This window comes from Streptomyces sp. NPDC043867, from assembly GCF_056435845.1.
In genome coordinates, this window is the sequence record NZ_JBWKDS010000001.1 from 54316 (window position 1) to 109872 (window position 55557).

Annotated in this window: 58 protein-coding genes (1 of these 58 only partly in view); 11 read left to right on the forward strand and 47 right to left on the reverse strand. The window is 69.4% G+C overall.

What is annotated here, in order from left to right; translation table 11 throughout:
• Positions 1–55 precede the first annotated feature (55 nt).
• From AC069T_RS00370 to AC069T_RS00460, 19 genes are all read right to left on the reverse strand, one after another.
• Positions 56–253, reverse strand: coding sequence for a hypothetical protein (locus tag AC069T_RS00370; RefSeq protein ID WP_478780593.1), 198 nt, complete (start codon positions 251–253; stop codon positions 56–58).
• Complete coding sequence (locus AC069T_RS00375; RefSeq protein WP_478780594.1) at positions 246–440, reverse strand: hypothetical protein; 195 nt, start codon at positions 438–440, stop codon at positions 246–248. Before AC069T_RS00375 ends, AC069T_RS00370 begins: the two co-directional genes overlap by 8 nt.
• Positions 437–694 carry a hypothetical protein gene (locus AC069T_RS00380; protein ID WP_478780595.1) on the reverse strand — a complete coding sequence of 86 codons (258 nt, stop codon included), beginning with the start codon at positions 692–694 and terminating at the stop codon, positions 437–439. Before AC069T_RS00380 ends, AC069T_RS00375 begins: the two co-directional genes overlap by 4 nt.
• 67 nt (positions 695–761) lie before the next feature.
• Positions 762–1106: a histone-like nucleoid-structuring protein Lsr2 gene (locus AC069T_RS00385; protein WP_478780596.1), complete on the reverse strand. Its 345-nt coding sequence runs from the start codon at positions 1104–1106 to the stop codon at positions 762–764.
• Between the two features lie 289 nt (positions 1107–1395).
• A complete protein-coding gene (locus AC069T_RS00390) occupies positions 1396–1680 on the reverse strand; it encodes a hypothetical protein (protein WP_478780597.1) in 285 nt (94 codons plus the stop codon).
• A 27-nt stretch (positions 1681–1707) separates the two neighbouring features.
• Entirely contained in the window at positions 1708–2460 is a 753-nt protein-coding gene (locus tag AC069T_RS00395) for a hypothetical protein (protein ID WP_478780598.1), read from the reverse strand.
• Positions 2461–2747: 287 nt separating this feature from the next.
• Positions 2748–4220, reverse strand: a complete 1473-nt coding sequence (locus AC069T_RS00400) for a DUF3987 domain-containing protein (protein WP_478780599.1) — start codon at positions 4218–4220, stop codon at positions 2748–2750.
• Between the two features lie 119 nt (positions 4221–4339).
• Positions 4340–4606 carry a hypothetical protein gene (locus AC069T_RS00405; RefSeq protein ID WP_478780600.1) on the reverse strand — a complete coding sequence of 89 codons (267 nt, stop codon included), beginning with the start codon at positions 4604–4606 and terminating at the stop codon, positions 4340–4342.
• Position 4607: 1 nt separating this feature from the next.
• Entirely contained in the window at positions 4608–4862 is a 255-nt protein-coding gene (locus AC069T_RS00410; protein WP_478780601.1) for a hypothetical protein, read from the reverse strand.
• A gap of 222 nt (positions 4863–5084) precedes the next feature.
• Complete coding sequence (locus AC069T_RS00415) at positions 5085–5387, reverse strand: hypothetical protein (protein WP_478780602.1); 303 nt, start codon at positions 5385–5387, stop codon at positions 5085–5087.
• Between the two features lie 138 nt (positions 5388–5525).
• Positions 5526–5861, reverse strand: a complete 336-nt coding sequence (locus AC069T_RS00420) for a hypothetical protein (RefSeq protein ID WP_478780603.1) — start codon at positions 5859–5861, stop codon at positions 5526–5528.
• Positions 5862–6111: 250 nt separating this feature from the next.
• Positions 6112–6882, reverse strand: a complete 771-nt coding sequence (locus tag AC069T_RS00425) for a hypothetical protein (protein ID WP_478780604.1) — start codon at positions 6880–6882, stop codon at positions 6112–6114.
• An 11-nt stretch (positions 6883–6893) separates the two neighbouring features.
• Positions 6894–7094, reverse strand: a complete 201-nt coding sequence (locus AC069T_RS00430; RefSeq protein WP_478780605.1) for a hypothetical protein — start codon at positions 7092–7094, stop codon at positions 6894–6896.
• A gap of 398 nt (positions 7095–7492) precedes the next feature.
• The gene (locus tag AC069T_RS00435; protein ID WP_478780606.1) at positions 7493–7762 is read right to left on the reverse strand and encodes a hypothetical protein; all 270 of its coding nucleotides are present in this window, start codon (positions 7760–7762) and stop codon (positions 7493–7495) included.
• Positions 7763–8608: 846 nt separating this feature from the next.
• Positions 8609–9265, reverse strand: a complete 657-nt coding sequence (locus tag AC069T_RS00440; RefSeq protein WP_478780607.1) for a hypothetical protein — start codon at positions 9263–9265, stop codon at positions 8609–8611.
• A 99-nt stretch (positions 9266–9364) separates the two neighbouring features.
• Complete coding sequence (locus AC069T_RS00445; protein ID WP_478780608.1) at positions 9365–9655, reverse strand: hypothetical protein; 291 nt, start codon at positions 9653–9655, stop codon at positions 9365–9367.
• Positions 9656–11365: 1710 nt separating this feature from the next.
• Positions 11366–11857 (reverse strand): hypothetical protein, encoded by a 492-nt coding sequence (locus AC069T_RS00450; protein WP_478780609.1) that lies wholly within the window; start codon positions 11855–11857, stop codon positions 11366–11368.
• 71 nt (positions 11858–11928) lie between these two features.
• A complete protein-coding gene (locus tag AC069T_RS00455) occupies positions 11929–12375 on the reverse strand; it encodes a glycine-rich domain-containing protein (RefSeq protein ID WP_478780610.1) in 447 nt (148 codons plus the stop codon).
• Between the two features lie 274 nt (positions 12376–12649).
• On the reverse strand, positions 12650–13165 hold the full coding sequence (locus tag AC069T_RS00460) for a hypothetical protein (RefSeq protein ID WP_478780611.1): 516 nt from the start codon (positions 13163–13165) through the stop codon (positions 12650–12652).
• Positions 13166–13342: 177 nt separating this feature from the next.
• Here AC069T_RS00460 and AC069T_RS00465 point away from each other — a divergent pair, with 177 nt between their 5' ends.
• Positions 13343–14161, forward strand: coding sequence for a helix-turn-helix domain-containing protein (locus AC069T_RS00465; protein ID WP_478780612.1), 819 nt, complete (start codon positions 13343–13345; stop codon positions 14159–14161).
• The gene (locus AC069T_RS00470; RefSeq protein WP_478780613.1) at positions 14158–14358 is read left to right on the forward strand and encodes a DUF397 domain-containing protein; all 201 of its coding nucleotides are present in this window, start codon (positions 14158–14160) and stop codon (positions 14356–14358) included. The genes AC069T_RS00465 and AC069T_RS00470 overlap by 4 nt, the downstream gene beginning before the upstream one ends.
• An 83-nt stretch (positions 14359–14441) precedes the next feature.
• Here the strand turns inward: AC069T_RS00470 and AC069T_RS00475 are convergent, their stop codons facing one another.
• From AC069T_RS00475 to AC069T_RS00485, 3 genes are all read right to left on the reverse strand, one after another.
• A complete protein-coding gene (locus AC069T_RS00475; protein WP_478780614.1) occupies positions 14442–15218 on the reverse strand; it encodes a hypothetical protein in 777 nt (258 codons plus the stop codon).
• A gap of 42 nt (positions 15219–15260) precedes the next feature.
• Positions 15261–16058, reverse strand: coding sequence for a hypothetical protein (locus AC069T_RS00480; protein WP_478780615.1), 798 nt, complete (start codon positions 16056–16058; stop codon positions 15261–15263).
• Between the two features lie 300 nt (positions 16059–16358).
• The gene (locus tag AC069T_RS00485) at positions 16359–17054 is read right to left on the reverse strand and encodes an amidohydrolase family protein (RefSeq protein WP_478780616.1); all 696 of its coding nucleotides are present in this window, start codon (positions 17052–17054) and stop codon (positions 16359–16361) included.
• A 113-nt stretch (positions 17055–17167) separates the two neighbouring features.
• On the opposite strand from AC069T_RS00485, the gene AC069T_RS00490 reads away from it, so the two are divergent.
• Positions 17168–17926 carry an alpha/beta hydrolase gene (locus tag AC069T_RS00490; RefSeq protein ID WP_478780617.1) on the forward strand — a complete coding sequence of 253 codons (759 nt, stop codon included), beginning with the start codon at positions 17168–17170 and terminating at the stop codon, positions 17924–17926.
• Positions 17927–18004: 78 nt separating this feature from the next.
• Here the strand turns inward: AC069T_RS00490 and AC069T_RS00495 are convergent, their stop codons facing one another.
• Positions 18005–18958: a LysR family transcriptional regulator gene (locus tag AC069T_RS00495; RefSeq protein ID WP_478780618.1), complete on the reverse strand. Its 954-nt coding sequence runs from the start codon at positions 18956–18958 to the stop codon at positions 18005–18007.
• Positions 18959–19020: 62 nt separating this feature from the next.
• Between AC069T_RS00495 and AC069T_RS00500 the strand changes: the two genes are divergently transcribed.
• Both AC069T_RS00500 and AC069T_RS00505 read left to right on the forward strand, forming a co-directional pair.
• Positions 19021–20340 (forward strand): MFS transporter, encoded by a 1320-nt coding sequence (locus AC069T_RS00500; RefSeq protein ID WP_478780619.1) that lies wholly within the window; start codon positions 19021–19023, stop codon positions 20338–20340.
• Positions 20341–20488: 148 nt separating this feature from the next.
• The gene (locus AC069T_RS00505; protein ID WP_478780620.1) at positions 20489–21496 is read left to right on the forward strand and encodes a sigma-70 family RNA polymerase sigma factor; all 1008 of its coding nucleotides are present in this window, start codon (positions 20489–20491) and stop codon (positions 21494–21496) included.
• Here AC069T_RS00505 and AC069T_RS00510 read toward each other — a convergent pair.
• The gene (locus tag AC069T_RS00510; RefSeq protein WP_478780621.1) at positions 21389–21775 is read right to left on the reverse strand and encodes an STAS domain-containing protein; all 387 of its coding nucleotides are present in this window, start codon (positions 21773–21775) and stop codon (positions 21389–21391) included. The genes AC069T_RS00505 and AC069T_RS00510 overlap by 108 nt on opposite strands.
• Positions 21776–21919: 144 nt before the next feature.
• Here AC069T_RS00510 and AC069T_RS00515 point away from each other — a divergent pair, with 144 nt between their 5' ends.
• Positions 21920–22840 (forward strand): AEC family transporter, encoded by a 921-nt coding sequence (locus AC069T_RS00515; protein ID WP_478780622.1) that lies wholly within the window; start codon positions 21920–21922, stop codon positions 22838–22840.
• A gap of 66 nt (positions 22841–22906) precedes the next feature.
• Here the strand turns inward: AC069T_RS00515 and AC069T_RS00520 are convergent, their stop codons facing one another.
• From AC069T_RS00520 to AC069T_RS00575, 12 genes are all read right to left on the reverse strand, one after another.
• Complete coding sequence (locus AC069T_RS00520; RefSeq protein ID WP_478780623.1) at positions 22907–24190, reverse strand: thymidine phosphorylase; 1284 nt, start codon at positions 24188–24190, stop codon at positions 22907–22909.
• Between the two features lie 58 nt (positions 24191–24248).
• The gene (locus tag AC069T_RS00525; RefSeq protein WP_478780624.1) at positions 24249–24695 is read right to left on the reverse strand and encodes a cytidine deaminase; all 447 of its coding nucleotides are present in this window, start codon (positions 24693–24695) and stop codon (positions 24249–24251) included.
• A complete protein-coding gene (locus tag AC069T_RS00530) occupies positions 24692–25957 on the reverse strand; it encodes an ABC transporter permease (protein ID WP_478780625.1) in 1266 nt (421 codons plus the stop codon). Before AC069T_RS00530 ends, AC069T_RS00525 begins: the two co-directional genes overlap by 4 nt.
• Positions 25954–27084, reverse strand: a complete 1131-nt coding sequence (locus AC069T_RS00535) for an ABC transporter permease (RefSeq protein WP_478780626.1) — start codon at positions 27082–27084, stop codon at positions 25954–25956. The genes AC069T_RS00530 and AC069T_RS00535 overlap by 4 nt, the downstream gene beginning before the upstream one ends.
• Positions 27084–28652 (reverse strand): ABC transporter ATP-binding protein, encoded by a 1569-nt coding sequence (locus AC069T_RS00540; protein WP_478780826.1) that lies wholly within the window; start codon positions 28650–28652, stop codon positions 27084–27086. The genes AC069T_RS00535 and AC069T_RS00540 overlap by 1 nt, the downstream gene beginning before the upstream one ends.
• Positions 28653–28924: 272 nt before the next feature.
• Complete coding sequence (locus tag AC069T_RS00545) at positions 28925–29971, reverse strand: BMP family lipoprotein (RefSeq protein ID WP_478780627.1); 1047 nt, start codon at positions 29969–29971, stop codon at positions 28925–28927.
• A 381-nt stretch (positions 29972–30352) separates the two neighbouring features.
• On the reverse strand, positions 30353–31399 hold the full coding sequence (locus AC069T_RS00550; RefSeq protein WP_478780628.1) for a BMP family lipoprotein: 1047 nt from the start codon (positions 31397–31399) through the stop codon (positions 30353–30355).
• A gap of 376 nt (positions 31400–31775) precedes the next feature.
• A complete protein-coding gene (locus AC069T_RS00555) occupies positions 31776–33008 on the reverse strand; it encodes an amidohydrolase (protein WP_478780827.1) in 1233 nt (410 codons plus the stop codon).
• 429 nt (positions 33009–33437) lie between these two features.
• On the reverse strand, positions 33438–34556 hold the full coding sequence (locus AC069T_RS00560) for a hypothetical protein (RefSeq protein WP_478780629.1): 1119 nt from the start codon (positions 34554–34556) through the stop codon (positions 33438–33440).
• A 46-nt stretch (positions 34557–34602) separates the two neighbouring features.
• Positions 34603–35541 carry an N-acetylneuraminate synthase family protein gene (locus AC069T_RS00565; RefSeq protein ID WP_478780630.1) on the reverse strand — a complete coding sequence of 313 codons (939 nt, stop codon included), beginning with the start codon at positions 35539–35541 and terminating at the stop codon, positions 34603–34605.
• Positions 35542–35555: 14 nt separating this feature from the next.
• Entirely contained in the window at positions 35556–36866 is a 1311-nt protein-coding gene (locus tag AC069T_RS00570; protein WP_478780631.1) for a cytidylyltransferase domain-containing protein, read from the reverse strand.
• A gap of 32 nt (positions 36867–36898) precedes the next feature.
• Positions 36899–38209 (reverse strand): DUF6716 putative glycosyltransferase, encoded by a 1311-nt coding sequence (locus tag AC069T_RS00575; protein ID WP_478780632.1) that lies wholly within the window; start codon positions 38207–38209, stop codon positions 36899–36901.
• Between the two features lie 198 nt (positions 38210–38407).
• Here AC069T_RS00575 and AC069T_RS00580 point away from each other — a divergent pair, with 198 nt between their 5' ends.
• The 3 genes from AC069T_RS00580 to AC069T_RS00590 are packed head-to-tail and all read left to right on the forward strand — an operon-like array spanning position 38408 to position 41858.
• Positions 38408–39388, forward strand: a complete 981-nt coding sequence (locus AC069T_RS00580) for a glycosyltransferase family 2 protein (protein ID WP_478780633.1) — start codon at positions 38408–38410, stop codon at positions 39386–39388.
• Positions 39385–40719: a polysialyltransferase family glycosyltransferase gene (locus AC069T_RS00585; RefSeq protein ID WP_478780634.1), complete on the forward strand. Its 1335-nt coding sequence runs from the start codon at positions 39385–39387 to the stop codon at positions 40717–40719. The genes AC069T_RS00580 and AC069T_RS00585 overlap by 4 nt, the downstream gene beginning before the upstream one ends.
• The gene (locus tag AC069T_RS00590; RefSeq protein ID WP_478780635.1) at positions 40716–41858 is read left to right on the forward strand and encodes an acyltransferase family protein; all 1143 of its coding nucleotides are present in this window, start codon (positions 40716–40718) and stop codon (positions 41856–41858) included. The genes AC069T_RS00585 and AC069T_RS00590 overlap by 4 nt, the downstream gene beginning before the upstream one ends.
• A 157-nt stretch (positions 41859–42015) precedes the next feature.
• Here AC069T_RS00590 and leuE read toward each other — a convergent pair whose 3' ends face one another.
• Both leuE and AC069T_RS00600 read right to left on the reverse strand, forming a co-directional pair.
• Positions 42016–42672 (reverse strand): leucine efflux protein LeuE, encoded by a 657-nt coding sequence (gene leuE / locus AC069T_RS00595; protein ID WP_478780636.1) that lies wholly within the window; start codon positions 42670–42672, stop codon positions 42016–42018.
• 60 nt (positions 42673–42732) lie between these two features.
• Positions 42733–44313: an acyl-CoA mutase large subunit family protein gene (locus AC069T_RS00600; RefSeq protein WP_358854372.1), complete on the reverse strand. Its 1581-nt coding sequence runs from the start codon at positions 44311–44313 to the stop codon at positions 42733–42735.
• A gap of 287 nt (positions 44314–44600) precedes the next feature.
• On the opposite strand from AC069T_RS00600, the gene AC069T_RS00605 reads away from it, so the two are divergent.
• On the forward strand, positions 44601–45449 hold the full coding sequence (locus AC069T_RS00605) for a L,D-transpeptidase family protein (RefSeq protein ID WP_478780637.1): 849 nt from the start codon (positions 44601–44603) through the stop codon (positions 45447–45449).
• 257 nt (positions 45450–45706) lie between these two features.
• Here AC069T_RS00605 and AC069T_RS00610 read toward each other — a convergent pair whose 3' ends face one another.
• From AC069T_RS00610 to AC069T_RS00630, 5 genes are all read right to left on the reverse strand, one after another.
• On the reverse strand, positions 45707–46804 hold the full coding sequence (locus AC069T_RS00610) for a hypothetical protein (RefSeq protein ID WP_478780638.1): 1098 nt from the start codon (positions 46802–46804) through the stop codon (positions 45707–45709).
• Complete coding sequence (locus AC069T_RS00615) at positions 46804–47466, reverse strand: RNA polymerase sigma factor (protein WP_478780639.1); 663 nt, start codon at positions 47464–47466, stop codon at positions 46804–46806. Before AC069T_RS00615 ends, AC069T_RS00610 begins: the two co-directional genes overlap by 1 nt.
• 704 nt (positions 47467–48170) lie before the next feature.
• Positions 48171–49007: a hypothetical protein gene (locus AC069T_RS00620; RefSeq protein ID WP_478780640.1), complete on the reverse strand. Its 837-nt coding sequence runs from the start codon at positions 49005–49007 to the stop codon at positions 48171–48173.
• A gap of 51 nt (positions 49008–49058) precedes the next feature.
• The gene (locus tag AC069T_RS00625; RefSeq protein WP_358854367.1) at positions 49059–49676 is read right to left on the reverse strand and encodes an RNA polymerase sigma factor; all 618 of its coding nucleotides are present in this window, start codon (positions 49674–49676) and stop codon (positions 49059–49061) included.
• A 167-nt stretch (positions 49677–49843) separates the two neighbouring features.
• Entirely contained in the window at positions 49844–50251 is a 408-nt protein-coding gene (locus AC069T_RS00630) for a hypothetical protein (RefSeq protein ID WP_478780828.1), read from the reverse strand.
• Positions 50252–50531: 280 nt separating this feature from the next.
• On the opposite strand from AC069T_RS00630, the gene AC069T_RS00635 reads away from it, so the two are divergent.
• Positions 50532–53306: an FG-GAP-like repeat-containing protein gene (locus AC069T_RS00635; RefSeq protein ID WP_478780641.1), complete on the forward strand. Its 2775-nt coding sequence runs from the start codon at positions 50532–50534 to the stop codon at positions 53304–53306.
• A 47-nt stretch (positions 53307–53353) separates the two neighbouring features.
• Here AC069T_RS00635 and AC069T_RS00640 read toward each other — a convergent pair whose 3' ends face one another.
• From AC069T_RS00640 to AC069T_RS00655, 4 genes are all read right to left on the reverse strand, one after another.
• The gene (locus AC069T_RS00640) at positions 53354–53749 is read right to left on the reverse strand and encodes a hypothetical protein (protein WP_478780642.1); all 396 of its coding nucleotides are present in this window, start codon (positions 53747–53749) and stop codon (positions 53354–53356) included.
• Between the two features lie 131 nt (positions 53750–53880).
• A complete protein-coding gene (locus tag AC069T_RS00645) occupies positions 53881–54444 on the reverse strand; it encodes a hypothetical protein (protein ID WP_478780643.1) in 564 nt (187 codons plus the stop codon).
• A gap of 198 nt (positions 54445–54642) precedes the next feature.
• Positions 54643–54786, reverse strand: a complete 144-nt coding sequence (locus AC069T_RS00650) for a hypothetical protein (protein WP_478780644.1) — start codon at positions 54784–54786, stop codon at positions 54643–54645.
• Between the two features lie 66 nt (positions 54787–54852).
• Positions 54853–55557: the final stretch of a family 20 glycosylhydrolase gene (locus tag AC069T_RS00655; RefSeq protein ID WP_478780829.1), read on the reverse strand. The gene runs 894 nt beyond the window's last position; 705 of the gene's 1599 nt are visible here — the last part of the coding sequence; its start codon lies off the right edge, out of view; the stop codon is at positions 54853–54855.

Here is a 55557-nt window from a genome sequence, read left to right on the forward strand (position 1 = left end):
GAAACACAAAAAAGCCCCCCTCCCGGTGACGGGAGGGGGGCTTTTTTTTTTCGTTCTACTCGGACGCACGGCCCACGCTGGTGGGCGTCCATTGTGTGATGGGGTGGATCTTCGCCTTGCCTGCCTTCACGGCTTCCTGAGCCAGCATGCTTGCCTCGGTGACGTCGCAGGCTTCCACGTAGACCGTTGCCGCCGCATGTGCATGCAGCGAAACCCGGTACCTCTTCTTCGGCATCTCTTCTCCCTCACTCATGGGCGTACGTCACCTGTTCGCCAACCTTGGCGGCCAGCGGGAAGGAGAGTTCCTTAACCCAGATCCGTACGTCCTTGTCTTCCACGTCCACGTAACTAACGGTGAGGATCAGCGGTTCTTCCGTCGGGTCCCCCGCGTCAATCTCCTCTCCCTCTTCCAGGAGTTCCACCGTCGTATATGCGCTCATGACACCTCTTCCGTAATGACCTGCTCGACGTGCTGAAGGATGGTGGCTGCGGCGAACTCTTCAGCCATGAAGTGATCCAGCATGAGGAGCGCTATAAGCGCCCGACGCATGCCGTCGATTCTGCCGTTGGCTATGCGCTTAGCCGGACGTCCAAGGTTCGTGGACCGCTTCAGCTCATCCACCATTTCGCGGAGAATCCTGGAGTATGCGCGCCCGAAGCGCGCGGTCACGTCCTGTACGGCTATGTCTTGCATGAGACCCCCATACGAAAAGCGGCCCACCCCCTTCCGGGGATGGGCCGCTCTCTCGTGGTGCTGGTGGCTACTTGTTGGCTGCCGCGTACGCTTCCTTGATGGAGGCCGGGACACGGCCCCGGTTGCTCACCTCGAAGCCGTTGGACGCAGCCCACTTCCGGATCGTCTCGGACGACGGCTCAACCGTGCTCGTCGTCGTCGGCCTGGCCGCACGCCCGCGGTTGCCGGCGGAGCTGCCAGCCTTGCGCCGACCCCCACTGAGGTACGGGGCGAGGAACTCACGCAGCTTGGCCGCGTTCGGCTCGCTCAAGTCGATCTCGTACGACTTGCCATCCAGCCCGAATGTCACAGTCTCGTCCGCCTCTCCCCCGTCGATGTCGTCGATGAGGAGAACCTGAACCTTCTGAGCCATGGGTTGTGCCTTCCTTGCTTCGGTTCGTACGTCCTTCGGGGGGTGGTTGTCGTTGTATCCCCAACGACACACACCTTCATACTTTTCAGCGTTTTGGAGCGCGTTTCTGTCACAGGAGGCTGTCACATGCACGCGTCCTACTCAAGTCCGTTTCACTCTCTCCACTTCCCTTCCGACCACTTACGGCACAGAGGCGAGTAACGGCCCTGCACGAGACGGGGTGTTGACGGGCGGGTTTGGGGCATAGAAGAGGGGACCGCACGCTTACGGTCCCCTGTGTCAGCAGCGCTCAAGGCAGTGCCGGACATAAGCTGTCCTCCTGTGTCCGTGAACGCTTCGCTTCCCTCTTCTCCTTCCTGACTTCCCGCACCTTCGCAGCGGCCAGGCGGTCACGAAGCACCACACGATAGACGTTTCCGTATTGCTCGCAGAACACGCCGTAACGCTTAACCTTCTTGGATGCCGCTATGAGCTTGGCAAGCCGCTTCATGCAGCGCTCAGCGTCACCAGGAAACGCGAAGGTTCCGCAGACGACTTCCGGTGATTCCAGATTGGGCCACGGAGAATCACTCATGGTGGTGCGTCCTTCCTGTGACGTGCGCTACCTCTGAAGCTCCTCGACAGGGGTGAACCTGTCCGGGGTCCAGTAGCCGACCACTTCCCCCGTGGCGACGTGGCGAACAGGCTTGCCCAGGTCGGTCACCGCCTGGCCGCCCTCCTCCTGGTCCTCCTCCTGGGGCTCACTCTCCTCGGCCTCCTGGTCCTGGTGCTCGGTCTCCTCGGGAGCGGGAGACCACCAGATCTGAGACTGAAGGGAGCCCGTGAACAGGGCCTCTTCCGTCTCCACGGACCAGATTTCGTACCGACCCTGCCCGGTGTACGTGATCCCTGCAAGGGTTTTCTGTGTCGGTTCGGTGGACCGCTTCCCGCCCTTGCCTCCGAACAGGAGCCGTGCGTTGACGCTGACCCTGGCGGAGCGGACAGCGGGGATGTCCCGGATCTCTCCGTTGGTCCAGTCCCCCGCCTTCGGAGCCTCGGCCAGTCGGATGGAGCTGTGCTCCGGGAAGAGCGTGGTCCAGGTCGACCGCGTCGCCGGATCAGTGCCCTTCTCCCCGACGCACACACGAACCGCCGGAACCTTGGCCCCGTTGTACGTGGCCTTGACCTCCTTGGGCGCGTCCAGCAACGTCCCTTCCCTGGTCACCTCGTGCCCTCGGGTGTCCCGCCCACTGGCGGTCACGTAGTCGCCCGGCTTGACGTGAGCAAGCATCTTCTTGAGGTCTGACACCTTTTCCTCTTCCTCCCAATTCGGGGAACGCTTCCGGTTCCCCTGTTCCTGGCTGTCGTTCAGCACCCTCAGAGAGGGCACGTCCAATCGGTTGGTGCACACGTCGCAATCGCAGGCGTGACCAACACACATCAGGCAGCCCACGACGTCACATAGACGGTCCGGCCCGTACCCGTCCCCCCTGTTGTACGAAAAGGGGTATAGGACGTGCTCTCTCTCGTATGCGTGTCCGTGTGCCACTGGCACGGCGGGACACTCGAACTTGGAGGCTCGGGCGGACTCGTCGGTGACGAAGGCAGCACGGCACCGGGTGCACTGGAAGCGACCTTCCGGCCGCAGGTGCACCCGGTGCTTCACGCGCTCACCCTCTCAGCCGTCCGGCTGCGTGTGGTCCGCTGCCGGGGTGCCGGCGGAGAGGCCGCTACGACCTTCTTCGGGGTGGCCGCCTTCTTCACCGCCTTACGTGTTGCCGGCGGAGAAGCCGCGGGAACCTTCTTCGTAGGTGTCGCAGTCTTCTTAGCCGTGGCTCGCTTACGTGCCGGTGCCCGCTGGGCGGGAACCCTCACGGGCTCGGGCTCGGGCTCGGGGGCTGACTCCTCCGGAACCTCAACGAGCCGGAAGACCAACGGGTTGAGGCCTGGACGCTTGGACTTGACCTCTTCCGCGACAGCATCGGGCATCTCGTCAACGGCATCGAAGATCTGACTTGCCGTGTAGCGAGAGCTGAGGGCCCGGTAGAGCTGCGTAGAGGTCATGGGGCCATGCATCGTCAGCTTCTCCCTGATCTTCACGTCCAGCGGCAGGATCGTACGGGCCTTCTGGACGCTGCTCTGAGAGATCAGTTGCTTGACCGAAGCAATGGAGAACTCGACGAACGCACGTGCCGCCTCAAGTGCTTTGACGCTGATCACAGTCTTACGCTCGGCCGCAGTGAGAACGCACGCAACCCGTATGACCTGTTCGTCAGCCCGCTCGATGAAACACGAGATGTCCTCGGGGAGTTCATCCATGGTGTCTTCATACTCGGCCCGTATGTCGTCAAAGCGTTCTGCGGCTGCGTCGCTCAACTCCATCTCACGTACTTCTTTGCGAGCCCACTCATAAGCCAGCCGCAGAGCTGCACTCACCCTGATCTCACTGAGCGGGTTACGTCGACTCTTAGCCGTGCGGATGAGCTTGGAGCGCTCGACCGAGACCGGGAGAATACGGTTGAACGAGCCTCCCTGTGCCTCCGTCAGACTGACGTACTTGGCCCAAGCGGCAGGCTGGATGTGGACATGAAACCCCAGGGCAGGGGTTTCGACCGTCACCTCTACCCGCTTCCCGTCCTTTTTGGTGACGTTGGAAACACGCTTTCCGTCCCAAGCGGTCCGGAGCACTCCCGAATACTTGGCATCCCTGTTGGTCAGTTTCAGAGTGGTCGACCACTCCTCATCAACTATGACGGTTCTCCCGTCGAGACCACCCTCAGACGTAAGCGAGTCCTGTTCGTTCTCGTAAAGCGTCTGCACCAAGGATGCGCCCGACGAAATGCCGCCCTGTCGACGGAGGGCGAGGAAGTCCCCAACGGAATCCCGCAAAATCGCCTCAGCGGTTGAGAGCGCGTATCCCTTGCGCCCCACCCGCGACCGACCAGCAAGAGCCGTCCAGACTACCGAGGGCCGCCCATTCGGCTGCAATACGTTGCCGTTAAGGGCCGCCGAGAACAGGGCCAGCACCGCCGCATGGACCCCCACGGGGTCCGCCTCCGTGTGGGGCATAGCGGCCTTGACTGCTGAGCCGATGGGCCCATAAGCCATCGGCTCGTAACGAGCCTTCTCGTCCATTACCTTCCTTCCGTTCCGATTGTTACTGCACGTTCACACTCGGAAGCGTGAGCGTCCATGGATCGGGCTGGACGTATCCCTATTCCAGCCCTCACCAAAGAGGCTCAGACCCCTATGGGCTAATCGCCCAAGAGAACGTCCGTCATTTCCTCAAGCGCGGTCACAGCGCTATCCGCACTCTGCCGGAACATGTCCGCCGCGTGCAGGTACCCCCGATTTGTCATCCAGGAAGCGTCTTGCGCTGCCTTCATCGACGGGTCCGCCTGTCCCGCCGCGTACGCCTCTCGCGCTTCCTTTTCCGCCTCTCGCATGTCCCGCTCGTACTTGCCGAGAGCTGCCAGCAGGATTCCCCTGCGGTTGTCCAGGAAGCTGTACGCCTTATTCACGTCAGAACTCCTTCTGTTCCTGAATGTCGAGTGCCCCGTTGTGACCCATGGTTCGGGCCATCCACGTTGCAGCCGCTTTGTAAGAGCCGAAGCCGCTTTTGCGGGGGAGCGGCCAAACGTTGCTGCCGTCCCATTCCGTACATTCGATCCAGTACGCGCCATCCTCGCGGCCGATCCTGGCCCCGCCATTAGGCAGGGTCACGAGCGCTTTACCGCGCTCGAATCGGTCCACGTTGATCACCGTTGCTTCAGCCACGAACGCGCACCTTCCCCAGCGCACTCAGGAAGGCGGGAGCCGCGACAGCCACCAGGGCACGAGCGGCATGCTCAGGGCACGCGTAGTAGCTGGCTTCCTCCCCCAGCTCCTCGCACAAGTCGAGGAACGCGGGCAGCCACGAGCCCTCACGTGCGTTGCCGGCTGCTGTCCTGGCACGGGCCTTGACGTCCTCTACCACCAGGGGCCAGACCCCCACCCGGCTCACGTCTCGTCCGCCTTGCGCTCGGGCTGAGCGAACCTCTCGGTTATCCAGTCCCAACCCCACTCGGTGGAGAAGTGGGCTGCACAGGAAACGGGGTCCGTTATCCAGTCATGCCCCACCCTCCGGTAAGGGCTGAGGCACCTCCACACAAGACGGTCGAGGAGAAGGTTTGGCAGAGTCGCGCTCGGCAACGGCTCTTCGGTCTGTGCCAGCCAAGCGCCGTACTCTTCCGTCATGTCCTCACTCTTGAGGACTACCAGGAACCCTCTCTCGTTTGCGCGCCAGTACAGCGAAACGCGCATGTTCAGAGGGTCCCCGAACACACCGACTGCCACGTGTGTGGCAGAAGCTTCGGTAACCTGCATTGTTTCCCCTTTCGAGTAGGCCGAGTAAGGGACGCGGGAAGGTATCCCGACTCACCGCGTCCCAAGCTCACCCGACTAGATCAGGTTGTTACGTTCCCGCCATTCCCTGAGCGCCGTTTCCCGCTCCGCAGGGGGAAGGCAGCCCTTGTGACGCGGGCTGGGCTTCCAGTTGCCTTCCTTGTCCTTGCGTCCCCGGATGTGGCTGTAGAACTTTTCGATCTCCTGTCCGCAGCCCTTGAGTTCACAGCGCCACAGGGACCGGGTGTCACTGCCGTTGTACGTCCCGAGGAGCGTCCACCCGTTGAAGCGGGCAACCGCAATTGCCCGCTGAGCGGCTTTGATGTTCCGGTCATTCGCCCCCTGCTTCAGCACAGGGGAGATCTCCGGAAGTTCGGGGGTGTGCTCGGTCATTGTGTGAGTTCCTCTCTTAGCGGGTCGTCTGCGTGTCGACGTGCGTGAACCAGGTCAACGCCACCGTCAGGGCAGTGCGGGCAGGGAACCGTGTTCTCTTCCCTCCACTGCTTTACGGTGACCTGGACTAGCCCGTCACAGCCTCCACATTGCATGTGGACCATGCGGTTTCCCTTCGGTAGAGACAGAGCAAAGGGCACGGAGAGGTATCCCTATTTCCCCGTGCCCCAAGCTCAGCGTCTAGCGTCGGTTACAGCGGCAGGTACAGAACCGGTACGGCCTCATCAAGCTGGGCCAAGTAGGTTGCTCCGCCATTGCAGTTGAAGCGGTAGTGCGTCCCTGCATACGGGATTTCGATGATGTCGACGGACTTGACCTCGAACGCTCCGGTCCCGTGGAACACCACCAGGTCGGCATCTATGGCGAATTGCCCGTCCTCCGTGCTGCTGCCCGCAGTCACCTCCTGAGCCACCTTCATTCCGAGGACGTAACTGCCCCATGCGTCCCCCCAGATGACCGGTCGAGACAGGTAGTCGGACCGCTTGACGGGAGCCATGGGAGGCGACAGACGCTCTCCCACAATCGGCCCGTCCTCGTGACTGAGAGGCCCGTTAGCGGCCTCCCATTCGGCCACGGCTACGCGTGTCTGGTCGGTGAACGTGCGCCGCATGTGGACGGTGCACAGGAGCAACCCGCGCACCGCCTTACCGCCCTCGTCTGTGTAGGTGACGACGCTTGCGCGCTCCGGGCAGTGGCCGAGCCACTGGTTCACGAACACTTCGCACTTGTGGCCGTCCGGGGTGACGTTCTCCAGTGCCCTTTGCGCGGCCTCACGTGTACCCGCAGCAGCAACCCACAGGGTCTCTTCAACCACCGGATTCCACGCGTAGACAGACCACTTCTCCGGGAGTCCGTCCCTGTCCCCCTGTGTCCTCACGACGTATCCCCGATAGTCCCCGGTCGACTGCTTCCCCAGGTAGCGGATTCCGTCGTATCCGCCATCGCGCCACTTGTTGCTCATGATTGCCTTTCTTACTTCACTTCCATGGACAGCACGCAGTTCGCGTGAATGTCCTCGTGCAGTCGGCCCTTTTCCGTGCGGGCCGAGATACGGCTACCGATACTGACCACAGTGCCCGTGATGATCACCTCCCCATCAAGGAACTTGATGCACAGGTCGTCCCCCGCGTACATTCCGCGCAATGCGGCCTTCATCGTCTTGAGAGTGAACACCTCTGGCCTTTCATTCCTGCCTCTGAGCTTGTCTCTAGAGACTGGCCGAGTAGGGCATGGGTGATCTCCGCCCGGAATTCCGGGTGACCTTCCCATGCCCTCTACGGTCAATCGCTAGCGAGTCATCTCGCGGCAACCCTCACGCACATAGCCGATCTGCTGAGCGACCGTGCGACGCTTTCCGTCATCCCACGTGTCACTGACCATGTCCCGAAACCACAACCGCCCCTCATGAGTGCGCCGCAGCTCGACGCACGGCGCGTAGTGCACCGTTCCGGCCAGCACACGGGCCCGGTAGGGCATGTGGGGGGTGTGGTGGCCCGTGTGAGCCTCTGCCTTGACTGCACCCGCGAGAATGGAGAGAACCGCGAGTGCGAGCATGCCAAGTCGAATACGCATTACGCCGTGACCTCCGGGAGTTCCGCAGTGATGAACCGAGCTTCCATGGCGCGCACGATGTCAACCGCGTCCTCGAACGAGCCCCAAAGCTTCTGACTCGTTACCGTGACGTCGTACAGTTCCGGATTCCGGAACCACACCGTACGAATCTCCCCGTTGTCCATCTGCGCAATGTGCTGCTCGCGCAGATGGCTGGACCTTCCGAGGACGAACGCCTTACGGCGCATGATCTTGGCCAGGACAACCTTGCGCGTTTCCGAATCCTGCATTTCGTGTTCCCTTCTCTCCGCTCCTGTGAGCGGGCATGAGAAAGGCACGGAGACGTATCCCTAAACCTCCGTGCCCGACTGTCCTACTGTGGTTGTGACGCTGTGCCGGCGGGAGCTACTCCCTGTGAGCCGGGCCGTTTCAGCGCGTGCGCTGTGTGTACTCCCAACGGTTCATGCACAGAGGCGACGCACCGTTGTACGGGCCGCATTCCTCGCAGTGCTCACCCTTGTTGACCACGCACCCGCACGGCGCTTCCCACGTTCCGAGGATGGACGCATACGCGTCCCGGTCCGTGTTCGTGAGCGGGACGCGTCCGACACTCAGGGTTTCTCCGTCCGTGAGGACGTAGCTACCAACCCCGTGAGCCGTTGCCGCTGTGTAGACGAACCATCCCTCATGAGTCGGGTGGGGCACGGGTGCCGACTCAATGACCATCCAGGGCGCCATTTCCCACCCGGTGACCATGTCTCCCCGGCGGATGTACTGAGCGGGGAGAGCCGTCCCCAGGTACCGCCGTGCCTTAGGCCCGAACCGCTGCCATGCATTCACATTGCCTCCCAGGGTTTGCCACATGCGCTCGAATACGCAGTGAACAGTGAGGCACACGGACGTATCCCTAAACCCGTGTGCCATAACTGCCAACTACGGCTATCGGCCTTTGCTGCCGAACTGGAGTTTCCCGTCCTTATTGATCCAGTCCAGCACTTGGTACGGGACGGTCAGAGCCCGCATGCACAGGAAGCACAGAGGCTTTTCCGTGTCGGTCTCGTAGAGCACCACTAGTTGCCCCGGATGATCACAGTTGCATCCCCCGCAGTGCGTGAACACCCGCAAGTCCCGCTCGCTCACGCCTCCACCACCCGGAAACCTCCGCGTGCGCCACGCTCGATGATCCGGGACGGGTAGTCGAAGGGGCACCCGTCCGTCCGGAACTCCATTGCGTCCGTCCAGTTTTCCGGGGTGAACGGGTACAGGCTCGCACTCACCGAGTCCGTGTCCCGTGCCCTTCCCCAGGACTTGAGTGCGGATACCGCATCGTCCAGCGTCCGTACAGCGGTGACCACGAACGTTTCATTTCGTCCGGGCTCGTCCACGTGCAGGTAAGCAATCCAGCGCGGCCCCGCAGCGATGCACGCTTTGCACGTGATCTCCAAGGGACTGCCGGACATGAGGGAGTCCGTGCCCGTGATTCCCGCACGTCCGCACGTGGTGCGGTTGTCGCTCCCACGGTCGTACCGGAACTCTCCTCGGATGCCGTGTGTGGTCGTGCTGCTTCCGATGCGGGCAACCATGTTCGCGGTGGTCCCGCTGTAGTCGACCGGCTCGACCTTGCGAACGTTGACCCACACGTTCGCGTCCAGGTACCCCGCGCAGCTCTCACACGCATACAGCGTGTACATGACCGCGTCCTTGATGTCATCCGTCGGGCAATGCGATTCCCGCATCACCCAAGCAGCCGGCACACCTGTCCCAAGGCACAGGTCGTACTCGCAAAGCTTCATTCGCTTTTCCTCTCTTGCGCCATTACGTACGTTCGCAATGGGTGAGAGGGTGCACAGAAGAGTATCCCTAATCCACTGTGCACCCGACTCCCCTACGACTTACGCAAGCGGAGTGACCCGGATGTTCACGCCGTTAACGAGCGCGTATCCGGTCCTGTAGATATCCGCCTTTGCCCTAGTGCACATGCCCTGATGTGCAATGGTGCTCGTGAACGCTGCCACGACGCTAACCATGTTCGCCCAACCACGAACCGGAACCCTGAAAGGCCCGGCGGCATCCGTGAGGCTCACCTCGAATACGTCGTGTGCGAGGTACTCCCGGTGAAACGAGAACTCTTGAGGAGTCAGGAGCCCCGCATCTCTCCGCACGGTGCTTATCGCTACTGGCATTGCTTCCCCTTAGGGGTTGTACTGCGGCCCACATGGGCCCTTGCAAGCGCCAATCAAAGGACAACCGGCACTCCCCTAGGCAGACGCACTCTCAGACGCTCAGAGACACGCTCAGAGGGTCGGTGAGTATCAGTCACCGTGACCCATAGCGCACTGGACACGTCGTGTTGGGTGTGTCTGCCGTAGGCAATATCGGTTGTCGCATGCGTCTTACTGCGGCTACTGCGCGACGCGCGTCGTATGCCTCTGTGTGTGTCTTACTCGCACCCTCACGTTGCTCGTATCGCGCGGCTCAACTCCCGGTCACAGAAGGGGGAGGAGCGATGCTCACGACGTCCACAACGTTGCTGGCACTCACAGAGACAGACTCGGTTTGTTTCGTGGCCACCGCATTCTGTCTCGCATGGATCTAGTCATTGTCCGGATGATCAATCCCGGCTCCTCGGCACATCCGACGCTTTCGCGCTCTAGACCAGTCATCGCGTCACCCTCAGGGCCGCTCGTGCATCTTGGAAGCACACCCTTATTCACTTCGGGTGCGTGTGCCTATGTATTCAGTTAACAAGGTGGCTACGTGACCGCCTGGCCGCCGCCATACGCGTCTGAGTAGGTATCCGCTTGGGTCGACCGTTAGGCCGCCATTCGCGCTCTCAGGGCCGATACCGGGCCCGTGTGGTGAGTCGTTGTGGACTCACCCGCGCTGAGTGGTGGGGACCGTGCGTTCATTTCGCTTCCCTCCCTTCCGGCCCCGCCCCCTTGTGGTGCGGTGCTGGGAGTACGTAATCACAGCAGGCAACTAATGCGCACCCCCGGTGACAGGGAGCGCGCACGCGCACACGTAGAGGCCACATAACCGCAGGTCAGAGGGTGTTTTTTCCGCCCCGCCGGCAATGCATAGAAACATGGATGAAAAGGGGCAAACTCACCGTGATTCGAGTACCTCACAGCACGCAACTTATTTGCAATGCCTTTACCTTTACATCCCTCATAGGTGGACACAACAGGCATGCATGTTATGCATCCGTGATATTCAAGGTTGTTTCGTATATACCCTTGCTAGGTATACGAGTCCGACATAGTGGACATTATGAGTTGCGTATTGTGTCCGCATTACTGAGCTATGTCCGTGACCCACATCACACAATTGGTCAGCGCCGAGCGCTCGAATGCGTCACCCTCGGGTGAGTCCAGGCTTCACAAGCGCACAAAGAATGCACCTGAATTCACGCAGGAATGGCGCTCGTATCTATGCACCACTTCACCTATGCATCATTATCATTCACAAGCGCACAAGGTTATTAATGATGTCGCACACCATGTGATGCATACATACGGGGGTAATATAACGAAAATGAAGCACGTGGACCGCCGGGGGCACCTTCCTTCCATCGTGTACGGGTTTCAATGTTTCACAAGTGCACAAGCCCTAATCCGCTGATCCTCGCTTCAGCTCCCTCAGGCCCGCCGGCACCCTCCCCGCGGTGCCTCAGAACCCCCTCAAGCCGGGCTCGCAATGGTGCATCACTTGGGTGAGGTAACAACATCATTGTCTTCTGCCTCACATTTTGGGGCTCTCGTGTCCTGTTTCCCGCCAGAGGACATGTACGTAATCTATGGAGGCGGTTGGTATACCCGCCTCCGGAAGGTCTCCAGAGACGACAGAGCCCCCCTCCCGCGAAGGAGGGGGGCTCTTTTGCGTTGCCGGTTGCCCTAGGAGCTGTGTGCGGGGACGTCTTCCTCGCTCATCTCAGGCACATCCCCCTTTTCCAACAGAGACCGGGCCTTCTGCATCAATTCTTCGCTCTCGAAGCGAAATCTGCCCACCCTCAGAGCGTCATGGCCGTACATGGTTTTGCCCAACACCACGGTTTTGTCCACTTCAAGCACCCAAGACGCGTTCGGGAGGTCAAGAAACGGGCGCTTAGGGATCAGGCGACTCGAAGAGCCGGTGCAGATCAGCCAACAAGCCTGAGCGAACTCCATTCCGCCATTACCACCCCACAGACGCTGTGGTTCGTGCCGTGCAGCGATGTCCATGAGGGAGAGATCAGGAATGTGTGGGAAGGGGATGTACCCCAATACGGCGTTATCCCCGAAGTTGCCGGTTGACGTATAGGCCACGATGCCCACTCGCCGGGGATTCCATGAGTGCAGAAGACGAAAGACCGATACACGGCCTGTGTCGCTGATTTCCCTTGCCATCTTCGCTCCTAACGCAGCCAGCCCCCGCCACTCTAAAGGGCGGGGGCTGCTGTCACCTACGAGAGCACGAACTATCCGTGGTCACCGCACGGCAGGTCGTTGCACTCCACGGTGTCGGTCTTCCAGAGGGCCGGGTCGACCTCGAACCCCGCCGCCTCGATGCCCCGCAGGGTCCGAGGGATCACCACGGATGCCGGCTCGTACACACGCCCCGGCTCGTCTGCCGGGTTGTGGTGCTTCTTCGGCCAGCCACGGGACGCGAAGAAGTCGTCGTACGGACGGGTGTACTCCAGGAAGGCGTGCACCCCCTTGTCCACGGCCGGGCTGGGGCCGAAGTCCCCGACGCCGGGAGCCTTCAACGCGCTTGCGGCGAGGTAGGCCAACGCCTGATCGGTGATCCGCTCGGCCGTCTCCTGGTCCAGCTTGTTGACCGAGGCCACGCGACGGCTCAGCCGCCCGAAGAACGCGGGATCAACCAGCGTCCTGGCCTTCTGAGCCTCCATGACAGGTGCAGACATGCTCACTCCTCTTTGTTCAGAGTTGTGGTGCATTGCAGACCCGCCCCGGCAACACTTGACCTGTCCTAGGGGTGAAGTGATCCACCGGGGCGGGGGTTGAACCGCCCCTACTGGGATTCCGACAGAGTCACGGGGGGAGCCTCTATTCGGTACGTCCAGCAGGGACGGAGTCTTTGTTAGCGCAGGGGCCCTAGGGCCACACCCAGCACGAAGCCGCATGATCCGGCGATGGTGATGATCAGCAGAGGGCCCGTGAAGCGGGCTAAGAAGTCGATCACTGGACGGTCCGGTTCATGTCGACAGGTTCGAGTTCCGGCGGGGCTGTTGGGGTGGCTCGTTGCTTCATCTGCTCCAAGCGGGCACCGATGAGTTCGTCACGGTCCGGCCTTCGGAGAGCTTCCGGCTCAGCCCCCCACGGCTCACCGGTTTCGAGCGGACGCAGGAAGTAGCCCGCGACCACTCCCATTTCACCCTTGTCCGTGTCGAGCACCGTCTCTCCGATCAGCGGACGATGCGGCCGGTCCGCAAGGACGTTCAGCGGCTCGCGGCTCCTCTTGAGGGCGCGGTTGATCCTCCATACATCCACCAGGCTGAGAGCGCCCAGAACGATGAACGCTTCTCCGTTTTCATCACCCCAGTCCACCCGCATCTGAGAAGGCGCCACGTCGATCCGCCGAAGCAGCTCCCGCAGCTCCTCATAGGCGTCCTGGTAGCGGTTGGTGGTCGGGCCGCCTGGCATAACAACAGTCAGATGGTCGCGGTCCGTTGGGGGCTCGTTGGTCTTGGGCATGGGGGGCCTCTGGTTCCGTCTTACGTCACTGTCTGTGCAACACCCTGGACCCAACGCGAAGAGCGTGGAAGAGTTTCACGTCCCGACCTGGGGTTTGGGCGGTCTGGCATATGCCAAAGCCTGTGACCTGGGGGAAGGCACGTTGAAAGCGAGTGACCAAGCGCATGGGAAGGTGACGTGAGCGTTTCTGACAGCAGTGAGAACCCTCGGCGCCGGTTTGCTGAGGAACTCAAGAGCGCACGGGAGTTGCACGAAAGTGGCCTGTCCCAGACGGAGTTAGGGCAGCGAACACGAACGTCCAAGTCGACGATCAGCCGTCTGGAGTCCACCGACTCACCCATCCCGCCAGAGCTGCCGGCACTGCTCGATCAGGTCTTCAGCACGGAGGGGAAGTTCAAGGCCCTGTACGAGGAGATCGTTGCTGCGGACTTCCCGGCGCTGTACCGACGCCGAATGGCTTTGGAACGGCAGGCAGAGGCCGTGTGGGAGTGGTCCCCAACCATCGTGCCGGGACTCCTACAGACGGCGGGTTACGCTCGCGCACTCTTCCTCAAGGGGGCGCCCAGGGCCACCCCGGAAGAGATCGCCTCCGACGTCGGCAAACGTCTTGCTCGGCAAGCTGTACTGCATACACCGGTGCCGCCAGACCTCCGAGTGGTGCTGTGCGAGTCTGTACTGATGCGCAGGGTTGGCAGTGCTGAAGTCATGCGGGAGCAACTTGCCGCCCTGCTCAACCACGGGCGTCAGCCCACAACCCGGCTGCGTGTCCTGCCCCTGGACGCTGAGGCGCATCTCCTCATCGACTGCGCCACCACGTTTCTCACGCTGCCAAATCACGTGACGGCTGTCTGTGTTGAGGCTTACCGTACGACGGGCATCATTGAGGAGCCCGAGCATGTCAGGGCTGCCGTGCGCACCTACACTGACCTGATGGGCGAAGCACTCCCAGCCCCCCAGAGCGCAAGTCTCATCACTGAGTACATGGAGAAGCTGTGACCCCGAATCCGCCGCAGACCCTCAAGTGGGTCAAATCGAGCTACAGCAACCCTGAGGGTGGAAACTGCGTGGAGTGGGCTCCCTCCGAGGCCACGACTGGCAGCGTTCCAGTCCGGGACTCGAAGGACCCTGAGGGGCCCTCTCTCGTCGTGACGAACCAGGCTTGGACAGCCTTCCTCGGGCTGGTTGGCCGCTAGGACCCTCTGAGCTGGTCACGTACACTCAATACCTGAGAGCCCCTGTCCGTATCCCTGACAGGGGCTCTCGTCGTTGCTGAGGGCTACGCCGCTCGGTACCGGTAGTAGGACGCCTGAGAGATCCCGAGGGCCTCACAGACCTTCTCCACGGTCGGCTTGCGGCCCTCCGTTGCTTCGATCCTCTGCCGGGTCTGCTCGATGGTCTCTCGCGTCAGGGCGAGAGCCTTCCTGCGCGGCTTGGATGGCCGCTCTTCCTTGAGGGAGTCCTCAAGTTCCTCAGAGAGTTCCTCAGCCTCCTCCGTCAGCTCTTCCACGGTCTGAGAGAGCCTCTCCACCTCCACGAGAACCTGACCGGTGTGAGAGAGCAGAGCGCGGCTCTCAGAAGCAACCAGGGCCGTCATGAGGCTCTGAGTGAGGTCCCTCAGCTCTTCCAGCTCCTCAGCCGCAGACTTGACCTGAGTGGGGGTCTCAGCCATGTGCACCAGGTGCGCAATGGTGAGAGGGGGGACGCAGGAGACAGCCACCACCAGGAGAGCGGACCCTTCCATGTAGTTCTGCTCTATCAGGTGGGAGATGCTCTGTGCGCTCATGGCCAGCAGCAGCGCCATGACGGAGCCGATGAGAGCTGTCACCTGTCCGGGAAGCTTCATCTTCCTGCGGTACGTGGCGATGGCACCCGCAGAGAGTGCGTACACCGAGAGGCAGACGGGCATGGCAGGCGCGTACCTCTCCGACCATCCCGCCGTCCGCGCCAAGTCGACCTCTCCGGGGATTGAGAGGTAGAGAGCCGCGATGCACGCCGCCGGCAGTGCTACGTAGAGGATGCCCTTGATGTACCAGGGGGTTGCGGAAGCAGACACACTCGTCCTTTCAGAGTGGGTTGGGGGAGTTGTCAGCCGCAGTCAGCGGCAGTTGCGGCAGATGCCGCCGGGGTGGCCGAGAGGAAAGATCACTTCACACTCAGGGCACTTGGCCCGCTCCACAGGTGCGACGGCAGGCGTCGACAGCACCGGGGCGGCCTTCTGGGGCTGGTGGTTCTTGAGGCGGTACGAGACCAGGGCAACCGCGGATTCGATGGACTCGGGAAGAGCGCGAGTCAGGGTCTTGATCACTTCCATCTCGTGGAAGCCCTCAGAGAGCCACTGAGCGGCCAGCGGAGCCAGGCGCATGCAATCCCGCATCGAGAGCTTGAGAGCGGGCTCAATGCGCTCCAGGCGCTTGAGGCAGGCCACGGCTCGACCGGTCACCGCATCAGCGGGGCCGGAAGTCTTGGTGTCGATCTGGTCGGGAGAACCCTCCCCACCCTGCTTGCTCTCGTCCTCGCAGCCAGAAGGCCGCTCGACGGAGTCAGGGAGGAGGTCATTTCCCTTCGGGTTCTTTTCTCCCTTGGGAGAGCCGCCGACAGCCTGACCAGTCGGGAGACCGACCGTCGGCATGTGGTCAGTCGGGTTGTCCGTGACCGTGGTGAGGGTTACCCATCGGCCCGTCTCGGGGTCCTGCACCTTGGCCCGCTTCACGTAGCCGTGTGTGATCAACTCGTTCATGGCGTTGCTGACCGTGCGGCGTCCGTTGGGGACCTTGGCAGTGATGCGCTCGACCGTGGCGCCGTTGGCGTCCGGGAGCGACAGGAGACGGGTGAGGAGTCCTACAGCCTCAAGGCTGAGGGAGTCATGACGAGCGATCCCGTTAGGGATCTGCACGTAGGCACAGGTGTGCCTTGTACGCTGGACCTGCACTTAGAGACCCACTTCTCTAGGTGTTCCCCGTCCGGTAGCCGCCGGGCGGGCACTGACCCTCAGAGGCACCGGGTAGCCGCCCGGTGAACCCCTCTGGGGGTTAGTTGCTTGCTGTGACGTGGGGAAGGTAGCACAAGGCTCGCCGGGGGTACTACGCCCGAGGGCCTTCAGGGACCGTCATGACTGCCAGCACGCAGCCAGCACGACACCCAGTAGAGACCAGTTTCAACCGGGGTCAACGCGTAGACGTGCTGAGAGTCAGAGCTAGGCGTAACAGGCTTCTGACCTGCGGAAACAACGAAAAGGACCCCCATAGGGGCCCTGTTGGATGTTCTCGTGGTTGTTCTCGCGCTTGAGGTACTCGAACGCGTCGAGGTGCCGGGTGGGCGGGAACCCGGCCTCCGCGCCGGCGATGTCGAAGCCGACGACGCCCAGGTCGCGGTAGCGGTTGGCCAGTTCGGCGATCTCCAGGGCGCGGGCCGCGTGCCGCATGGCGGTCAGCAGGGCGCCCACCCGGATCCGGTGCCCGTTCTCCCGGGCCCGCTTCTCACCCTCCCGGAAGCCCTCGTTCACGGCCTCGACGACCTCTTCGAGGGTGAGCCCGGCCTCCAGGTGCTGTTCGGGCGCGTACCGGACCTCGGCGTAGACGACACCGTCCTCGGCGAGGTCCTCGGCGCACTCGGCGGCGATCCGGACCAGCGCCTCACGGGTCTGCATGACGGCGCAGGTGTGCGCGAAGGTCTCCAGGTACCGCTCCAGGGACCCGGAGTCGGCGGCCTCGCGGAACCAGTTGCCGAGTTTGCCGGGGTCGGACTCGGGGAGACCGGCGTAGCCCGTCTCCCGGGCCAGGTCGACGATCGTGCCGGGGCGCAGGCCCCCGTCGAGGTGGTCGTGCAGCAGGACCTTGGGCGCCCGGCGGATCTGCTCCGAGCTCGGGGTGTTCGGGTGCTGGCTCGTCATTTCCGCACTCTAATGCCTACGCGCGTAGATCTCTCGGCGCGACGATCCGTCGATACCCAACGGTGACCCCCTGGACGGATGGCGTACACCCTTGCTTCTGACACTGTTCTGTCATGGCACAGCAAGCGACGCCGGTTCGCAGGGCCCGGCTGGGGCGGGCGCTCGGCCCGGAACCGACGGCGGTGGGCGGGGTGGTGCTGCTGCTCCCCGGCGGCGACGAGACCTCCGACCGGAAGCCGTCCCCCCTGGCGGCGGCGACCGTACGGGCGCTGGGGCGCCGCCTCACGCAGGCGGCACGCACCGAGGGCCTGGCCACGCACGTGGTGCACTACCGCTACCGCGGCTGGAACGGCACCGAGGCGCACCTGGCGCACGACGCGTCCTGGGCGGCCGACGAGGTCGTACGCCGCTACGGCGACGTCCCCGTCTGCCTCGCCGGAGTGGACATGGGCGCCCGCGCGGCGCTGCGCGCGGCCGGGCACCCGGCCGTCAACTCCGTGCTGGCGATAGCCCCTTGGCTGCCGGAGGAGGACGTGGCCGCGCCGCCCGAACCGGTGAAGCACCTGGCCGGCCGGCAGGTCCTGATCGTGCACGGCACGAACGACGAACGCACGGACCCGGAGCTGTCGTTCCGGCTCGCGGCGCGCGCGAAGAAGGCCCACCGCGACATCTGCCGCTTCGAGGTCCACTCGGACGGACACTCGCTGCACCAGCACCGGAGCGAAGTCCGCGCGCTCGCGGAGGACTTCGTCATGGGCGCGCTGTTCGCGCGGGGCTTCTCCCGCCCGGTGCGGGACGCGTTCGCCGCGCCGCCGCCGCTGGGCCTGCGGATGCCGCTGGCCGCCGGGTTCGGCCGGTCCCTGCGCCGGTAGGGGTCCCGGGAGCGGGCGTTCGCGGGCCGCCTGTGCCGCGTCCCGTACGACCACGCGGCCGCGCTGCGGGCGGGGTCGTCAGTCCGGCAGGAGGTGCCCGCGGCGGGACAGCAGGAACTTCTTGAAGGCCGCGACGGGCGGCGTGTCCGGGTGGCCGTCGAGCCAGGCGACGCCGATCTCGCGGGCCGCGCGCGGCGCGGTGACGGTCAGTTCGACAACTCCCGGGCGGGGCACGGCCGGTGGCGGCAGCAGGGCGACTCCGAGGCCCGCCGCCACCAGCCCGCGCAGCGTCTCGGCCTCCTCGCCCTCGAAAGCGATACGCGGCCTGAACCCCGCCTGCCGGCAGAGGTCGTCGGTGATGCGGCGCAGCCCGTAGCCGGATTCGAGGGTCACGAAGGTCTCGTCGGCCGCCTCGGCGAGACGGATCCGCCTGCGGGCGGCCAGCGCGTGGTCGGCGGGCACCACGAGCCGCAGCTTCTGCTCGTCGAGGCGGCGGCTGACGAGGTCGGGCGCGTCCGGCACCGGCGACGTCAGGCACAGGTCCAGCTCACCGGAGCGCAGCCGCTCGATCATCGCCTCGCCGTAGTTCTGGACGAGGCTGAAGCGGACGCGCGGGTGGTCGGCGCGGAAGGCGCGGATGAGTCCTGGCACCGTCTCGGAGCCCATGGTGTGCAGGAACCCGAAGGCCACCTTGCCGGTGGCGGGGTCGGCGTCGGCGCGCACCTCGTCGGCGGCGCGCTCGATCTCGGCGAGGGCGCGTTCGACGGAGCCGAGGAACGTACGGCCGGCCGGGGTGAGCGAGACCGTCCGGCCGCGGCGGGCGAACAGCTCCACCCCGAGGTCCTGTTCCAGGCGGACCATCGCCCGCGACAGCGTCGACTGCGGCACCTGCATCTCCTGGGCGGCCCGCGTCACGTGCTCGGTGCGGGCGACCCCGGCGAAGTACGCGAGCCGCGGGGCGAGCACCGCCACGATGTCTTCTGTGTCACTGGACGGTGACAGGTGAGCCCCTGACCTCTGCTGATGCACCATGGGAACGATTATGGGGTTTCCGTGCATTGGACGGATGAATGCGGGCTGCCTAGTTTCGGAGCATGCCTTCCGCCAGTACCGAGGCGTCCACCCCCGTGGGCGCCGTCCCGTCCGTCCCCGCTCCCGACGCACCCGCGACCGCCGCACCCGATTCCCGCACGGCCCCCGACGCTCGCATGGCCCCCGGCGGCCCCGGCTACCGCCGGATGAGCCTCGCTCTCTTCCTCGCCGGTGTCGCGACCTTCGCGCTCCTCTACTCGACGCAGGCCCTCCTCCCGCTCGTCTCCGGCGACTTCGGCGTCAGCGCGAGCGAGGCGAGCTGGACGGTGTCGGCCGCGACCGGTGCGCTGGCGCTGTTCGTGCTGCCGATGAGCGCGCTGTCGGAGCGGTTCGGGCGGCGGACGATGATGACGGCGTCCCTGGCGGTCGCCGTGTCCGTCGGTCTGCTGGTCCCCCTCGCGCCCTCGCTCGGCGCGCTGGTGGCACTGCGGGCCGTGCAGGGCGCGGCGCTGGCGGGGCTGCCCGCGTCGGCGACCGCGTATCTGGCCGAGGAGGTCCGGCCCAAGGCGCTGATCACCGCGATCGGTCTGTTCGTGGCGGGCAACAGCGTCGGCGGGATGAGCGGCCGGGTCATCACCGGCTGGGTCGCGCAGGAGTGGGGCTGGCGGGTCGCCGTCGGCGTGATCGGCCTGCTCGCGGTGGCCTGCGCGGTCGCCTTCCGGCTGCTGCTCCCGGCCCCGCGGCACTTCACTCCGGGATCCCTGCGGCCCCGCGTCCTGGCCCGCACGGTCCGCGGCCACCTCGCGAACCCGCTGCTGCGCCGGCTGTACGCGATCGGCGCGCTGTTCATGACGGTCTTCGGCGGGGTCTACACGGTCATCGGCTACCGCCTCACCGAGGCGCCGTTCTCGCTCCCCCAGGGCATCGTCGGCTCGGTCTTCCTGGTCTACCTCGTCGGTACGGTCTCGGCGTCCACGGCGGGCCGGCTGGTCGCCCGGCTGGGCCGGCGCGGCTCGCTGTACCTGGCGGGCGGCACGACCGCGTCCGGTCTGCTGCTGTCCCTGGCCGGCTCCCTGTTCCTCGTCCTGCTCGGCCTGGTCCTGATCACCGCGGGCTTCTTCGCGGGGCACGCGGTCGCGTCCTCCGCGGTGAGCCACACGGCCACGCACGGCCGCGCCCAGGCCTCGGCGCTCTACCAGTCCGCGTACTACGTGGGTTCCAGCGCGGGCAGCACGCTCGGCGCCGTCGCCTTCCACGCGGGCGGCTGGGCCGGCACGGTGGGGATCGGTCTGCTCGCGGTGCTCGGCGTCGTGTCCGTCACGGTGCTCGGCTCCCACGCGGCCCGCGTCAGGGCCCGCCGGGGGCCGGCCCTGGCCTGCTGAACGTCCCGGGCCCGCGGACGACGCGCCCACACACCCCTTCCCACCTGCGACTTCCCCGCTCCGCGGGCCATTGTCAGTGGGCTGCGGTAGCTTCCGAAGTGCTGGCGCGCGAAGGTGCGACGGACAGAGCCACAGGGGTGGGTTGGCGATGAGTGAAGGTACGGCGACGACGGCGGACCTGGACGTCCGGCTGGAGAAGCACCGAGTCGAGCTCACCGGGTACTGCTACCGGATGCTCGGCTCCTCCTTCGAGGCCGAGGACGCGGTGCAGGACACGATGGTCCGCGCCTGGCGCAGCTACGACAAGTTCGAGGGCCGCTCCTCGATGCGCTCCTGGCTCTACCGGATCGCCACGAACGTCTGCCTCGACATGCTGAACGCGGGCAACCGAAGGGCTCGCCCCATGGATCTGACGGCTCCCTCCCCGCTCGCCCAGGCCGCGCTGAACCCGCGTCCCGACCACACCTGGCTGGAGCCGATGCCGGACGGGCGCGTACTGCCCGCGGTCAGCGACCCGGCCGAGGCGGCGGTCGCGAAGGAGTCGGTGCGCCTCGCCTTCATGGCCACGCTCCAGCAGCTGCCGCCCAAGCAGCGGGCCGTCCTGATCCTGCGCGAGGTCCTCGCGTGGCGGGCGAGCGAGGTCGCCGAGCTGCTCGGCACCACGGTCGCCTCGGTCAACAGCGCGCTCCAGCGGGCCCGCGCGACCCTCGCCGAGACCGCGGCCGACGGCTCCGAGGCCGCCACCTCCGACCCCCTGGACGAGGAGCAGCAGAAGCTCCTGGAGCGCTACGTCGCCGCCTTCGAGGGGTACGACATGACGGCGCTGACGGCCCTGCTGCACGAAGACGCGATCATGACGATGCCGCCGTTCGACCTGTGGCTGCGCGGCACGGACGACATCACCGGCTTCATGACGACGATGGGCGCGCCCTGCGCGGGCTCGCGTCTGGTGCCGGTCGAGGTCAACGGCCTGCCGGGCTTCGCCCAGTACAAGCCGGACCCGGAGTCGGGCGGCTTCGTGCCGTGGGCGGTGCAGGCGCTGGAGATCTCAAAGGGGCGGATCACCGGGTTCCACTGCTTCCTGGACACCGCCCGCTGGTTCCCGCTGTTCGGGCTGCCGCTCCGACTCGAAGCGGAGACCGACCAGGCCGAGTAGCGCGCGCAGCGCCGGCTCGGCGTTCCGCAGCCGTATCCGCCCGCCGGCCCGCCGGGCGGTGAGTTCCATTCTGGCCAGGGCGTCGACGGTGGTCAGGCCCGGCGGCCCGAGCCCCGCCACGTCGCAGACCACGACCCCGGTCCCGGTCGCCTCCAGCTGTGCGCGCACGCGGTCGCAGAGCCGGGGCACCTGATCACGGGTGACCGGGCCCGGCAGCGCGATGACGGCGGGTGTCGTGGTATCCACCTTCAGTAGACCGGCGGCGGGCGCGGAACTCATCGAAGGCCGTCCCGCCGGCGCCGCGCGCCCGCGGCAGGGATCACGTTGACCGGGGACCCGGCGGCCCCGGAGGGTGGGGCGCGTGCTCCGTGAATCGACTCCCCCTGCGATACCCGACGCTCTCCTCGGCCTCTGGGGGGTGCCGTGCGAGGGGTGCTGACGGGCTTCGGCGTCATCGCCGTCGTCATCGCGGTCGGCTATGTGATCGGCCGCCGCGGCCACCTCGGTGAGAACGGGCGCGAGGTACTGACGAAGCTCGCCTTCCACGTGGCCTCCCCGGCGCTGCTGTTCACGACACTCGCCGGGGCCGACCTGTCCGTGGTCTTCTCCAGCCGGCTGCTGGTCACGGCGATGAGCACGGCCGTGGCCGCCGGCGTCTTCGTCGCGGTGGGTGTCGTGCGGCGCTGGGGCGTCGGGCGGACGACCATCGGCGCCCTGTGCTCCAGCTACGTCAACTCGGGCAACCTCGGCATCCCGATCGCGGTGTACGTCCTCGGGGACGCGTCGCTCGTGGCGCCCGTGCTGCTGTTCCAGCTGATCGGCGTGACACCGGTCGCGCTGACGGTGCTGGACCTGGCGGGACGGGACGCGAAGGGCCCGCTGTGGCAGCGGCTCGTCACGCCGCTGCGCAACCCGGTCGCGGCCGGCTCCCTCGCCGGGGTCGCGGTGTCGGCGAGCGGCCTGCGAGTGCCGGGTCCGGTCCTCGACCCGCTCACGCTGATCGGGAACATGTCGGTGCCCGCGGTGCTGCTGGCGTTCGGCATCTCGCTGTGCGGCAGCACGCTGCCCGGCCGGGGTTCCGACCGCCATCCGGTGCTGCTGTCCGTCGCCCTGAAGTCGCTGGGCCAGCCGTTGGTGGCCTGGGCGCTGGCCGCGGGGGTCTTCGGGCTCACCGGTGCGCCACTGCTCGACGTCGTCGTCACCTCGGCGCTGCCCGCCGCGCAGAACCTCTTCACCTACGCCTCCCGTTACGGGACCGGCGAGGTGCTCGCCCGCGAGTCGATCCTGCTGTCGACGGTCCTGTCGGTGCCGGTGCTGGTGGCGGTCGCGGCGCTGCTGGGCTGACGGGTCCGCACGCACGAGAAGGGGGCCGGTGCGCGAGGGCACCGGCCCCTTCCGGGAACGTCCGGGTCAGGCGATCCGCTCCAGCACGATCGGGGCCGGCGTGAAGTCGGTGCCCGCCGCGGCGATGTCGTACGAGCCCTCCACCGCCTCCAGGGCGTACGCGAAGCGCTCGGGCGTGTCCGTGTGCAGGGTCAGCAGCGGCTGGCCCGCCGTGACCGTGTCGCCCGGCTTGGCGTGCAGCTCGATACCGGCGGCGGCCTGGACCGGGTCCTCCTTGCGGGCGCGTCCGGCACCCAGGCGCCAGGCGCCCACGCCGATGTCGTACGCGTCGAGGCGGGTCAGGACACCGGAGGACGGGGCCTTGACGACGTGCTGCTCGCGCGAGGTCGGCAGGGGCGCGTCCGGGTCGCCGCCCTGCGCGGCGATCATGCGGCGCCAGGCGTCCATCGCGGAGCCGTCGGCGAGCGCCTTGGCCGGGTCCGCGTCCTTCACGCCCGCCGCGTCGAGCATCTCGCGGGCCAGCGCCAGGGTGAGCTCGACGACGTCTGCGGGGCCGCCGCCGGCCAGGACCTCGACCGACTCGCGGACCTCCAGGGCGTTGCCGGCGGTCAGACCGAGCGGGGTCGACATGTCGGTCAGCAGCGCGACCGTCTTCACGCCGTGGTCGGTGCCGAGGCCGACCATCGTGGAGGCGAGTTCGCGGGCGTCCTCGATGGTCTTCATGAAGGCGCCGGTGCCGACCTTCACGTCCAGGACCAGCGAACCGGTGCCCTCGGCGATCTTCTTCGACATGATCGAGGAGGCGATCAGCGGGATGGCCTCGACGGTGCCCGTGACGTCGCGCAGGGCGTACAGCTTCTTGTCGGCGGGGGCGAGACCGTCGCCGGCCGCGCAGATGACCGAACCCACGCCGTCCAGGACGGCCAGCATCTCCTCGTTGGAGAGCAGCGCCCGCCAGCCGGGGATCGACTCCAGCTTGTCGAGGGTGCCGCCGGTGTGGCCGAGGCCGCGCCCCGACAGCTGCGGGACCGCCGCGCCGCAGGCCGCGACGAGGGGTGCCAGCGGCAGCGTGATCTTGTCGCCGACGCCGCCGGTGGAGTGCTTGTCGGCGGTCGGGCGGGACAGCGAGGAGAAGTCCATGCGCTCGCCCGAGGCGATCATCGCGGCGGTCCAGCGGGCGATCTCGCGGCGGTTCATGCCGTTGAGCAGGATCGCCATGTTGAGGGCGGCCATCTGGTAGTCGGCGACCTCGCCGCGGGTGTACGCGTCGATGACCCAGTCGATCTGCTCGTCGCTGAACTCACCGCGGTCCCGCTTGGTGCGGATGACGGAGATGGCGTCCATGGCCATGACTTTCCTTCCGATGAGCAGCGGCCCCTCCGGACAGTCCGGGGGGGCCGCGGAGGAGTTACTTGGTGAGGTGCTCCGGGCCGAAGGCCTGCGGGAGCATCTCGGAGAGCGGCAGGATGCCCGCCGGGGTCTCCAGCAGCAGGCCGGGCCCGCCGAACTCGAAGAGCAGCTGCCGGCAGCGCCCGCACGGCACCAGGACCTCGCCGCGCCCGTCGACGCACGTGAAGTGGGTCAGCCGGCCGCCGCCGCTGTTCCGGAGGTCGGAGACCAGGCCGCACTCGGCGCACAGGCCGAGCCCGTACGAGGCGTTCTCGACGTTGCAGCCGGAGACGGTCCGGCCGTCGTCGACGAGGGCCGCGACCCCGACGGGGTAGCCCGAGTAGGGGGCGTACGCACGGGACATGGCGTCCCGGGCGACCTCCCGCAGGGCGTCCCAGTCGACGGCCGCCGGTTCCGGCGTCCCGGCCTCCGCGCCGGTCCCGGGGGCGTCCTCGGCGGACGTCACTTGCCCTGTCCCTTCCGGTAGGGCAGGCCGTCCGCCTTCGGCATCCGCAGCCGCTGCGCGGACAGCGACAGCACGATCAGCGTGATGACGTACGGCGTGGCGGACACGACCTGGTTCGGCACCTCGTTGGTGCCGGCGTACCAGGCGAAGACCAGGACGCCGACGAGGAAGGTGATCACGGCCGGTACGTACTGCTTGCGGACCGCCAGCCATACGGCACCGATGACCAGCAGGATCGCGCCGAGCAGCAGCAGTGCGTGGACGTTGGCGGAGCCGCCGCGCAGGTTGAGGCTGTCGGTGTAGCCGAACAGGCCCGCGCCGAGGGCGAGGCCGCCCGGCATCCAGTTGCCGAAGATCATCGCGGCGAGACCGATGTAGCCGCGGCCACTGGTCTGCCCCTCCAGGTAGAAGGGGTTGGCGACGATCGACAGGAACACGCCGCCGAGACCGGCCAGACCGCCGGAGATGATGACGGCCAGGTACTTGTACTTGTAGACGTTGACGCCGAGCGACTCGGCCGCGACCGGGTTCTCGCCGCAGGAGCGCAGCCGCAGGCCGAACGCGGTGCGCCACAGGATCCACCAGGTGGCGGGGATCAGCGCGATGGCGATCAGGGTCAGCCAGGACACGTTGGTGACCAGGCCGCCGAGCAGGCCCGCGACGTCCGAGACGAAGAACCAGCCCTTGCCGTTGAGGGTGGTGAGCCAGTCGGAGAGTCCGGGCACGGTGAAGTGGCCGAGCGACTCGACGGGAGGGGACTGCTTCGCCGAACCTCCCTGGACGCCCTCGAAGGCGAGCGGGGCGAGGTAGCGGGTGGCACCGAGCGCCAGGATGTTGATGGCCACACCGGAGACGATGTGGTTGACGTTGAAGGTGATCGTCACGATCGCGTGCAGCAGACCGCCGATCGCGCCGCCGGCGATGCCGACCAGCACGCCGGTCCACGGGCCCCACTGGTAGCCGGCCCAGGCGCCGAACCAGGTGCCGAGGATCATCATGCCCTCGAGGCCGATGTTGACGACGCCCGCGCGCTCGGACCACAGACCGCCGAGGCCGGCCAGGCCGATCGGGACGGCGAGCTGGAGCGCGGTGGACATCTGGCTGACGTTGGTGATGCCGTCGGCACCGGTGATGATGCGGACGATCGAGGTCAGCGCCAGGCCGCCCGCGATGACGAGCAGGAGGACGGGGAGCGACAGCCGGCGGCCGCCGGGTGCCGCGGGCTGCAGCGAGGGCTGGTTGACAGCGGTTGCGGTGGTCATCGGCCCGCCACCTCCTTCTCGGTGTTGTGGTCAGAGGAGGCGCCGAGGACGTGGCCCGCGGCGAGTTCCGCGCCGACGCGGCGCTGCTGGCGGCGCAGACCCCACTCGCGCACGGCCTCGTACGAGACGACGACCGCGATCACGATCAGGCCCTGCATGATGACCGCGATCTCCTTGTCGTACCCGTGGAAGTCGAGCTCGGGCGATGCCTTGTCCAGCCAGGCCCAGAGCAGGGCGGCGAAGGCGATGCCCGTCGGGCTGTTGCGGCCGAGCAGGGCGATGCCGATACCGAGGAAGCCGATGCCGGTCGGGAAGTTCAGGCTGAACGTGTGCGTGGCGCCGAGCAGGATCGGCAGGCCCGCGAGACCCGCCATGCCGCCGGAGACCAGCATGGCGGTGAGCACCATGCGCTTGGGGTCCACGCCGCTGGCCGCGGCGGCGCTCTCCGAGGCGCCCGAGGCGCGCAGGTCGAAGCCGAAGCGGGTGCGGTTGAGGACGATCCAGTAGCCGATGCCGAGCAGCACGGCGAGGACCACCATGCCGTAGATCTCTCCGGCGTCGCCCATGCCGAAGCCGGGCACCCAGCCCGACTCGTGCATCTCGCCGGTGGTGTTGTTGTTGCCTACCTTGACGCCGAAGACGTCGGGCAGCCACAGGTAGGCGATGAGGGCGGTGGCGATCGCGTTGAGCATGATCGTCGCGACGACCTCGCTGACGCCCCGGGTGACCTTGAGGACACCGGCGATGCCGGACCAGAAGGCGCCGGTCAGGACGGCGGTCAGGATCAGCAGCGGGATCTGCAGCGCGGCCGGCAGCGCGACGTGCGCGCCGACGATCGCGGCCATCATGGCGGCGAGCTGGTACTGCCCGTCCACACCGATGTTGAACAGGTTCATGCGGAAGCCGATGGCCACCGCGAGCGCCGCGATGTAGTACATCGAGGCCTGGTTGAGGATCAGTACCTGGATGTCGGAGAACGTGGCCTGCTCGAACATGAGCGTGTACGGCTCGATCGGGTTCTTCCCCGAGGCGAGCAGCACGACCGAGGTCAGCGCCACGGCCACGACGAGCGCGATGACCGGTCCGGCCACCGCGAGGAGCACGCGCTCCTTGTCGAACTTCTTCATCAGCGGGCCTCGTCTTCGGGGGCGTCTGCCTGCTCTTCGAGCTGCTCTGCGAGCTCTTCGTTCTCGAGGTGTCCGGAGGCGGCGCCGGTCATGGCCGAGCCGAGCTCCTCCGGGGTGATGGTCGCCGGGTCGGCGTCCGCGACCAGCTTGCCGTTGTAGATCACCCGGAGCGTGTCGGAGAGACCGATCAGCTCGTCCAGGTCGGCGGAGATCAGCAGGACGGCGAGGCCTTCCCGGCGGGCCGCGCGGATCTGGTCCCAGATCTGGGCCTGCGCGCCGACGTCCACGCCGCGGGTCGGGTGGGCGGCGATCAGGAAGCGCGGCTTGTGGCTCATCTCGCGGCCGACGATCAGCTTCTGCTGGTTGCCGCCGGAGAGGGAGGCCGCGGTCACGTCGATGCCGGGGGTGCGGACGTCGTACTCCTCGACGATCCGGCGGGTGTCGGCCTGGGCGCCCTTGGGGTCCAGCCAGACACCCTTCGCGTTGGGCCGCTCGGTGACGTGGCCGAGGATGCGGTTCTCCCAGAGGGGGGCCTCCAGGAGCAGGCCGTGCCGGTGGCGGTCCTCGGGGATGTAGCCGATGCCCTGCTCGCGGCGCCTGCGGGTGGCCCAGGAGGTGATCTCCTCCTCGGCCAGGGTGATGGTGCCGGAGTCGGCGCCCTTGAGCCCGATCAGCGTCTCGATGAGCTCGGTCTGGCCGTTGCCCTCGACGCCGGCGAGGCCGAGGACCTCGCCCGCGTGGATGGTGAAGCTGATGTCGTCGAGGAGCGCCTTGCCGCCGGGGGCGGCCAGGCGCAGGTCCCGCACGGACAGGACCGGACGGTCGGTGACCGTGGACTCCGCGGTCTCCGGCGTCGGCAGTTCGCTGCCCACCATCAGTTCGGCGAGCTGGCGCGGGGTGGTCTCGGACGGGACGGCCGTCCCCACCGTCGTACCGCGGCGGATCACCGTGATGTCGTCGGCGACCGAGAGGACCTCGCCCAGCTTGTGCGAGATGAAGATGACCGACAGGCCCTCGGCCTTGAGCTCGCGCAGGTTGGCGAAGAGCGCGTCGACCTCCTGCGGGACGAGCACCGCGGTGGGCTCGTCGAGGATGAGGATGCGGGCGCCCCGGTAGAGGACCTTGAGGATCTCCACGCGCTGGCGGTCGGCGACGCCGAGTTCCTCGACGAGGACGTCGGGGCGGATGCCGAGGCCGTAGCGCTCCGAGAGCTCCAGGATCTTGCGGCGGGCTCTGCCCCCGATGCCGTACAGCTTCTCGCTGCCCAGGACGACGTTCTCCAGGACCGTGAGGTTGTCGGCGAGCATGAAGTGCTGGTGGACCATGCCGATGCCGCGGGCGATGGCGTCGGCGGGCGACGAGAAGGTGACCTGCGTGCCGTCGACGGCGATGGTCCCCTCGTCCGGCTTCTGCATGCCGTAGAGGATCTTCATCAGCGTCGACTTGCCGGCACCGTTCTCACCGACGAGGGCGTGGACCGTGCCCTTGCGGACGTTGAGGTGGATGTCGTGGTTGGCCACGACGCCGGGAAAGCGCTTGGTGATCCCGGCGAGTTCGACAGCGGTCAGCTGACCGTTGACCGCGTCGGCCGGAGGGCTGCTGGACGCGTTGATGGCGCACTCTCCTGAGGGGAAAGGGGGTCGTCTACGCGCGTAGCGCCCCTACGGCAACGAAAGGGGCGACGCGCCGCGGCAACGGGACACGGGGGCGAGGCTCCCCGTGTCCCGTCGAGCGGACGTAACCCCGCGGATACTGAGCGGCTCCGGAGAGGCGCGTGGGGCGTGGAGCACCCGCTCGCACCTCGTCCGGGGCCGCACAGCTGCTCCTGAGGTCCTGCTCGTCAGCTGGACTTGACCTTGATCTCGCCGCTGATGATCTTCTCCTTGGCTGCCTTGACGGCGTCCTGGACAGCGGTGTTGCTCTTGTACTGCGGGTTGGAGTCGGCGAGGCCCACCTCGCCGGACTTCAGATCGCCCCTGACGATACCGGTCTCGGGCTTGCCGTCCTCGACCGACTTCGCGAGGTTGTAGACCGCCTTCGCGACGTCCTTGGTCGCGGAGGTCAGGATGGCGCCCTTGTACTTGCCGAGGGCTTCCTGCTTGTACTGGTCGGAGTCGACGCCGATCGCCCACACCTTCTTGGCGGAAGCGGCCTCGATGACGCCCTGACCGGACAGGCCGGCCGCCGCGTAGACGACGTCCGCCTTCTTCTCGATCTGGCCCTCGGCGGCCGTCTTGCCCTTGTCGGGGCTGGAGAAGCCGCCCTCGTCCGCGGTCTGGGTGAGGTACTGGGACAGCACCTTGACCTTGGGAGCGGTGTCCTTGACGCCCTGCTCGAAGCCGGCCTGGAACTTGTGGATCAGCGGGATGTCCACACCGCCCACGAAGCCGACGGTGTCCGTCTTGGTGGCCTTCGCGGCGGCGACGCCCGCGAGGTAGGAGGCCTCCTGCTCGGAGAAGACCAGGTCCGCGACGTTCTTCGCCTCGATGGTGGAGTCGTCGACGATGCCGAAGGTGGTGTCGGGGTACTTGGCCGCGGCCTCCTTGACGGCGGGCGCGTAGGCGTAGCCGATGCCTATGACCGGGTTGTAGCCCTGCTTGGCCAGCGAGACCAGGCGCTGGGTCTTGTCCGCGTCCGTCTCGCCGTCGGTGGGCTCGAGGTCGGCGGTCTTGTAGCCGAACTCGCTCTGCGCCTTCTTGAGGCCGGCGAACGCGGCGTCGTTGAAGGACTGGTCGCCCTTGCCGCCGACGTCGTAGGCGATGGCGAGGCCCTTGTCGCCCTTCGACTCCGAGGAGCCGGAGGTCGAGGTGCCTCCGCACGCGGAGAGGGCGAGGGCGAGAGAGGCGGTCGCAGCGCCTGCGAGCGCGATGCGGGGAACCCGGCGCATGTGTTGTGCTCCTGTCTTACAGCGCCAGCGGATCGTCTTCGGCGCTGGCTTCGCCGCAGATTAACGCGCGTAGACCTTCTAGAAAACCCCTTCTGTCCACCTTGTTATGCGGCTGTGCCCGATGCCACCTGTTCACCGCCCGAAGGCTTGCCGACCGCAAAGGGACGGTGGCGGTGGGTGACCTGTCGGGCGGGCAGACGGAAGCGGGGGGGGGGGGGGGGGGGGGGGGGGGGGGGGGGCGGTGTGGGGGGGGGGGGGGGGGGGGGGGGGGGGGGGGGGGGAGGAAAACACCCCCCCCCCCCCCCCCCCCCCCCCCCGCTCCGTACCGCTTCGGGGGTGTTCGCCCGTCCGGGCGACGACGGGCCGGAGCCCGTCACCCGACTACTCGGACTTGACCTTGATGGTGCCCGCGGTGATGCCTTCCTTGGCCTTGGCCACGGCGTCGGTGAGGCCGGGGACCTCGGCCATCTTCGGGTTGCTGTCGGCGAGACCGACGCCGTCGACCTTGAGGTCGAACGTCTGCGTGCCGGTCAGCGGCTTGTCGTCGTGGACCGACTTGGCCAGCGCGTACACCGAACCGCCGACGTCCTTGAGCGCGGAGGTCAGGATGTAGTCCTTGTAGGCGGCCAGCGGCTTCTGCTTGTACTGGTCGGAGTCGACGCCGATCGCCCAGACCTTGTTCTTCGCGGCGGCCTCGATCACGCCCTGGCCGGACAGGCCGGCCGCGGCGTAGAGGACGTCGGCCTTCTTCTCGATCTGGCCCTCGGCGGCTGCCTTGCCCTTGTCGGGGCTGGAGAAGCCACCCTCCTCCGCGGTCTGGGTGAGGTACTGGGACAGCACCTTGACCTTCGGGTTGGTGTCCTGGACGCCCTGCTTGTAGCCCGCCTCGAACTTGTGGATCAGCGGGACGTCCACGCCGCCCACGAAGCCGACCGTGTTCGTCTTGGTGGCCTTCGCGGCGGCGACACCGGCGAGGTAGGAGGCCTCCTGTTCGGAGAAGACGAGGGACGCCACGTTCTTGCCCTCGACCACGGAGTCCACGATGCCGAAGCTGGTCTTCGGGTACTTCGCCGCGACCTTCTCCATCGCGGGGCCGTAGGCGAAGCCGATGCCGATGACGGGGTTGTAGCCCTGCTTGGCCAGCGAGGCGAGACGCTGCTCCTTGTCGGCGTCCGTCTCACCGTCGGTGGGCTCGATGTCCGCCGTCTTGTAGCCGAACTCCTTCTGCGCCTTCTCCAGGCCCGCGAACGCGGCGTCGTTGAAGGACTGGTCGCCCTTGCCGCCGATGTCGTACGCGATGGCGAGACCCTTGTCCCCCTTGCTCTCGCCGCTGTCACCCTCGTCACTGGTACCGCCGCAGGCCGTGGCCGCGAGTGCGAGCGACGCGACCCCCACCGCGACACGGGTCAGGCTGGAAATACGACGCATCCGAAGTTCCCCTTCTCCAAAGCCCCGCAGTGGGTGCTGAGTTCGGCGCACATTAACGCGCGTAGACCGTGGAGGGAACGGGGTTCCCCCCGGCCGTTACCCATTCGTGCCGATGGCCGGTTACGTCCGGGTGAACCATGGGCGCGAATGGTGCGCTTTGTGGATGCAACGCCGCTCGCGGCCGCCACGCTCTGCGTGCGGGGGTGAAGTCTGCGTGACGGCGCGAGTGGCTGTTTCCAGCCGTGCTCAAAGTACTGCGGGAGGGCGGGCGGCGCGACTGGGGAGGGCCGGGCGTGTCGAGGCGGCTTCGGCCCGCCGCTCACCGGCCGGCGTCGGTCAGCCGCTCACCGGCCGGTGTCGGTCACCGGCCCGGCGCTCACGCCTTCGCGTCGAGCAGCGCGGCGGCCGTGAAGAGCTCCACGCCCACCTTGATCGCCGACTCGTCCGCGTCGAAGTCGCCCTGGTGCAGGTCACGGCCGCCGCGCTCGCCGGGCGTGCGCACCCCGAGGCGGGCCATGGCGCCCGGCACCTGCTCCAGGTACCAGGAGAAGTCCTCGCCGCCCAGGCTCTGCGTGGTGTCCTCGACGGAGTGCGGTCCGAGCCGGGCGGTCATGGCGTCCCGCAGCAGGTCGGCGACGATCGGGTCGTTGACGACCGGGGGGACGCCGCGGACGTAGTTGATCTCGGACTTCGCCCGGTGCAGGGTGGCGATCTCGTCGATCGCCGCGTGCAGCAGGTCGGGGGCCTGCCGCCAGGCCTCGAGGTCCAGGCAGCGCACGGTCCCGGACAGCTCGGCGTGCTGCGGGATCACGTTGCACGCGTGGCCGGACTCGATACGCCCCCAGGTCACGGAGAGTCCGCTGCGCGCGTCGATGCGGCGGGCGACCACCGCCGGGACGTCGGTGGCGACGCGGGCGACGGCCGTCACGAGGTCCGTGGTGAGGTGGGGGCGCGCGGTGTGGCCGCCGGCGCCGTCCAGTGCCACTTCCAGCCGGTCGCACGCGGACGTGATCGGACCGTGCCGCAGGCCGATGCGCCCCGCGTCCACCTTCGGGTCGCAGTGCACGGCGATGATCCGTCCGACGCCCTCCAGGGCGCCGGACTCGATGGCGTCGAGCGCGCCGCCGGGCAGGACCTCCTCGGCGGGCTGGAAGATCAGCCGCACGGGACAGGGCAGCCGCCCGGTGCGGTGAAGCTCGGCGAGGACCAGGCCGGCGCCGAGCACGACGGTGGTGTGCACGTCGTGGCCGCAGGCGTGGGCGCGGTCCGGGACGGTCGACCGGTAGGCGCAGTCGGCCTTGGTGTCCGGGATGGGCAGCGCGTCGAGGTCGGCGCGCAGGGCGAGCATGGGGCGGGCGCCGTGCCGCCCGTCCTCGCCGAGACCGATGTCGCAGATGAGTCCCGTGCCGCCGCTGAGGACGCGCGGCTCGAGGCCGGCCCGCTCCAGGCGGGCCTTGACCGCCGCGGTCGTACGGAACTCCTGGTTGCCGAGCTCCGGGTGCATGTGCAGGTCGCGGCGGAAGGCCACGAGCTCGGCGCGCAGTGCCTCGGGCAGCGCGCCGGGAAGCACTGCTTCCCCGGGCTTGTCGGCCTCGGACTCTCGGGACATCAGTTGGTTCACCCTCTGAAGGGTAGGGCGATCGGGCGGCCAGCCGACCCACGATCAACAAAACTTCAACCCGTTAGGGGAAGAAAATCTGGCCGCCCGGCGCATAGGTATCGGCCGGGGCGGGTAAACTCGCCCGGCTTTCCCGGGCGGTTGGATCTTGAACCAGGCCCGTTGAACAGGCCCTTCGGTCTCCATCGACCTCGCCGCCGGGTCCGGCGGCCGGTTCTCGAACCGCTCCGCGGGCCTTGGCCCGCGGAGTCCCACTCAGGGAACAACGCCCGGGGTGTCCGAGCCCATTCCCTTACTCCACGGTGCCACACTTCGCGCGCGCCCCTCCCCGGCCTCCGGCGTAGACCGAGTCACACTCCAGATCCGCGACCGGAACCGGACAGAGCGTGAACGCGAGCGGTCACTGCCCCGGCAGCCGGTCTACGCCGGGCTCGGGTGGGCTGTCGCCGAGAGGCGGTGGACGTCCTTGGCCGTGCCGGTCACTCCGGAGAGGAAGCCCTGGGCCCGGGGGGAGGCGTTCTCGGTGAGCCAGGTGGGGTCGATGTCACAGACGGCGACACGGACCTCGGTGCCGGCCAGGGCCAGCGGCAGCGTGTGGACCACGGTCGAGGGGAAGCTCAGGATGGTGCGACCGATGGGGCCCCGGCGGGCGATCAGTTCGAGCGGGAGGTCGGGCCGGACGATCTCCAGGCCCGTCTCGGCAGCGAGGCGGCGGAGCTTCTCGGGGCTCTCGCGCCGGTGGGCGAAGTAGCGCGTCGCGCCGTGCGCCTTGGCGAGGGAGCGGACCGCGTCCAGGTAGCGGTCCGGGTCGACCACGCCGGTCTCGACGAGGGAGGTGCCCACCAGGTCGGCACTCCTGGTGATGCGCGGGGGGCCGAAGCGCGCCCGGGTCCAGGCGAAGTCGTTGGCCGTGACGCGGACACCGTCGGGCGCCGAGTCGATCGGCATGGAGGAGAAGACCTCGACCGAGCGGTGGCCGGTGGGGGTCAGCCGGCGGCGGGCGGAGGCGGACACCGGGGCGAACAGCACGTCGCGCGGGCCGGGCCGGCCGCCCCGCCGGTGCCAGCGCACCAGGCGCTCGCCGCGGCCGAGCTGGGCGACGAACTCCATGGTCGCCGTGCCGTCGTCCACGACCACCAGGTCGCGGGCGCCGGTGATGGTCAGCAGCAGCTGCACGTAACGGGAGAAGGGGTCTCCCATGACTATCCGGCGGGCTCTGCGAAGCAGCGGGACGAGGCCGCCGATCGTGTGGAAGGGGGCCGTCGTGCCGCCCCGCGCCTCCTCCCACCGGACCTCGTAGCCCTCGTCGCGGGCCAGTTCCGCCATGCGGCGCAGCTGTCCCCGGGTCATCGGGTCGGTCGGGGACAGGACGACGAGCGTGAGCCCCGCGCCGGGTACCGGAGCAGTGCCCTCCTGCGTGCGCAGGCCCTGGGTGTGGGCCCACTCCAGCACGTTGAGGAGTTGCACCGGGCTCTCGACGAACGCGAGGGTGTCCGGCTTCTTCGGGCGGGTGCCGGCAAGACCGGCGCGGGGGCTCATCGACGTACGACCGTCGCTTCCGTGAGGGTGGAAGTGGGGAGGGGGATCAGACCGAGACCGGTTCGCCCGCCGCCGCGGCGATCTCCGCCTCCGCGACGACGCCCGAGACCCGGCGCAGCTTCTTCATCGGGCCGAGCTCGGACTCGTACACCTTCTTGACGCCGTCACCGAGGGAGGCCTCGATGGTGCGGATGTCGCGGACGAGGCGGGTCAGGCCCTGCGGCTCGACGGAGGCGGCCTGGTCGGAGCCCCACATGGCGCGGTCGAGGGTGATGTGGCGCTCGACGAAGGTGGCGCCGAGGGCCACCGCGGCGAGCGTGGTCTGCAGGCCCGTCTCGTGGCCGGAGTAGCCGATCGGGACGTTCGGGTACTCGGCCTGGAGGGTGTTGATGACGCGGAGGTTGAGCTCCTCGGCCTTGGCCGGGTACGTCGACGTGGCGTGGCAGAGCAGGATGTTGTCGCTGCCGAGGACCTCGACGGCGTGCCGGATCTGCTTCGGGGTCGACATGCCGGTGGAGAGGATGACCGTGCGGCCGGTGGAGCGCAGGGCGCGCAGCAGCTCGTCGTCCGTCAGCGACGCGGACGCGACCTTGTGGGCGGGCACGTCGAACTTCTCCAGGAAGGCGACGGCCTCGGTGTCCCACGGGGAGGCGAACCAGTCGATGCCGCGCTTCTTGCAGTGCTCGTCGATCTGGCGGTACTCGTCCTCGCCGAACTCCACGCGGTGGCGGTAGTCGATGTAGGTCATGCGGCCCCAGGGGGTGTCGCGCTCGATGTCCCACTGGTCACGCGGGGTGCAGATCTCCGGGGTGCGCTTCTGGAACTTGACGGCGTCGCAGCCGGCCTCGGCGGCCACGTCGATCAGCCTGAAGGCGTTGTCCAGGTCACCGTTGTGGTTGATGCCGATCTCGCCGGTGATGTAGACGGGGTGGCCGGGGCCGGCGGTCTTCGAACCGAAGGTGCGGAGGCGGGAGTTGGAGCTCATGGTGGAGACGTTCCTTACTTGTCGAGGGAGTCGAGAGAAGGGCCGAGGATCCAGCTGGCGATCTCTCGGATCGCGCCGTCGCCACCGGGGACGGTGGTGACCGCGCGTGCGGCGCCGCGCACGACGTCGTGGGCGCTCGCGACCGCCACGGGCCAGCCGACGAGGGCGAAGCACGGGAGGTCGTTGACGTCGTTGCCGACGTAGAGCACGCGCTCCGGCGCGATGCCCTGCTCCTCGCACCACTGCTTCAGTGCGAGGTCTTTCCGGTCGATGCCGTGCAGGACCGGGATCTTGAGCTTCCGGGCCCGGGCGGCGACGACCGGGTTCTGTTCCGTGGACAGGATCAGCATCGACAGGCCGCTGCGGCGCAGGGCTGCGACACCGAGGCCGTCCCCGCGGTGCACGGAGACGAACTCCCGTCCGTCGGTGTCGATCAGCACCCGGTCGTCGGTCTGGGTGCCGTCGAAGTCGAGGACGACCGCGTCGATGTCGGAGGCGGTCGGGAGGGCGCCGGGCCGGCCCGCGTCGAAGAGCGGGGCGAGGGCCCGGGCGCGGGCGAGGTCGTGCGGGTCGTCGATCTCCAGCACCCGGGCGGGGTCGGTGCGGACGAGTTCCGTACGGCCGAAGAAGCGGTGTCCGGCGGTGCGGAAGCCGGCCGCGTCCATGCCGTAGACGGCGCCGGTCTCCAGGAGGTCCTGGGGGCGGTCCTGGCGGCGCGGGCGGAAGGACTTGTCGTGGTTGATGCCGTAACCGCCGCTGGTGGCGGTGCCGGCGAGCAGGGTGTCCGTGCCGCCCGCGGCCGCCGTGCGCCCGGGGCCGGCCGGGGCCTGGGCGGCGGCGGGCTCGTCGTCGCCGTCGCGCCACACGAAGCCGTGGAAGGGGGCCACGGTCAGCGCCGTGTCCGCGCCCTTCTCGACGACCGCGCGGACGACGCCGTCGATGTCCTCGCGGACGATGAACGGGCTGGTGCACTGGACGAGCAGGACGACGTCGACCGCGCTGCCGTGCAGGGCCTCGTGGGCCTCCATGGCGTGCAGGACGGCGGCCTCGGAGGTCGCGGTGTCGCCGGCGATGGCGGCGGGCCGCAGGACGACCTCGGCGCCGGCCGACCGGGCCGCCGCGGCGATCGCGGTGTCGTCGGTGGAGACCACGACGTCCGTGACGAGCCGGGCCGAGCGGCATTCGCGCACGGCCCGCGCCACCAGCGGCACGCCGCCGACCGGGGCGAGGTTCTTCGCGGGGACTCCCTTGGAGCCGCCGCGCGCGGGGATCACCGCGAGCACACGGCGCAGGGGCGCCGGTTGGCCCGCTTCCGGGTGGGACATCAGCTGTACTCCTTGGGAGGGGACGGGGGTGCTCACAGCTCCCCCATCCGCCGGATGACGGGCGCCACGCGCTGGACGCCGTGGCGGTAGGCGCCGCGGGCCGCGCGCCGCACGATCTGCCGTACGGGGCTGGGCTCCTTGTCGGCGGCGGGTGCGCCGGGCAGCGGGCTGCCGTCGGGGGCGAGGTGGTGGCGGGCGAGGATGCCGGGCAGGTAACCGGGCGCGGTGACGGGCGTGTAGAAGGGCGCGAGCCGCGGGAGCCGGGCGGCGGAGAGCAGTTCGGTGATGCGGGCGCGCGCCGGGTCGAAGGCCGTCTCGTATGCCCCTCCCCCGACGGCGACGCCCTGCCGGGCCACCCACGCCGGCTCGGGTGCCGGCTCGTACCCGGCGTCGAGCTGGTCCCAGGAGGCCAGGCAGCCGGAGCCCACGAAGTGGTGGTTGCCGAGCGCCTCGCGGATCCCGAGGTCGGTCAGGACGACGGTGGGGACGCGGCGGTGCAGGGACTCCAGGGCCGCGGTGGAGCTGACGGTGACCAGCAGGTCGGTGCGGTCCAGGACCTCGCCCATGTGCCCGTACACCAGGCGGAAGTTGGCGGGCGGACCGGCCTTCTCCGCCAGCTTCTGGTAGGGCAGCTCCTCGATGTGCGTGGTGTGTTCGCCCGGCCTGGAGCGCAGCTTCAGCAGGACCTGCCGGTCCGGGTGCAGCCGTGCGTGCCGGATCAGGCGGTCCAGCAGGTACGTACGGTCCTTGCGGCTCTCCGGCACGGAGGGCTGGGCGGCGAAGACGACCGTGTACGGGTCGTGCTTGTGGTGCTCGGCGCCGCCGAGGAAGGGCAGCGCCACCTCCGTCACCGACGAGGCGTCGGCGCCCACTCCCTCGTACACGGCGCGGAAACGCTCCGCGTCCTGGCGGGAGTTGGCGAGGACGAGGTCCGCGCCGTGCCGCAGCAGCAGGCCGTCGGCGAGCTTCTCGTAGACGACGCCGACGTAGCCGGTGACGACCACGGGCCGCCGGGTCCGGCCGTCCCAGGCCCGCCCGAGCCCGTGCAGCATCGCCTGGACGGCGCCGCCGACGAGGGCGAGCACGACGATGTCGTACGTCTCCCGGCCCATGGCGCGCAGGAACTCGACGCCGGTGACCTCCCGGAGCGAGTCGGGGCGGACGCCGACTTCCTCGAGCTGGCGGGCGGTGGGCGTGGCACGGCCGCGCAGCAGGAAGCCGTCGAGCCGGATGTCCGATTCGGCCGGTGAGATGCGGTTCGCGGTGAGCGAGCCCCATTTCCACCGGGTATCGGAATCCGCGAGGACGGCGACCCGCAGGGACTTCCTGGTACTTGCTGGCACGTCGACGACGCTAGGAAGTGAGGGAGAGGTGCGGCCCAACCCGAATGCAACAAAGGGTTAACAGCACATCGACGAATGGGGATCGGGGCCCCGATTCCCTTGTGAATCAGCCTGGTTCACGGCTTCGCCACGCGTCGTTCACCTTGCATCCCACCAACGGTCAAGACGAATGCCGGGCCGCCGCCTAACGTCACTCGGGTGGTCAAGCTCTCCGTCATCGTGCCGTTCTTCAACGTGCAGCAATACGCGCCCGACACCCTGAAGAGTCTGCGTGCCAACACACGCGACGACTTCGAATTCATTCTCGTCGACGACTGTTCCCGCGACGAGACGCCGGACATTCTCGCGCGCGCGGAGCGCGAGCTCCCGGGCGCGGTGCATGTCAGACACGAGAAGAACGGAGGCCTTGCGACCGCGCGCAACACCGGCATCGACGCGGCGCGCGGCGAATACCTGACGTTCCTCGACGGGGACGACTGGCTCGCTCCCGGCTACTACGAGCAACTCCTCTCCGCCATCGAGGGCTTGGGCTGCGACTTCGTCCGTACGGACCACGTCCAGTGCACCGCGCGGGCCCGCACCGTGCACCGGGTCCCGCACGGCCGGCGCGGGGTCGTCCTGCGTCCCCGTGACGCGATCCTGCCCGCCGACCGGTCCACCTCCGTCGACTACGCCTACGCCTGGGCGGGGATCTACCACCGCCGGCTGGTCGACCGCGGGCTGCTGCACTTCACCGACGGACTGCGGACGGCGGAGGACCGGCCGTGGATCTGGAAGCTGCACCGGGAGGCGGAATCATTCGCCACCGTGGGGCTGCTCGGAGTGTTCTACCGGCGCGGGGTCGCCTCTTCCCTCACGCAGATCGGGGACGTGCGGCAGCTCGATTTCATCCGCGCCTTCGACCAGGTCGTCACGGAGACCGCGGCGGACCGCGACGCGGACATTCTGCTGCCCAAGGCCGTGCGCACCTATTGCGCGATCATTTCCCATCACCTGGGATCCATCGAAAGGTTCGAGCCATCCGTGGCACGGAAATTGAAGTCGATGAGCGCCGTCGCGTTGCGGCGCATGCCGCAGGACGTGCTGGACGAGGCGCTCGACTCGATGGACGTCCAGCGCGCGACGCGGCTGCGCCGGCTGCGGCGCCGTCCGGTTCCGGCCACGGGGGTGGCCGCGTGACCACGCAGATCTTCATGGTGTCCACGCTGTACGGCACGGCGACGCTCGCCGCGGCCCTGGACGCGGACTGTTTCGCGCCCGTCGACCGGCGCATCCTGCTCGTGTCGAACAACGCGGCGACGCCCGAGACGACGCCCGCCGTGGACGAGATGCCGGGCTTCGCGCAGCTGCGCGGCCGCTTCGACGAGGTGATCTCGTGGAACGAGACCATCTCCCCCTTCCACCCGGGGGGCTGGGCACCGCGGCCCGACGACGTGCCGCTCTGGGAGCGGCATCTGCGGCTCGCCTGGCGGCTCGGGGACGACGACGTCGAGCTGGCCGTCGAGTCGATCCAGGTGAACCCCGCGCTCGCCGTGGCGCAGATCTTCCTGGGCGCGCCCGTCACCGTGTACGCGGACGGCCTCATGAGCTACGGGCCCACCCGCTCCAAGATCGACCCGCTGGTCGGCACGCGGGTGACCCGGCTGCTGCACCTGGACCTGGTGCCGGGTCTCACGCCCCTGCTGCTCACGGAGTTCGGCGTCGGCCCCGAGGTCGTGCCGACGGACGCCTTCGCGAAGGTGCTCGCCGAACTCGGGGACACCGGCGACGCGTTGCCGCAGGTCGAGGAACCGGCACTGCTGCTCGGCCAATACCTCTCGGCGCTCGGCATCCTCTCCGCCGAGGAGGAGGAGGACCTGCACGTACGGATGCTGAAGGGCGCCGTCGAACTCGGCCACACCCGCGTGGTGTTCAAGCCGCACCCCACCGCGCCGGCCCGCTGGTCGCGTCTCCTGGAGAAGGAGGCGGAGAGACTGGGCGCCGACCTGACGGTGCTCGACACCCCGGTCCTCGCCGAGGTGCTGTACCAGCGGATGCGTCCCGCGCTGGTCGTCGGCTGCTTCTCCACCGCGCTGCTCACGGCGTCCGCGCTGTACGGCCTGCCGGTCGCCCGTATCGGCACGGAGACGCTCCTCGACCGCCTCACGCCGTACGAGAACAGCAACCGCGTCCCCGTCACCGTCGTGGACGCGCTGCTGCCCGAACTGACGGACCGGGCGGCGGTCGCGTCGCAGCGCCCGGGCCCTGAGGCGGCGGACCTCACGAGCCTCGTCCATGCCGTCGGGTTCGCCATGCAGCCGAAGATCTACCCGCGGCTGCGCCCCGCCGCCGAACGGTATCTGTCCCGTCGTCTGGACCAGCACACCTGGCGCTACTTCAAGCGGCGACGCCTGACCTCGCTGGCGCTGCCCGGCGCGGTCCCCGCCCAGCTCGCGTTCCTTCCGCGCAACGCGACCGTCCGCCGGGTGGCCCGCCGCGCGCGTTCCCTCAAACGGGCGACGCTCGGATGACCGCGTCCACGAAGGAGCCGGCGGCCCTCGCGCCACCGGCCGCCGAGGCCGCCGACGTCCCGCCCCGGACAGGTCCCCGGGTGCACGCGCCCCGCCTGCGCGCGCTCGACGGGCTGCGGCTGATCGCCGCGCTGATGGTCGCCATGTACCACTACGGCGGCCGGGACGGCGAGATCTCCGAGGCGTGGGGCAGCTCACCGAGGTTGCAGTTCCCCACCCTGCACTCGTGGTTCGCGTACGGCTGTCTCGGCGTGCAGATCTTCTTCGTGATCAGCGGGTTCGTGATCTGCATGAGCGGCTGGGGCCGCACGCTGCGCGCGTTCTTCGCCTCGCGCGCCTCCCGTCTGCTGCCCTCCTACTGGGCGGCGGTGATCCTCGTGACGGCGGTGTTCGCGCTGCCGGTCGTCGCCTACCGGGCGGTGTCGCCGAGCGACGCGCTGGTGAACCTGACGATGCTCCAGCAGCCACTGGGCGTGGACCGGGTGCTGGGGGTCTGCTGGACGCTGTGGGCCGAGGTCCGCTTCTACGCGCTGTTCGCCCTGTGCATCGTGCTGCCCGGCGCGAACCGGCAGCGCGTCATCCTGTTCTGCGCGGGCTGGACGCTGGCGGCGGCGATCGCGGAGTCCGCGGACCAGCCCCTGCTGGACATCGTCCTGATGCCGCAGTACGCGCCGTTCTTCATCGGCGGCGTCGGCCTGTACCTGGTCCACCGCGACCGGCGGGACGCGTACGCCTGGGGCATCGTCGGCGTCAGCTGGCTGGTGGGCCAGCACTACGCGGTGAAGCAGCTGTGGCACGCCCCGAACCCGGGCTTCTTCTCGTACCGCACCTCGTACGGCATCGTCCTGGTCGTCACCCTCGGGTTCCTCGCGGTCGCCGCGATCGCCCTGGGCTGGCTGAGCCGGGCGAACTGGCGCTGGCTGACCGTGGCGGGCGCGCTGACGTACCCCTTCTACCTGGTGCACGAGCATCTGGGCTGGGTCGCCGTCGAGGCCTATCACCGCACCCTGCACATCCCGGCGTACGGGACCCTCCCGCTCACGGTCCTCACGATGCTCGTCCTGGCGTGGCTGCTGAACCGCTGCGTGGAGGACCGGCTGGGGCCCCGGCTGCGGGCGCTGCTCACCTCCGCCCGCTGAGGTCCCGGGCCCCGCCACCCGGGGCTCAGGCGATCCGGTACCGCGCCTCGATCCCCGCGACCACCAGGCGCGGCGCGCACGGCGGACTTCCCCCTCCCGGCCGCCGCGGGCGCCGAGCTCTTCCAGGACTACGAGCAGGGCTCGGCGGGGCCGCGTCCTACACCGAGCTCGCCAGCGACAGCTTCACCGCGAAACCGAGGAACAGCGCGCCCGCCGCCGAGGTGGCCCCCGCGGACAGGACCCGGCGGCGGCGGAAGGCGGCCGCCAGCTTCGTACCGCCGAAGATCAGCGCGGTGAGGTAGAGGAAGCTCGCGAGCTGGGCGAAGACGCCGAGCACGACGAAGGAGAGCGCCGGGTAGGCGTAGTCCGGGTCCACGAACTGCACGAAGAAGGCGACGAAGAAGAGGATCGCCTTGGGGTTGAAGAGGCTGACGACGAGCGCCCGCCGGAAGGGCCGCTCCCCGGCGACCGGCGCCGCCGGTGTGCTCTCGGCCCCGGCCCGCTCCCGCCGGGTCCGCCACATCGTCCACGCGGCCCGCAGCATCCCGACCGCGAGCCAGGTCAGATAACCCGCCCCGGCGTACTTCACGATCCCGAACAGCACCGCGTTCGCCTGGAGCAGCGAGGCGACTCCCGCGGCGGACAGCGTCATCAGCACGGCGTCCCCGCACCAGACACCGGCGGCGGCCCGGTACCCGGCGCGCACACCGCGGCGGGCGGCCACCGAGAGCACGTAGAGCGAGTTCGGCCCGGGGAGCAGCACGATCAGGACGAGGCCCACGAGGTAGGTGGGGAGGTCGATGACGCCAAGCATGAGCGGAGTGTCGCACACGCGTACGGCACTCCGCTCGGGGCTTTTCGCGCTGCGGTCCGGTCAGAAAGCGTCGGTCGGCACGTACGTCCCCCAGACCTCCCGGAGGGCGTTGCACACCTCGCCCACGGTCGCCCGGGCGCGCAGCGCGTCCTTCATCGGGTACAGGACGTTGTCCGTGCCCTCGGCCGCCTTCTTCAGGTCCGCGAGGGCCGCGTCGACCACCGCCTGGTCGCGCTCGGCGCGCAGGGTGGCGAGCCGTTCCGCCTGCTGCGCCTCGATGGCCGGGTCGACGCGCAGCGGCTCGTAGGGCTCCTCCGCGTCGAGCTGGTAGCGGTTGACGCCCACGACCACGCGCTCGCCCGAGTCCGTCTCCAGGGCGATGCGGTAGGCCGAGCGCTCGATCTCGCCCTTCTGGAAGCCGCGCTCGATCGCGTTGACCGCGCCGCCCATCTCCTCGACCTTCGCCATCAGCTCGACGGCGGCGGCCTCCACGTCGTCCGTCATCTTCTCGACCACGTACGAGCCGGCGAACGGGTCGACGGTGGCGGTGACGTCGGTCTCGTACGCCAGCACCTGCTGGGTCCGCAGGGCCAGGCGGGCGCTCTTGTCCGTGGGCAGCGCGATGGCCTCGTCGAAGGAGTTCGTGTGCAGGGACTGCGTACCGCCGAGCACCGCGCCCAGCCCCTGGACGGCGACCCGGACCAGGTTCACCTCGGGCTGCTGCGCCGTCAGCTGCACCCCGGCGGTCTGCGTGTGGAAGCGCAGCATCAGCGACTTGGGGTTCTTCGCGCCGAACTCCTCGCGCATCACCCTCGCCCAGATACGGCGGGCGGCACGGAACTTGGCGACCTCCTCCAGGATCGTCGTGCGGGCGACGAAGAAGAAGGACAGGCGCGGGGCGAAGTCGTCGACGTCCATACCGGCCGCGACCGCCGTGCGCACGTACTCGATGCCGTCCGCGAGCGTGAAGGCGATCTCCTGCGCGGGGGAGGCACCGGCCTCGGCCATGTGGTAGCCGGAGATCGAGATCGTGTTCCACTTCGGGATCTCGGCCTTGCAGTACTTGAAGATGTCGGCGATCAGGCGCAGGGAGGGCTTCGGCGGGAAGATGTACGTGCCGCGGGCGATGTACTCCTTCAGCACGTCGTTCTGGATCGTGCCCGTCAGCCGGTCCGCGGGGACGCCCTGCTCCTCGCCGACGAGCTGGTACATCAGCAGCAGCAGTGCGGCGGGGGCGTTGATCGTCATCGACGTGGAGACCTTGTCCAGCGGGATGCCGCCGAACAGGATGCGCATGTCGTCGACGGAGTCGATGGCGACGCCCACCTTGCCGACCTCACCGGAGGCGATCGGCGCGTCGGAGTCGTGGCCCATCTGGGTCGGCAGGTCGAAGGCTACGGACAGGCCCATGGTGCCGTTCGCGATCAGCTGCTGGTAGCGGGCGTTGGACTCCACGGCCGTACCGAAACCGGCGTACTGGCGCATCGTCCACGGCCGGCCGGTGTACATCGAGGGGTACACGCCACGCGTGAACGGGTACTGTCCGGGCGCGCCCAGCTTCTCCGCGGGATCCCAGTCCGCAAGGGCGTCCGGTCCGTAGACCGGCTCGATGGGCAGTCCGGACTCCGACTCGCGCGCCATGGTGTGTGCCTCCGCATGCTTGGTTACTCGCTAGTACAGACGACCCTCGCGACGGACTGTAGCGGCGGCCGTGCGCCCGGTGGAGAGGACCGCGCTGGGACCTTGCTCACAGACCCGTTCGGGCCCGTTCGGGGTCCCTGCGTGCCTGTCCCGACTATGGCGCACGCTCCGGCCGTCAACAATGGCGGCTGGTTCGCAACCGGACACGTGAGGGGAGCATCTCAGGTGACACAGCCGAGCCGGCGCGGAACTCCGAGACGACAGGGGCCGGAATGCGAAGGACGGGCATGAGGAGGGGCGTCGCCGCGCTCGTGGCGCTCGCCGCCGTCACCGGCTGCAAGGCGGCGGCCGACGGGGCCGGGGACGGTCGGCAGCCGCTCGTGCGGATCGACGTCACGGGCACGCCCGACGCCAAGGGCCGGCAGCAGGACGGCACGCCGAAGGAGGACGGCGACGACACCGGGACGCCCGGCACGCGGAAGCCCGGCACGGCGCCGGCCGCCGCACGGGTGCTCTGGTCCTCGGGCGACCGGGGCACGGACGTCCGCGAGGTGCAGGCCAGACTCCGGCAGCTCGCCTGGCTGTTCGAAGGGCCCACCGGGACGTACGACACCCCGACGGTCACGGCGGTCAGGGGCTTCCAGGGCAAGCGCGGGCTGCCGAGGACCGGCGAGACGGACACCGCCACCTGGCGGCGGCTGGTCCGGATGACGCACGAGCCGACGAAGTGGGAGCTGTACGCCTTCGGCGGGCAGCCCGCCGCGAAACCGGACCCGCGCTGCATGACCGGGCGGGTGCTGTGCATCAGCAAGACCAGCCGGACCCTGCGCTGGATGATCGACGGCAGGACGGTCTCGACGATGGCGGTGCGCTTCGGCGCGCAGTACACACCCACGCGCGAGGGGGTGTTCACCGTCTACTTCAAGTCCCGCCACCACGTGTCGACGCTCTACGACTCGCCGATGCCGTACGCGCTGTTCTTCAGCGGGGGCCAGGCGGTCCACTACTCGTCCGACTTCGCGGCCCGGGGCTACGCCGGGGGCTCGCACGGCTGCGTCAACGTACGGGACGAGGCGAAGATCTCGGTGCTGTTCGCGCAGGTCCGCTCGGGGGACAAGGTCGTCGTCTACTGGTGACGCGCGGGCCCCGCCACGGCGAGGAGGAGTGGGGCGCGGGCGGAACCGGGGGAACGTGTCCCGCCCGCGCCTCGGTGCACCGAGCCGTGGGTACGGGGGGAACCCCGGCTCGATGCGAGGGCCGATGACCAGTCGGCTCACTCATTACTGCGCCCCGGCGGCCGAAAACGTCACACCCACGCGGGAAAAATTTCAACGAATTACGAAACCGCAGGTCAGAGGGGTGCACGGTGGCAGGCTCCCTGGGTTCTCCCAGCTCAGGAGCGTGCCGGAACCGACAGCGCGCCGTACACGGGTGAGAGGCTGGACGCGGCGGAAGCCGCCGGGGCCCCCCCGGTCCTGACGTGCTTCGCCGACTTCATCGCCGACGCGGAGGGGGCGAAGGCCGCGGGCGGTGTGGCGTCGGCGTTCCCCTGGTGGCCGCCACCGCCCGGGACCAGGTGGTGCTTGGCGTCGTCGCCCCGGCCGCCCTTGTCCCCCTCGTCCTTGTCCCCCTTGTCCTTGTCCTTCGTGCCGCCGCTCTCCTCGTCGGCACCGGAACGGCCCTCCGCGTCCCCGAGGACGCCCTCGCAGTACTTCTTGACGCGACCGGAACCGCGGGCCGCGTCCTCCAGGACACGCCTTCGGTCCACGTCGAGCTGCCGGCCCCTGCGCAGGTCGCGGCAGGACGCCAGCACGCTGCCCCGCCGGTCGTCGGAGCGGCCGGACGTGCCCGTGTCCTCGGCGTCCGGCTGCCCGCTCACTGCGCCGCCGCCCCGCGCCTCGTCGCGTCCGGTGCCGCCCGGGGACGAGCCCTCAGTGGACCCGTCGGGTGACGGCACGCCGGACCGGCCCCCGGTGACGCCGGGTGACGGGGAGACGAGCGGCTGCCGGGGTGTCGACGCCGCGGAGACCGTGGCGGCCGGTGCGGGCTCGTGATCGCCGAACGGCGTGGGCAGCACTCCGGTTCCCGCCGCGACGGCGACCCCGCCGATCATCCCGGCGGCCAGCGCGGCCGCCAGTCCCAGCCGCAGGGGGCGGCCCCAGGAGGTCCGCCGCCCGGCCGGCGCGGGCCGCCCGAGGCGCACCAGGCCGGCGCCGGAAAAGCGGGCGGCGCCGCGCGTAGGGTGCTCGCCCCCGGGCAGCGCGGACTCGTCGTCCGCCCCGGCGCGGGCCGCGCGGAAGGCGGCCAACGCCGCTGCCTCGCCGGGGAGTTCGGCGCTGTTCAGCGGGGGTGCGGCGGCCAGCGCCAGCAGCGTTTCGGCCAGCCGGTCCGCCTGCTCGCGGGTCTCGGCGTCGACGGTCTCCAGCGGCTCCCCGCGCAGCAGACGCTCCGCGGCCTCACGGTCCAGCCACCTGTACTGCTCGTCGGCCATCACATGTCCTTCTGCGTCCGCGCACGCGTATGCGTCACACCGGCGGACGTCACCGCGCGGGTACGCGGCTCTCTTTGCGGGGGTAGGGCACCGAGGGCGCCCGCGGATTCCGCATCCGCGCCGAGCAGCTCCGCGAGCCGCTTCAGGCCGCGGTGCGCCGCGGTGCGGACGGCGCCGGGGCGCTTGCCCAGGGTCTCGGCCGCGGTCTTGGCGTCGAGTCCGACGACGACACGCAGCACGACGGCCTCGGCCTGGTCCTGCGGGAGGCGGGCGATGAGGGAGAGGGTGCTGTCGGTGGCCAGGGCCTCGATCGCCTCACCCGCGGTGTCGGACTCGGCCGCCTGTCCGGTCAGCTCGGTCTCGTCGCCGCCTATCGCGGGGCGGCGGCCGCGCATGCGTATGTGGTCGAGGGCGCGGTTGCGGGCGATACGGGCGGCCCAGCCGCGGAACCGGTCGGCGTCACCGCTGAACCGCTCGAGGTCACGGGCGATCTGCAGCCAGGCCTCGGAGGTCACGTCCTCGGCGTCCGGGTCGCCGACCAGCGTCCGTACGTACCCGAGCAGCCGCGGGTGCACAGCGCGGTACACAGTCCGGAACGCGGTCTCGTCCCCGTCCTGTGCCGCAAGCACCGCGGCGGTCAGCTCCGCGTCGTCCCCCAGCACCGCGCCCCTCTTGCGCCTAGGCCGGCGCCGCTCTCGCGGACCGGGTTCTCGCCGTTGTGTCCCTCTGTCGAAGGTCGCGGTCGTGGGCCCTTCGTGGATGTGGCGCCGGTTCACAGTCCGGCGCGAAAGGCACGTTACGGCGTGAAACCGCTCCTCGTCCATGACCGTAGAACATGCAACTAACTCGTGACGCGGTGAGGTGTGACAGAAAGCGCACTCACGGCGCTGTAGGAAGTACGGGCCGCGCGGCCCGTGCCGCGCGACGGCCGGGGCCTCTCCTGTGGGGGGTGGCGGCCCCGGCCGTTGCCATCGGCACACGGCCGAGTGCCGGCACACCGCAGCCCACGGGGCAGGATGCGCACCTTCGCGCCCGAGATGCGGGGCAGGATTCCCCTCCTCCGGCACCCGATACGCGGGGCAAGAATCGCCCCGCCGGCACCCGGGACGCGGGGCAAGAATCAGCCCCTCCGGCGTTTGAGGAGCGGGGTCCGGGGCGGAGCCCCGCGGCGGGAGCGGCCACCGGCACCCGAGAAGCGGGGCAGGATTCCCCTCCTCCGGCACCCGATACGCGGGGCAAGAATCGCCCCGCCGGCACCCGGGACGCGGGGCAAGAATCAGCCCCTCGGCGTTTTGAGGAGCGGGGTCCGGGGCGGAGCCCCGCGGCGGGAGCGGCCACCCCTGTGCGGAGCGCGACCGACCAGAACCTAGCCCCGCCTACCGTTACCGCTCCCGTTCCCGTTGCTCTTCGACGCCGTGGGCCGGGCAGCCGACCCCGGCCCGACAGGCTCGGCCGCCCGCGTCGGACGGCCCGCATGCGTCGGCCGGCCCTTCTCCCGGGCCGCGCCACCACGCCCCGGAGGGTCGCCGTCCACACTCGCCTCCGCCCCGCCCAACCGCTCCGCGCAGTACGCCTCGACGTCGTCCTCCCCGCCCGCCTCGGCGACCAGCCGCTGCCAGGCGGCCGAGCCGAGGGCCCGGCCCCGGCCCGCGACGGCCGCGTACGCACGGCAGTGCGCCTCCGCGTCCCGGGCGCCCGGCGACCGCCCGGACGGGCTCGGGCCGCCGGGTGCGGGAGTCGCCCCGGGCCGCCCCCGCGAGGGGCCCGCGGTGCTGTGGGACGGTTCGGCCCTCCCCCGCTGCTCTGCGCCGTCGCCAGGCGACAGACCGGCCGGACCGATGGCCGCGACCGCGACCCCGCCCAGCGCGAGGCCGGCACACAGCGTCACGAGCACCGTCCGCAGCGACCGACGCGCCCGCCGCTGCTCCCGCGGCCGCCAGTCGTCCCGGCGCCGGCCCTGCCCGACGTGCGCCCCCTGCTCCCGGGCGGCGCGGAACGCCGCGACGGCACGCCGCTCCCCCTGCGGATCGACCGGCCGGCTCCGTACGGCGGCGAGCAGAACCTCGACGGACGCCTCCGCGGACCCCGCGGGCGCCGCGGGCTCCGCGCCCGCCGGACCCGACTCCTCGGCGCCCGGCCGCGCGCCGCCCGGAGGTACGGCCCGGCGGCCGGGAGCCCTCCCGTCGCTCTGCCGTTCACCCATGTCCGCATCCGTCCCCGGCCGTCGTCGTCCTGGCGCCCGTCCTCCCGGCGCTCATCCCGACTCCCCCAGCGTCCGGGGGCCCTCAGGCGTCACACCTTCGGCCCCGAGCTGCCGGGCGAGGCGCCTGAGACCCCGGTGCGCGGCGGTGCGGACGGCGCCGGGCCGTTTGCCTAGGACGCGCGCGGCGGCGGGACCGTCGAGCCCCACGACCACCCGCAGGAGTACGGCCTCGGCCTGGTCGCGGGGCAGCCCGGCGACCAGTTCCAGGGCGTACTCGGTGGACAGGGACTCCAGTGCCTGGTCGTGCGTGCTGTGGACGCCGGGCAGTTCCAGCAGATCCTGTTCGAGCGCGGTCGCCCGGGGCCGTACCCGCTGCCGGCGCAGATGGTCCAGCGCCCGGTGCCGGGCGATGGTCGCCGTCCAGCCGCGGAAGCCCGCCCCGTCCCCCCGGAAACGCCCCAGGTCCCGCGCGATCTCCAGCCACGCGTCGGACGCCACGTCCTCCGCGTCCTCCCCGACGAGCCCGCGCAGGTACCCGAGCAGCCCGGGCTGCACGATGCGGTACGCGACCGCGAACGCGGCCTCGTCCCCCTCCTGGGCCCGCCCGACGGCCACGCCCAGCTCCCCGTCGTACGCCTGCACGCGGCAGGGCTCCCCTCCCTGGCCCAACACTGTCCTCGTTCGCACCGAGTCGTCACGCATCCGCGCCATGTGCACGGCCGGCCGTGTCCACGCCCCCACGGTCATCAGCGTCGGGCCCCACAGAAATGTCACAGCCCGTCAGAAGCCCCGTCGCCCGCGCCGCGCCCCCGCAGCCCGGACCCCGCGGCACTCCCCTACGCGGACCGCCTGTCGCAGCCGGCGGCCCGGCTCGCCCGGCCGTGCACCTGGAGGTACAGCGTGCGCACGGATTCGGCCGTGCCCTCGTCGAACCGCTTCACGACCTTCCCGAGCGGGTTCCACACCCGTCCGTCGGGCATCCGCACCCCGACCGGCTGCCCGAACAGCTCCCGCTGCCCGGCGTCGAACTCGACCCACACGCCACCGGCCCGCCGGACGAACACCTCCCCGGTGTAGACGCCGAGCCCGAACAGCACGTCGTGCACCCGCCTGCGCTCGGTCCCGCCCTTCCTGACGCCGTCCACGATGAAGTCGACCACCCGGAGGCTGTCCACCGAGTAGTCCAGGGGCAGCCGGTTGCGCGCCGTGACCCGCCGCACGAACTCCGCCGCCTGCCACCGCATCCGCGCCTCGACCTCGCTCCGCTTCGCCACGAGCCCCCCTCGTATCCCCTGCGCGTCCGGCGCGCGTCTCTCGGGACCCAGCGGATCCGGGCCGCGGAACGTCACTCTCCGGACGTCTGTGCGATGCCTTACGGACACCCCTCCGAAGGCCGTGACACGCCTCCGCCGGTCAAGAGTGATGTACCGCACACCTTCCGGCGGTGCGGTTTGCCCGTCACTGTGCGCTGAAATAGAGAGCCACCTGCGTGACGGGTGGTCTTTTTGTGAGGTTCTTCTAGGGGTGGGGCATTTGAGTCGCCGTAAGACCCATGCGTACAAGCCGCTGAGCCTGAAGCGGAGGACGTGGCTGACGCTCGGCGCCGTCGTACTGGGTGGAGCGGGGGTCGTGTCGTACGCCGTCGCGAACCCGAGCGGCGGCCCGGCCGCGGACGCCGCGCGCGGCAAGCGTCCCGTGTCGGTGCACGGCCTCACGCCGACGAACGGCGGAGCCGGGGCGCGCGAACTGCCGAGGACCGGCACCGACCCCTTCTCGCTGGTCGGTGTCTCGTGGACCGGCGCCGCCGCCGAGCTCGACGGATCCGCTCAGGTGCGCACCCGCAGCAGCGAGACCGGGAAGTGGAGCGGCTGGCAGAGCCTCGACGTGGGCTTCCGTCCCGTCGACAGCGCCGAGCCGGGAGCGCAGGACGCGCGTGGCACGTCCCGGCCGCTGTGGGTCGGCGCGAGCGACGGGGTCCAGGCCCGGATCGTCGCCGCCGACGGCTCCTCGCGTGCCGGGCTGCCCAAGGGGCTCCAGGTCAATCTGGTGGACCCGGGCGTGACCGCCGCCGAGGCCGTGAGCGCCGGGACCGGTGGAGGAAGCGCCGCCGGGACGAACCGGGCGAGCGGGACCACCGGCACGGTCGACACCGGCATGCTGGACAACGCCGCCTTCGCCGAGAACCCGACCGACCCCGCCACCGCGTCACCGGCGGACTCCGCCGCACCGTCCGCCCCCGCGAGCGCGTCCGCGTCGGCCACCACGTCCGCATCCGCCGCCGCATCGGCCACCGCCTCCGCGTCTCCGACCGCGACCCCGTCCCCCGCCCCCTCCCCGCTCGCCTCGACCGTCGTCCAGCCGCCCGTCGTCCCGCGCGCCAAGTGGGGCGCGAACGAGTCGGCCGTGGCGGACGCGCCGGAGTACATCGACGGGATCGACGCGGTCTTCGTCCACCACACGGGCGGCACGAACGACTACAGCTGCGCCCAGTCGGCGTCCCTGGTGCGCGGCCTCATGGCGTACGACATCCAGGTCGCCAAGCGCAACGACCTCGGCTACAACTTCCTCGTCGACAAGTGCGGCCGGATCTTCGAGGGCCGCGCGGGCGGTATCGACCTGCCGGTGCGCGGTGAGCACACCTACGGCTTCAACGGCCGGTCGACGGGCGTCGCCGTCCTCGGTGACTTCGAGGGCGATGCGGCCGCCACGCCGGTGAAGCCCGCCGGCAGACCTTCCCGGGCCGCCGTGGAGTCGGTGGCGCGCCTCGCCGCCTGGAAGCTCGGCCAGTACGACGGCGATCCGAGCGGCTCGGTCACGCTGACCGCCGACGCCGACACCGGCAAGTACGCGGCAGGCGCCCGGGTCACGGTGAAGACCGTCGCGGGCCACAAGGACGTCGAGACGACCACGTCCCCCGGCAAGAACCTCTACGGCAAGCTCGCCGAGATCCGCCGGTACGCCTCCGGTGCCGGCCGGAACTCCGCGGCGCCCACGGCCGACTACACCGGCGACGGCGTCAGCGACCTGGTCGCCGCCACGCCCAAGCAGGGCAGCGGCTGGCTCACGCTGGTGCCCGGCGGCACCGGCGGGCCCGTCGCCGCCTCGAAGCGGAAGCTCAACCAGGGCAGTGCCGGTGTTCCCGGCGCCGCCGAGTCCGGCGACCTGTGGGGGTCCGCGACCGCCTGGGGCGACATCAACGGCGACGGCGTCGCCGACCTCGCGGTCGGTGCGCCCGGCGAGGACGACACCACGCACACGGACCGCGGCGCGGTGACGATCCTGTACGGGCCCGCGTTCGACACGGGCGCCGACACCATGGCGCTGGGCGACGACTACAACCCGAACGGCGCCAGGTTCGGGGCGACGGTCGCGGTCGGCGACTTCAACGCCGACGGCAAGGCGGACGTCTTCACGGCGGCCACCGGCACCGGCGGCAACTGGGCGGCCCGCTTCGGCGACGGCCACGAGGTCGCCGGCGACATCACCACCGTCAGCGGCGCCCTCGCCTACGCCGACGCGGCCTCCGGCGACTTCAACCGGGACGGCTACGCGGACGTCGCCCTCAACTACCGTGACGCGTCCGGCGCCGGCAAGATCACCTGGTTCAAGGGCTCCAGGACGCTCGGTCTGTCGAAGGTGTCCACGCTCACCGTCAAGGGCGGCCGCTCCGTCGCCGCGGGCGACGTGAACGGCAACGGCTACGACGACATCGTCGTCGGCCAGCCCTACGCGGGCGAGTCCGGCGGCAACTCCGGCGGCCAGGTCACGGTGGTCCCCGGCACGTCCACCGGCTTCACCGGCACCGGGCTGACGACGGTCCACCAGTCCACCTCCGGGGTGGAGGGCGCCTCCGAGTCCGGCGACGCCTTCGGCACCTCGGTCTCGGTGGGCGACGCCGACGCCGACGGCTACGCGGACGTCCTCACCGGCGCCCCGAACGAGGACGTCACCCGCGACGGCGCCAACCGGTCCAACGCGGGCTCGGTGTGGCTGCTCAAGGGCACGTCCACGGGCCTGACCGGCACCGGGTCGCTGGCCGTCTCGCAGGACACCGAAGGCGTCCCCGGTTCCACGGAGACCGACGACAAGCTGGGCTCCGCGCTCTCGCTGACCGACGTCACCGGCGACGGCTACGCCGACCTGACCGTCGGCGCCGAGGGCGAGGACACCGGCAACGGCACCCTGCTGTACGTGCCGGTCCCCGGCGGGTCCGCCGCACCGGCCCGGTCCGCGTACTACGGGCTGACCCAGCTGGGCACGGCGACGGCGGCACGACTGGGCCAGGTGCTCACGCCGTAACGCCGCGACGCCACCGCCCGGCGGCCCTCCGCGGCCGGGGCCCCGTCCTACCGGGGTCCCGTCCGCGCTGTCGCGTCCCGGCACAGCAGCCGCAGCGAGCCGTCGCCCGTGTAGCAGCGCCGGGCCTCGTCGACCGGGTCCCACAGCCGCCCGTCGGGGGTGCGGACCCAGTGGTCGCCGCCGCTCTCCCACCACTCCGCGCCGGTCTCCCGGACGAGGACCTCACCCGCGTACGCGCCGAATCCGCGCAGCACGCTCTGCACGGCGGCGTAGGGCGCCCCGTCCCGCCGTATCTCCTCGATCATCCGGTCGACGCGCCAGAGGCTCTGCGCCGAGTAGTCGAGCCGCAGCCGTGCGCCTTCACGCATCGCCGCGACCGCGTCCGCCGCCCATCGCACGGGCTTCGTGGCGGCTGAGGGCCTGGTTGCCTGCTGTGCTGTCACACTCCCAAGAGCGCGTACGCGGCGGGATTCGTCACTCCGTCCGGGCGGTTGCGGCGACACCGGCGCAGGACCGCCCCACCGTCCCCACGTCCGCCCCGGGACGGTCACAGGACCCTTGCGCCGATCGGCGTTTACACCCGGCCGCGGGCTCGCCGGGACACCACCGCGCGCAGCACGCGCCGCCCTTCCGTCGACGCGTCGAGGGCGGGCCGCAGTCCGCCGGCGCCGTGGTCCGCGAGGAGTTCCAGGACGGTGATCTGGCGTCTCAGCTCGGCCGCGACCAGCGGTGACATGCCGTCCGTTCGGCCCTCGCGGCGGGCCGACACCGGGGACGGGCCGTCGTCGGCGGCGTCCAGGAGCCGGTGGACCCGGAGGGCCGCCTCCGAACAGGCGTCGGCCCACTCGCGCAGGGCGGTGCCGGAGGGCGCCGCGGGTACGGCGTCGAGCATGCGGCGGGTGAGCAGGGCGGCCTCGTCCTCGTCGGCCGTGCCCCCTTCCGGCACGCCGGAGTCCAGCTTCGCGCGGACCCCGGCCAGCCGCTCCTCCCACGCCTCGCCGTCCACGAGGCTCGCCCAGAGCGGGCGCAGGACCTCGTCGTCACCGCCCAGCAGCGGCACGCAGCGATCCAAACAAGCCAGTCCGCTCGCGGCCAGGCCCCGCTCGTCGGCCTGAGCGACCAGGTCCACCAGGCTCATCAACGCCTCCTCGAAATCCGTCGAAGTCCCTCGACAGGGCGCCTGTGTCTCACGGAGCCCGCATTTCCCCTTACTGCGTGCGACGGCCCGGGAGTGTCACAGCGGTACCGCGCGGGCCCTGCCGGGCAGCCGGGAGAGGAGGTTTTCGGCCAGCAGCCGTGGCCGGAGCCGGAGCCGGGGCGTGGCCGAGGGGCGCCGTCAGACGCCGGCCGACGCCGGGCCCTGCCGGGCGGCCTTCAGGTCCTGCATGCGCGTCAGCCGCGGCACGACGGCGACGGCGAGCCCGGCAGCCGCCACGTCGACGACGTCCGCGGGGCGCGGTTCACAGGAAGCCGCGCGCACCTCTCCCCAGGGCTTGCTCCGGCACGCGGAAGATACGGTCCGGGAAGCGCCCGCGTCCACTCTCCGTCAGCGCAGCCCGTCCGCCAGCTTCTGGAAGTCCGCCCAGGACAACGGCGGTCTGCCGGGGTCCCACGTCTTCTGGACCATCGCCGCGAGCGGCATCCGGATCCCGGCCGCCACCTGTTCCTGCGTCTGCGACTGCGACAGGTCGCACCAGACGGCGAAGGTCCCGCCGAGGATCTGGTCGTCGTACTTGGCGGGCACCGGTGAGGTGCCGCGCAGGACGAGCGGGGTCCACTGCTCGTAGATGCGCTTGCCCGTCGGGTAGACGAAGGTCTGCGGCTCGCCGAGCACGTAGTAGAGGAACTCGTCGTTGTAGTTGATCACCTTGCGGCCTTCGCTCAGGTACTCGACCGGCGGCCGCGCGCCGATCTCCTTGCCGGTCCAGTACGCGACCTGGATGTCGTCGTCCGCCTGGACCTTGCCGCCGCGGAAGAAGCCGTCGTTCCAGGCGCGCACGGTCCGGTCGTGTCCGCGCATCAGCTCGGCGCGGTCGTTGAGCCAGCCGGTCGCCAGGTCGGCGATGCTCGCGCCGGATCCGAAGGTGTTCGCGGCGGCGGTGGCGAGCTGCGGGAAGGAGGCCGCCGGGTTGGACACCGTCAGTGCCTGGTACTCGTCGGCGCCGAGGTGCCAGTAGGCGCCGGGGAAGAGGCCGGCGTACTCGTTCAGCAGGTCGTCGACGACGTCCGCGGACGCCTGCTCGGAGATGTC

Bases quoted from the DNA above. Each gene is read 5' to 3' on its own strand.
- AC069T_RS00570 (WP_478780631.1), bottom strand. From the start codon at position 36,866: ATGTCCCACCCGGAAGCGGGCCAACCGGCGCCCCTGCGCCGTGTGCTC.
- AC069T_RS00565 (WP_478780630.1), bottom strand. From the start codon at position 35,541: ATGAGCTCCAACTCCCGCCTCCGCACCTTCGGTTCGAAGACCGCCGGC.
- AC069T_RS00610 (WP_478780638.1), bottom strand. From the start codon at position 46,804: ATGGCCGACGAGCAGTACAGGTGGCTGGACCGTGAGGCCGCGGAGCGT.
- AC069T_RS00490 (WP_478780617.1), top strand. From the start codon at position 17,168: ATGGCACAGCAAGCGACGCCGGTTCGCAGGGCCCGGCTGGGGCGGGCG.
- AC069T_RS00630 (WP_478780828.1), bottom strand. From the start codon at position 50,251: ATGCGGTGGCAGGCGGCGGAGTTCGTGCGGCGGGTCACGGCGCGCAAC.
- AC069T_RS00435 (WP_478780606.1), bottom strand. From the start codon at position 7,762: ATGCAGGATTCGGAAACGCGCAAGGTTGTCCTGGCCAAGATCATGCGC.
- AC069T_RS00450 (WP_478780609.1), bottom strand. From the start codon at position 11,857: ATGGCAAGGGAAATCAGCGACACAGGCCGTGTATCGGTCTTTCGTCTT.
- AC069T_RS00545 (WP_478780627.1), bottom strand. From the start codon at position 29,971: ATGCGCCGGGTTCCCCGCATCGCGCTCGCAGGCGCTGCGACCGCCTCT.
- AC069T_RS00645 (WP_478780643.1), bottom strand. From the start codon at position 54,444: ATGAGCCTGGTGGACCTGGTCGCTCAGGCCGACGAGCGGGGCCTGGCC.
- AC069T_RS00415 (WP_478780602.1), bottom strand. From the start codon at position 5,387: ATGCGCGTTTCGCTGTACTGGCGCGCAAACGAGAGAGGGTTCCTGGTA.
- AC069T_RS00445 (WP_478780608.1), bottom strand. From the start codon at position 9,655: ATGCCAGTAGCGATAAGCACCGTGCGGAGAGATGCGGGGCTCCTGACT.
- AC069T_RS00425 (WP_478780604.1), bottom strand. From the start codon at position 6,882: ATGAGCAACAAGTGGCGCGATGGCGGATACGACGGAATCCGCTACCTG.
- AC069T_RS00620 (WP_478780640.1), bottom strand. From the start codon at position 49,007: ATGGGTGAACGGCAGAGCGACGGGAGGGCTCCCGGCCGCCGGGCCGTA.
- AC069T_RS00400 (WP_478780599.1), bottom strand. From the start codon at position 4,220: ATGGACGAGAAGGCTCGTTACGAGCCGATGGCTTATGGGCCCATCGGC.
- AC069T_RS00485 (WP_478780616.1), bottom strand. From the start codon at position 17,054: ATGACGAGCCAGCACCCGAACACCCCGAGCTCGGAGCAGATCCGCCGG.
- AC069T_RS00605 (WP_478780637.1), top strand. From the start codon at position 44,601: ATGAGGAGGGGCGTCGCCGCGCTCGTGGCGCTCGCCGCCGTCACCGGC.
- AC069T_RS00375 (WP_478780594.1), bottom strand. From the start codon at position 440: ATGAGCGCATATACGACGGTGGAACTCCTGGAAGAGGGAGAGGAGATT.
- AC069T_RS00555 (WP_478780827.1), bottom strand. From the start codon at position 33,008: ATGTCCCGAGAGTCCGAGGCCGACAAGCCCGGGGAAGCAGTGCTTCCC.
- AC069T_RS00550 (WP_478780628.1), bottom strand. From the start codon at position 31,399: ATGCGTCGTATTTCCAGCCTGACCCGTGTCGCGGTGGGGGTCGCGTCG.
- AC069T_RS00370 (WP_478780593.1), bottom strand. From the start codon at position 253: ATGAGTGAGGGAGAAGAGATGCCGAAGAAGAGGTACCGGGTTTCGCTG.
- AC069T_RS00380 (WP_478780595.1), bottom strand. From the start codon at position 694: ATGCAAGACATAGCCGTACAGGACGTGACCGCGCGCTTCGGGCGCGCA.
- AC069T_RS00560 (WP_478780629.1), bottom strand. From the start codon at position 34,556: ATGAGCCCCCGCGCCGGTCTTGCCGGCACCCGCCCGAAGAAGCCGGAC.
- AC069T_RS00600 (WP_358854372.1), bottom strand. From the start codon at position 44,313: ATGGCGCGCGAGTCGGAGTCCGGACTGCCCATCGAGCCGGTCTACGGA.
- AC069T_RS00505 (WP_478780620.1), top strand. From the start codon at position 20,489: ATGAGTGAAGGTACGGCGACGACGGCGGACCTGGACGTCCGGCTGGAG.
- AC069T_RS00500 (WP_478780619.1), top strand. From the start codon at position 19,021: ATGCCTTCCGCCAGTACCGAGGCGTCCACCCCCGTGGGCGCCGTCCCG.
- AC069T_RS00495 (WP_478780618.1), bottom strand. From the start codon at position 18,958: ATGGTGCATCAGCAGAGGTCAGGGGCTCACCTGTCACCGTCCAGTGAC.
- AC069T_RS00460 (WP_478780611.1), bottom strand. From the start codon at position 13,165: ATGCCCAAGACCAACGAGCCCCCAACGGACCGCGACCATCTGACTGTT.
- leuE (WP_478780636.1), bottom strand. From the start codon at position 42,672: ATGCTTGGCGTCATCGACCTCCCCACCTACCTCGTGGGCCTCGTCCTG.
- AC069T_RS00535 (WP_478780626.1), bottom strand. From the start codon at position 27,084: ATGAAGAAGTTCGACAAGGAGCGCGTGCTCCTCGCGGTGGCCGGACCG.
- AC069T_RS00440 (WP_478780607.1), bottom strand. From the start codon at position 9,265: ATGAAGCTTTGCGAGTACGACCTGTGCCTTGGGACAGGTGTGCCGGCT.
- AC069T_RS00455 (WP_478780610.1), bottom strand. From the start codon at position 12,375: ATGTCTGCACCTGTCATGGAGGCTCAGAAGGCCAGGACGCTGGTTGAT.
- AC069T_RS00390 (WP_478780597.1), bottom strand. From the start codon at position 1,680: ATGAGTGATTCTCCGTGGCCCAATCTGGAATCACCGGAAGTCGTCTGC.
- AC069T_RS00590 (WP_478780635.1), top strand. From the start codon at position 40,716: ATGACCGCGTCCACGAAGGAGCCGGCGGCCCTCGCGCCACCGGCCGCC.
- AC069T_RS00420 (WP_478780603.1), bottom strand. From the start codon at position 5,861: ATGACCGAGCACACCCCCGAACTTCCGGAGATCTCCCCTGTGCTGAAG.
- AC069T_RS00520 (WP_478780623.1), bottom strand. From the start codon at position 24,190: ATGGCCATGGACGCCATCTCCGTCATCCGCACCAAGCGGGACCGCGGT.
- AC069T_RS00510 (WP_478780621.1), bottom strand. From the start codon at position 21,775: ATGAGTTCCGCGCCCGCCGCCGGTCTACTGAAGGTGGATACCACGACA.
- AC069T_RS00385 (WP_478780596.1), bottom strand. From the start codon at position 1,106: ATGGCTCAGAAGGTTCAGGTTCTCCTCATCGACGACATCGACGGGGGA.
- AC069T_RS00530 (WP_478780625.1), bottom strand. From the start codon at position 25,957: ATGACCACCGCAACCGCTGTCAACCAGCCCTCGCTGCAGCCCGCGGCA.